This window comes from Helicobacter pylori, assembly GCF_003636935.1.
GTDB lineage: Bacteria > Campylobacterota > Campylobacteria > Campylobacterales > Helicobacteraceae > Helicobacter > Helicobacter pylori_CH.
The window spans coordinates 57672-112912 of the sequence record NZ_MVVH01000001.1; the positions used below are offsets into that span (position 1 = coordinate 57672).

Below are 55241 nucleotides of genomic sequence, written 5' to 3' on the forward strand. Positions count from 1 at the left end.
AAATCAACGCCCGTTTTTTCCCCAAAGCCCACTTCCCTTAAAGTTTTAGAGAGTTTTTCTATAGAGATTTCAAGCCCAAATTTATAAAAATACACATCCACAGACTCCCTAATGGCTTTATACAAATTAGAATTGCCATGCCCTGTTTTTTTCCAGTCCCTGAATTTGCGCTTGCCCACTTCAATAAAAGGCGGAGTGGGTATGGTGGTGTTTTCTGTGATATTAAGGTTTTCTAAAAAGCTCAACCCCACGCCCATTTTAACCACAGAACCCGGCGGATACAAGGCGTTAGCGAAGCGGTTTAGTAAGGGGTTATAAACATCATCTTGAAGTTTTTGCCATTTGTCTTGACTGATCCCGCCTACAAAATCGTTCAAATTGTATTCAGGGTAACTCCCTGCAACGAGCAATTCCCCATTTTCGGCGTTCATCACTAAAATAGCCCCCCTTTTGTTTTCAAAGAGTTTGTCCGCTTCTTTTTGCAAGCGTTTGTCTAAACTCAATTGCAAATGGTTGTTGGTGCTTGGTGGCACTACTTCTAATGTGGCTAATTCTTGATTGAGCGCATTGACATGCATGATTTTATAGCCCACCTTGCCTTGTAAAAGCTTGTTGTATTCTTTTTCAACGCCGGTTTTGCCCACAATCTGGCTGTATTGATTTTCTTCATCGTCTTTTAAATCTTGCAAACTTGCCACCCCCACATAGCCTAAGACATGCGAAGCTAAAGCGTTATTAGGGTAGTAGCGTTTGTCTAAAGGGCGCACAAAAATGCCTTGAGTTTGAATGAGTTTGGTATAAAGGGATTGCATGGCGGCATAAGGAATGAAGCCAACCACTTTAATGAGATTATGGTTATAAAGCGAATTTTCTTTTTGATAGTTGTTTAAAAGCGTTTCTTTGGAAAAGTTAGGGAAAAACTTTTGGATCACTTCAATTTTTTCTAAAAGCTCTTTTTGCCTCAATCTACTGGGCAAAAACACGCCAAACACCAATTCATTAGTGGCTAAAAACTCATCATTTCTGTCTGTAATATTACCCCTTGTAGGGACTAGAAACTCCTTTTTAGTCATGTTGCGTTCAGCCAGTTTTTCATAGTATTCTTGATTTTTAACGCTTAAAATGAATAAATTTAAGGCTAGTAACCCCCAAAACCCTACAAAAACAAAGAGCAAAAGCTTATAGCGAAGACTTTTCATGCAAACCCCATAAAGCGCTCTCTATTAAAGCAAAAAGAGCGAGAAAACCGAGTGTTTTCAAACTCAAAGACACCGAAAAAAAGCGCGATAAATAAAGGTAATAAACCAAAAAGACATGCAAAGTTTTGAATAAAAAGCTGTCATTAAAAAGCTTTAAAGAGTTTTTATAGACGATTTGATGGTAGATTAAAAACAATAAAGCCAAAACGCCTAAAGTCTTTAAATGCATGCTCTCAAACCAAAACAAACAACTAAACACGCTCAAACTGGGCAGAAAATGATCGTATTTTTTCGCATAAAACAAGAATAAAAACCCAATCATGGGGGGTAAAAAAGGCATCAAATCCCTTAAAAGGCTATAAAAATAAAAACCAAAAATCCCTAAACATAAGAAAAAAAAGGAATCTTGTTTTAAAGAGAGCATGGTTTTTGCGGCTTATAAAGGGTTAGTGAGCAAGTATTTCAAAAGGGTTTGGCGCACTATTTCAAGGGTTGGGTATTTTGAAGAAAGAGCGTTAAAATGGGTGGTGTTGATTAAAAAAGGTTTAGGAGCGTTTAAAAAAAGGCGGTGTTGCTCGTTTTTATTCAATTTGTCAAATTTCGTAAAAAGAGAAAGGTAGGCTTGATCGGGCCTTAAAAGGGCTTGAATATTTTCTTTAGCGTTTTTATCAATTTCTAAATCCAAATGGCGCGCGTCTATCAAATGGATAAAAAGTTTGATTGAAGTCCTCATGTTCAACAATTCCCATAAAAACCCCTCCCATTCTTTTTTCAAGCTTTTAGAAACTTTAGCGTAGCCAAACCCGGGCAAATCAATCACATTAAAAGTGGTCGTTAAGGCGTTTTCTTTATCTTCCCAAGTGGTGGAAAAGAAATTCGCTAAACGGGTTTTTCCAGGCGTTGCTGAACTTTTGGCGAGATTTTTTCCTAATAAAGTATTAATAAACGAGCTTTTACCCACATTGCTGCGCCCTAAAATGACCATCTCAGAAGTCAGGCTCGCAGGGCATTGAAAAAGTTGGCTTGAAGAAGTGAGAAAATGAGCGTCTTTAATGGTAATCATGGTTTTTCCTTAGCGCTTTTCTTCTTCAATTTAGCCTTACGATTTTCTTCATTAATATCTTCCATATCAAACACAAATTTAGCGGGCCGTTTCGCGCTCCCTAACACATCAGCATAACCCTTAGCTTTGTTCAAAATGATTTCATCGCCGGTGATGACATTAGATTTCCCCACTTCTCTGACCACCGCATTTTGCAACAATTTGTATTCCCCATTCAACGCGTTATAAATGAGTTTGTCAGCGCTCCCGCTGATTTCACGATTATCTTCTGTAAAAATATTAAAATGCGTGTTCCCTGTGGCTTCATAGCGCTCTGGCTTTCGTTTATCGTTTAAAAACACGCTCACCTTATCCGCAAACAACCGATCTTTACCTTTTTTGATCTGCACATTGCCTTGAATAACGGCGGTTTTGGTTTTGTCGTTCGCTATAAATTGGTTGCCGGTAATTTCTAAAAGTTCTCTTTCTTTTTTCAAACCCTTATTATCTGTTTTTTGCGCGCTCATCACGCTTAAAATACCAAAACAACACACAAAAAAACACCACCAACGCATTAAAATCCTCCTTTGAAAGTGGGGAGTTTTTTCTTTTCTTTTTGGCTTTGTTTGATTTCATCTAAGAATAAATGCGCTTGAATGCTTTGAGCTTCAATAACGGCTAAAACATGCGAATAAGAAATATCAAGCCCTTCAATCTTGCTATCCTTTGAAGTGAGAATGAAACGGCCCTTGCCTTTAAAATTTTGCTCTTTATGGTTGTAAATCCCTGTTTCACTCCAAAAACTAGAATCATCGCTTCTTTTATAAGTAACCCCATTAGGGAAGAAATACAAATCCTGCTGCCGCTTGGCTTTGGGGGATTCAACGCTTTCAATGGTGTCTTCATCATAGCGCTTGATTTTGGAATCAAAAAAGATTTCATGATCATCGTATTGCAAGGCTTTTTTACCCTCTATGGACAGATCAAGGATTTTATCGTTGATTTGAAACGCTTTAAAATTTTCTAATTCAATTTTAGGGATATTTTCTTTAGAGACCACGCTAGTGGGTTGGGAACGCAAAAAGAAAAAAACTAACCCTATCGTGATGAAAGATAAAACCACAAAAAAGTTTAAAACGCTATTAGAGGTAAAACTTGAGCGCTTCATCTTGCAAGCCTTCTAATGTCAAAAGATAATCAATCGCTTCCCTAACAGCCCCCTTGCCCCCCAAGTTTTGCAACACCTTATAGGCCTTGCTTTTAATGATAGGGTGTGCATCAAAAGGGGCAAAACTCAAAGCGCATGCCTTAAACATGCCTAAATCGTTATAATCATCGCCCACGCATGCGATTTCGTTTGCTTTCAATTGCAAGTCTTTTTTGAGCCGCTCCACAACCACGCTTTTATTTTCAACGCCCATAAAAACAAACTGAACGCCCAAACTCTCCATGCGTTTTTTGACCATTGTTGAAGTTCTTCCTGTAATGATAGCGATTTTTTTGCCTAATTTTTGCCATAGCGTCATGCCAAGCCCGTCTTTGACGTTAAAAGCCTTCATCTCGTGAAAATTTTCATCAAAATACAACGATCCGTCTGTGAGCGTGCCATCCATGTCTAAAAGCAATAACTTAATCATTCTCTCGTTAAAACCGCATTCTGGTTATATTTTTTCATAAAATCCCTAGCCTCTTCTTCGCTTTGAAACCCTTGAACTAAAACTTTATACAAATCGTCTTTAAAAGCAACCTTAACGCTGTAATTTTTATTCTCTGCTTGCAATTTATCCGCTAAAGTTTGAGCGCCTATTTGGTTTCTAAAAGCCCCCATTTGTAAGGAAAATTTCCCTCCGCTCACGCTTTTTTCGCTCTCGCCGACTTTAAATTCCTTGTGCAAGATCTTTGAAGAGCTGGCGTTAAAGGATTGTTCGTATTGTTTGGAGACAACCCCACCAAAGCCCAAAACAATAAGACGCACATTGGCCGTGCCTTTTTGAACCATATCAATATCCCTAGCGGCCGCATTAGACAAATCAATGATGCGATCGCTCACAAAAGGCCCTCTATCGTTGATGCGCACAATGGTGCTTAAATGGTTTTCAACATTGATGACTTTCACCACGGTGTTCATGGGTAAAGTCTTGTGCGCAGCGGTGTGGGCATACATGTTATAAATTTCCCCATTACTGGTTTTTTTAGCATGGAAATTAGGACCATACCAGCTCGCAATACCATCAAATTTTTCGCCTAAATCCACTTTAGTGGGGTAATACCACTTGCCCCCCACTTGATAAGGGCGCATGGTGGCTCTTTGGATCGTGCTAGAATCGCGCATGCCGTTATCCATACCTTGCGTTTTGGTGTTGTCATTTGGCGAATTGGTGTGGCGTTTGAAATGGCGTTCAAAAAAATTGCGCTTATAAGTTGGTTTTTTGGTTGTCGGATCATAGTCTTTAGCGTTTTCATAAGCGCGCAAGCTTTCATGTTTGTAAGACAAATTCTTGACCCCCTCTTTTTTAGTTGCACAAGCGCTAATCAACAAAATAACGCCTAAAAAATAAACTTTTTTTAACGCTAAACCCATTAAAATTCCCTTGTAGCGAGTAACTTTTTGTTGGTGGGGATGATTAAGCGCTGGTGGATAAAAATATTAGAGTCTTTAAGGTTATTGGCTAATTGGATACTGGAAATGCTGACTTGATAGCGTTTAGCGATAGAAGATAAGGTTTCTTTAGGCAAGACCACATGGGTGATGAAAGGGCTTTTAGGGCTAGCTTGAATATTTTTATTTTGTTTGAGTTGGCGTTGTTTGAAAAGAGCGAGTTTTTCATAAGGGATATAAATCGTGTAGGTGGGGTCTTTAGAGGGCAGAATGTTATAGCGGAATTGGTGGTTGTAGGATTTTAAGGTTTCCAAACTCAAGTTTAAATTTTTGGCCACTTGGACTAAAGAAGTGTGCCTTTTAAATGGGACGCCCACTAAACTCACTCTCGCCCCACGATTGAGCAGATATTCTTTATCTTTGAGGTTGTCTAGGCTGTTGAATTTTAACGCTAGGCTTAGAATGGAGCGGATATACTCTCGTGTCTCTTTGGGGAGGTATTTCTTATCTTCATCCAGCAAAATCTTAATGTCTGAAGTGCCGGCGGCTTTGATAGCGTTTTGAACCTTGCGTAAGCCGTAATTATACGCCATAGCGACCAAATACCACTCCCCGGTTTGTTTGTAGAGCCGTTTCAAGTAAGTGATCGCCGCTTGAGTGCTTTTAATGGGGTCTCTTCTTTCATCAATGTAATGATTGACTTTAAGCCCTAATTCTTTAGCCGTGCTTGGCATGAATTGCCAAATCCCTACCGCTTTTTTCCTGCTATAAGCCCTTGATGAAAACTTAGATTCTGCCATGGCTAAAAACAAAAATTCTTGCGGCACGCTCGCTTCTATGAGCATGTTTTTAATGATAGGGATGAACTGGTAATTCACATCAAATCTTTTGACTAACTTTTTCCATTCCTCTTCTTTATTCGCTTTTTTTAAAACGCCTGGCATTTGGGATAAAAAGTCCGCATTAACCCCAAAAGCCTCTAGCGTTTTGGTGTCTATACTAGATTCAAAAGCCATTTTCGCATGGCCTAAAGAAGCCAATAAAAGGGTAACAAAAAAAACCAACCATTTTTTATTAAAATATTCCATTCTTTTTGACATCATATCCTGATAACTATTCAGCTTTTAAACAGCTTTGATTATAACTAAACTTGAATAACGCTTTCTAACACAGCCTTATTTTTAGGGGAAACTAAAGAGCGTTTGAGCGTTATGCGTACTTAAAGAAGCGAGCTCTTCAATCTCTATGTTGATGATTTCGGCAATTTTTTGAGCGATTAAAGGGATATAGGTAGGGCTATTCCTAGTGCCTCTAAAAGGGTGTGGGGTCAAATAAGGCGAATCCGTTTCTAAAAGAAGCCTGTTTTTAGGGATTTTAGGGAGGATTTCTACCAATCTTTTAGCGTTTTTAAAAGTGCTAACCCCTCCTATCCCGTAATAAAAACGATCGCTTAATTCCAAAAGCATATTATCAGCGTTAAAGCAATGCAACACCCCAAAAGCCTTAGGATAGCTTTTTAAAAGATTCAAACTATCAAAACTCGCCTCTCTGATGTGGATAATCAAGGGTTTGTTGTGTTGGATAGAAAATTCAATCTGTTTTTTAAAGATTTCTTTTTGCTTGCTTTTATAACTTTCTCTTTCATTCAATTCAGGCAAGCGGTAGTAATCCAGTCCGCATTCGCCTATCGCCACGCATTTTTGATGGCTGACAAATTTTTCAAACAGGCTTTCATCAAAGCTTTCCACATCATAAGGGTGGGCGCCTATGGCAAAAAACACGCCTTCAAATTTTTCGCTAATTTCTACCGCTCTATTTAGATCCTTCATGTCCGCACCCGGAATCACGCATTGAGTAACGCCTTTTTCTAGGCTTTCTTTTAACACTTCTTCTAAATCGTTTTCATAGTCCTTGTGATCCAAATGGCAATGCGTATCAATAAACATGCTTTTATCCTGTGGTTTTATTTAATATGTTACAATACTTAAGCATTCTAACATAAGGAAAATAATCATTAACGATGTTCAGCGGTCTAATCCATCAAATAGCTAAAGTGAAAAGTTTTAAAAACAATATTTTAAGCATAGAGAGCGATCTCAATCCCAAGCTTGGCGATAGCGTTGCGATTAATGGGGCATGTTTGACCGCTATAGAAAGTTCAAAAACGCATTTTAGCGTGGAATTGAGCCAAAAAACTCAAAACAGCGTAGCGTTAGAAAATTACAAGGATTTAGTTCATATTGAGCCAGCTCTAAGAGCCGATGCGAGTTTGGACGGGCATTTCGTGCAAGGGCATATTGACGCTATCGGGGTCATTGAAAAAATCATTCACAACGCCAACCAAGTGGATTTTTTCATCAGCGCTTCTAACGAAACGCTTTTATTGTGCGTTGAGCAAGGCTCTATCGCCATTGATGGGGTGAGTTTGACTTTAAGCAAAGTAGAAGAAAAAGGGTTTTGGCTAACGATTATCCCTTACACTTTAGAGAACACCCTTTTTAAAACTTATAAACTCAAACGGCGCGTGAATATTGAAACGGACATGCTAGTGCGCAGCGTTGCGTCTATTTTGAAAAAAACAAAAGGGTTTGAAAAAAATTTCTCTTGGAATGATGCGGATTCTTTGACTTTAGGGTATTAGATGAATAAAACCATAAAAGCCGCCGCTCTAGCCTATAACATGGGGCAAGATCATGCCCCAAAAGTGATCGCAAGCGGTGTGGGCGAAGTGGCTAAAAGGATCATTCAAAAAGCTAAAGAATACGATATAGCGCTCTTTTCTAACCCCATGCTGGTGGATTCGCTTTTAAAGGTGGAATTAGACTGCACGATACCTGAAGAATTGTATGAAAGCGTGGTGCAAGTGTTTTTATGGCTCAATAGCGTGGAAAATCACGCGCAAATGTCCAAGTGATCGGAATGTAAAGTTAAAACGATGGTAGTAGAATTAAAAAACATTGAAAAGATTTATGAAAACGGATTCCATGCTCTAAAAGGCGTGAATTTGGAATTGAAAAAAGGCGATATTTTAGGCGTGATAGGCTATTCAGGGGCGGGGAAATCCACGCTCATTCGCTTGATCAATTGTTTGGAACGCCCCAGTTCTGGCGAAGTTTTAGTCAATGGAATCAATCTATTAAACTTAAAGCCTAAAGAATTGCAAAAAGCGCGCCAAAAAATAGGCATGATTTTCCAGCATTTCAATTTATTGAGCGCTAAAAATGTGTTTGAAAATGTCGCTTTCGCTCTAGAAATCGCCCGATGGGAAAAAAATAAGATCCAATCCAGGGTGCATGAATTGTTGGAATTAGTGGGGCTAGAAGATAAAATGCATTTTTATCCTAAACAGCTAAGCGGTGGGCAAAAACAACGAGTGGCGATCGCTAGGAGTTTGGCGAATTGCCCTGATTTGTTGCTTTGCGATGAAGCCACATCCGCATTGGATTCTAAAACCACGCATTCTATTTTAACGCTTTTAAGCGGTATTCAAAAAAAGCTTGATTTGAGCGTCGTTTTCATCACGCATGAAATTGAAGTGGTTAAAGAATTGTGCAATCAAATGTGTGTGATCAGCGGCGGCGAAATCGTGGAAAGAGGCTCAGTGGAAGAAATTTTTGCTAACCCTAAACATGCCGTTACTAAAGAATTGCTTGGCATCAAAAACGAGCATGGGGATCAAAAATCGCAAGACATTTATCGCATCGTGTTTTTAGGGGAGCATTTAGACGAGCCGATCATTTCTAATTTGATCAGGCGTTTTAAAATAGATGTGAGCATCATTTCAGGCAATATTGAAGAGCTTACGACTAAAAATATAGGGTATTTAGTGGTGCGGTTTTTAGGCAATATTACAGAGATTCAAAGGGCTTTAGAGTATCTAAACGCTTTAGGCTTACAAGTGGAAAAATTAAAGGATTAAAATGATTTCTCAAATGCTCATTCAAGCCACGCTAGAAACGCTTTATATGGTGTTTGTGGCGAGCTTTTTGGCGGTTGTTTTTGGCTTGCCTTTGGGGGTTTTATTGCTAGTGAGTAAAAAAGGGCATTTGTTAAACAAACCCTTTTTGCATAAAATTTTAGACACTTCTATCAACATGACTCGCTCTTTCCCTTTTATCATTCTCATTATTTTGCTCTTGCCTTTATCGCGCTTTTTGATTGGCACAAGCATTGGATCTAGTGCGAGCATTATCCCGCTAGCCATTTCAGCCATTCCTTTTGTCGCAAAGCTTTTTGAAAATTCTTTAATGGAAGTAGAGCATGGCAAGATTGAAACCACTTTAAGCTTGGGAGCGTCTCACTTGGAAGTCATTAAAATGATGCTTTTAGAGAGCCTGCCCTCTTTAGTGAATAATATCACCATCACCTTAATTTCTTTAATAGGCTATTCGGCTATGGCAGGAGCGTTAGGGGCCGGGGGCTTGGGGGATTTAGCCATTAGGATTGGCTATCAAAGTTATAGGGGCGATGTGCTTTTTTATGCGGTGGTTGTGATTATTGTTTTAGTGCAAATCATTCAAAGCACAGGGGATTATGTGGTGAAACGCCTAAGAAAGCATAAGTATTAGGGATTTGGTTTTCATCAAATACGAATATTCAAAGCCAAACCTTAATACTCTTTTTAAAGGGGATTCTTACGCTTTGTTTACGGTAAAAACCCCGCTTTCTAAGAACGCTTTAAAAGGTTATCGCTCAACTAGGTTAAAGCTTTTTGTGATCAACATTCAATTAAATCGCTATGCAACAATGGGCTTTATTTTACGCCATTGATAAATTTATCCATTTGCCCCTCTAAACCTATGATTTGGGTTATCGCCCCGTCTAAAATTTCAAAATTTTGAGCGTTTTTGGGGGTAAGGCATGCGAGCTTGTTGGAAGTTTTTTCTAACGATTGGAGATCTTTAAGCAAGGTTTTTAAAACTCCCACGCTTTTAAAATCCTTTTCAAAATAATCATCAAATTGCTGTTCTGTTTGAGACAAATTTTCTAAAAAAGCGCTTTGGAGGCGTGTTTGGGTGCGATCATGCCCGCTTTCTATACAGGTTTTATAGGTTTTATCGATCGCGCTAAAAGCCTCCTTGGCTTTCAAAAAAGCCTTTGAAAGCTCAACGATGATTTCATAATGTTCGCCTTCCGCTTTTAAAAACCCTAAAAACAGCGAAATGAGCAATAACTTTTTTAGCACTTTATCCCTTTACCATTGATAAGAAAAGCTCACCCCATAGCGGCTACTGCCCTTAAAATCGCTAGAGATTTCAGGATAGAGCATCCATTGTTTAGGTTTGTAGCGCGAAGTGAATAAATAAGCAAACCCCCATGCGATAAGGCTGCCGATCGTAACTTGTAAGATCGTGTGCTTGCCTGCCACCACTCTGCTAGCGTCAGTAAGGATTGCAAGAGCGATCACAGGAAGAGCTGGCTTCCACCCATAGCGGTAATACACAAACCCAGCCGCGCTAAACACCCCCCCAGCATGCCCGCTTGGCATGCCTCTCCAAGAATTACAGCATGGGCGTTTGGCAAATTCCACTCTGGCTCCATCTTTATGGGCAATGCTAAACGCTCCTTTAAGGCCATAAATCACTCCTTGAGTAACCAATGTGCCGACCGCTAATTCCCCTAAACCTCTATAATCGCGCATCGCCAAACTGACCGTGCCGACAAAAATAGGCAAAAACCTGAGTACATCGCCAATCTCTTCTAAAATGTATGCCCCCTCATTGATCGGCTCACTCCTTAAAGGATAGACCCATAAGAGTAGGCTCAAAAAAAGACTTTTGAGCTTTTTCATTGAAACGCTCGCTTTTCTAAGGCGCAAACTTGCCTATTCAAATAAGCATAGCCTATTAAATAGCATGCGATAAAGACCAGGCCAATGACAATGAGCGCGTGAGCGTTTAAGCGAAAAAAGACGCTTATTAAAATAAAAGGCAGGTTGCACAGAATAAGGATAAACGCGCATAAAGGGTTGGGGTAATTGAAAGAGCGTTGTTGCAAGAATTGGAATAAAAGGGTGTGCAAATGCAAATTATCTGGCAAGGTGGCTTTCTGGCGTTTTATTTTGCGCCTAAGGATGCTAAAAAGCACCTCTATGACCGGATAAAGCATTAAATTGAGCCCAAAAAAGACGCTGATTTTTTGCTCTAAACTCAAATGTAAAAGGGAAATCCCGCACACCAAGCCCAAAAAATACGCCCCTCCATCGCCTAAAAAAATCTTTCCTAAAGGGAAATTTAACACCATAAACCCAAGCACCATGTAAGCTAACAAACAAGACAAACTGCTAGAATCTATATAATGGATGACTAAAAGCGTAATCGTGCAAATCCCTGATGCCAGCCCGTTAAACCCGTCAATAATATTAATAGCGTTACTGATACCCACTAGCATAAAGATTGCGAATAAAAAAGCAATAAAATAAGGCAAGCTAAAAAGGGGCGAAAAATCGCTCACCACTAAAGGCGTTGATGAGATGATGCAAACGACCCCTACGGCTTGTAAAATAAGGCGTATTTTGGGGCTGAGTGAAAGGTTAATGTCTTCTAAAAAACCGCTCAAAAAGACTAATAATAGCCCTAAAAAAACAAAAAACCCCTTAAAAGGCGCTTCTAAAGGCTCAAAAAAACAAGCCAACGCAAAAGAAAAAAAGATCCCAAGCCCCCCGGCTCGTGGGGTTCTAGCATGATGAAAGCCTTGTATCTTATTAGCGTTATCCACAAAGAGCATGGATTTTTTAGACCACAGAACAATCAAAGAGCAAATAAATAAACTGGTTAAAAAATATAGCACCCACAACACTTTTTATTGGATTTAATTGGCATTTTATTTTGGGTATTATAGCAAAAGATAGCTTGATGATAAAATCTTATACATAGGGAGAGGTTTTGTGTTACAATTCCAAAAATCATTATTATAAAATAAAGGATAGCCATGCGTTTTGGATTGAATATTGATCACATTGTTACTTTAAGAGAAGTGAGAAAGACTTACGAGCCTGAGATTTTAGAAGCGCTATTTATTGCTAAAAACACCCATAAAGTGGATTTAATCACTATCCATTTGAGAGAAGACAAACGACACATTCAAAATGAAGATGTTTTAAGGTTGCTTGAAATAAGCCCTTTGCCTATTAATATTGAATGCTCTATCAATGCTGAAATCACTGATTTTTTATGCTCTTTAAAAAATAAGCCGAGTAAGGTTACGATCGTGCCTGAAAACAGAAATGAGGTTACGACAGAGGGGGGATTGGATTGCTCATTAAAGGGTTTAGAAGAGGTGATTAGAGCGTATCACAATAAAGGCATTGAAGTGTCTTTGTTTATTGACCCTTTAAAAGACGCTTTGCATTTTGCAAGAGAGCATCAAGTCAAGCAAGTGGAGTTCCACACTGGGGTGTATGCGAATTTGCACAACGCTCTGTATTCTAACGCTAACAATCAAATCCATGCCATTAGCGCGCTCAAAGACAAAAGCCCTAAAGAATTGAAAGAAGAATTGCACAACGCCTTTTTGCAATTAAGGAGAATGAGTAAAGAAGCGTTTTTTATGGGTATTGTGGTGTGTGCGGGGCATGGGTTGAATTATTCTAACGTGAAAGAATTGTTAAAAATCCCCTCTTTAAGAGAGCTTAATATCGGGCATAGCGTGGTTTCAAAAGCGGTTTTAGTGGGTTTAGAAAAAGCGATTTTAGAAATGGCGCAACTCATCAAGCGATAAAATGGCTAAAAAGAAAATTGCGATCAGTTGCGGGGATATTCAAGGCGTAGGCTTGGAGTTGATTTTAAAAAGCCATAAGGAAGTGAGTGCGCTTTGTGAGCCGTTGTATCTTGTTGATGGCAAACTTTTAGAGCGGGCTAATCAATTGCTTGCTAACGCTTATGAAACTAAAACGCTTAATGCGATCGCTATTGATTCCCCCTTACCCTTATTAAACTCTAGCACGATAGGCAAAGTCAGCGCTCAAAGCGGGGCGTATAGTTTTGAGAGTTTTAAAAAGGCTTGCGAGTTAGCGGATGATAAAGAAGTGGATGGCGTTTGCACTTTGCCTATCAACAAACTCGCATGGCAACAAGCTCAGATCCCTTTTGTGGGGCATACCGATTTTTTAAAACAACGCTATAAAGAGCGCCAAATCATCATGATGCTTGGGTGTTCTAAACTCTTTGTGGGGCTATTTAGCGACCATGTGCCTTTAGGGGCGGTTTCCCAACTCATTCAAGTGGAAGCGTTGGTCCGGTTTTTGTTAGCGTTTCAAAAAAGCACTCAAGCTAAAATCGTTCAAGTGTGTGGCTTTAACCCCCATGCAGGCGAAGAGGGCTTGTTCGGGGAAGAAGATGAAAAGATTTTAAAAGCCATTCAAAAGAGCAACCAAACGCTGGGTTTTGAATGCTTTTTAGGGCCACTGCCCGCCGATAGCGCTTTTGCCCCCAATAAACGAAAGATAACCCCCTTTTATGTGAGCATGAGCCATGATGTGGGGCTAGCCCCTTTAAAAGCGCTCTATTTTGATGAAAGCATTAATGTGAGTTTGAACGCCCCCATTTTACGCACCTCCACCGACCACGGCACAGCGTTTGACATTGCTTATCAAAACAAAGCGAGCAACAAAAGCTATTTGAATGCGATTAAATATTTGGCTTAAAGATTTTAAAACACAAGCCAACAAGGTATAATTCAAGCAAAAACACCGCCCAAAGATAAAGATAATGATTTTAAGCATTGAAAGTTCTTGTGATGACAGCTCTTTAGCCCTTACAAGAATAGAGGACGCTCAACTTATCGCTCATTTTAAAATCTCTCAAGAAAAGCACCACAGCTCTTATGGGGGCGTTGTGCCTGAGCTTGCATCGCGCTTGCATGCTGAGAATTTGCCGCTCTTATTGGAACGCATTAAAATAAGTTTGAATAAGGATTTTTCTAAAATTAAAGCCATCGCTATCACTAATCAGCCAGGTTTGAGCGTTACTTTAATAGAAGGTTTGATGATGGCGAAAGCCTTGAGTTTGTCTTTGAATTTACCCTTAATTTTAGAAGATCATCTGAGAGGGCATGTGTATTCGCTCTTTATCAATGAAAAACAAACCTGCATGCCTTTAAGCGTGCTCTTAGTCTCTGGGGGGCACTCTTTGATTTTAGAGGCTAGAGATTATGAAGACATTAAAATCGTTGCCGCAAGTTTAGACGATAGCTTTGGAGAGAGTTTTGATAAGGTTTCTAAAATGCTAAATCTAGGCTATCCAGGAGGCCCCATAGTGGAAAAATTAGCCCTTGATTACGCACACCCAAACGAGCCTTTAATGTTTTCTATCCCTTTAAAAAACAGCCCGAATCTGGCTTTTAGTTTTTCAGGTTTAAAAAATGCGGTGCGTTTGGAGGTTGAAAAAAACGCCCCCAATTTGAATGAAAAAATCAAACAAAAGATTAGCTATCATTTCCAAAGCGCAGCGATTGAGCATTTAATCCAGCAAACCAAACGCTATTTTAAAACCAAACGCCCTAAAATTTTTGGCATTGTGGGGGGAGCGAGCCAAAATTTAGCCTTAAGAAAGGCGTTTGAAAATTTGTGCGCTGAGTTTGATTGCAAGCTTGTTTTAGCCCCTTTAGAATTTTGCAGCGATAATGCCGCCATGATAGGGCGATCAAGCCTAGAAGCGTATCAAAAAAAGCGCTTTGTCCCTTTAGAGAAGGCCAACATTTCGCCAAGAACACTGTTGAAAAGTTTTGAGTGAATGGATACAAAAAGAAAGCGCATAATCAAACGCCCTAAAATCCATCAATAGCGTCAAGTATCGGTTATTTTGAGGCAAGAGCTTAAAAAGAGGGTGTTAAAAAAGCGCGTTTTAAGTTTAGTCAAATTTAATCTTATTTTGGTTATAATTCTAGGTTGTTAAGTTTTAGTTTAAAGGGAAAAAATGCTCCGTTCTCTCTATAGCGCCACTTCAGGGATGCTCGCCCAACAAACGCACATTGACACCACTTCAAACAATATCGCCAATGTCAATACCACTGGGTTTAAAAAATCTCGCACGGATTTTAACGACTTGTTTTACCAAGCGATGCAATACGCTGGCACCAACACAAGCAACACGACTTTATCGCCAGATGGCATGGAAGTGGGCTTAGGCGTGCGCCCTAGCGCGATCACTAAAATGTTTTCGCAAGGTAGCCCTAAAGAAACGGAAAATAATTTAGATGTCGCCATCACGGGTAAAGGCTTTTTTCAAGTCCAGTTGCCTGATGGCACCACCGCTTACACAAGAAGCGGGAATTTCAAGCTAGACGAGCAGGGCAATCTTGTAACAAGCGAGGGCTATCTTTTGACCCCTCAAATCACTTTGCCTGAAGACACCACGCAAGTAAACATCGGTGTGGATGGCACGGTGAGCGTGACTCAAGGCTTGCAAACGACTTCTAATGTGATCGGGCAGATCACGCTAGCTAATTTTGTCAACCCGGCGGGGCTTCATTCTATGGGGGATAATTTGTTTTCAATCACCAACGCTAGTGGCGATGCGATTGTGGGAAACCCGGATTCTCAAGGCTTAGGCAAGTTAAGGCAAGGCTTTTTGGAGCTTAGCAACGTGAGGTTGGTAGAAGAAATGACGGATTTAATCACCGCTCAAAGGGCTTATGAAGCCAATTCTAAAAGCATTCAAACCGCTGATGCCATGCTCCAAACGGTCAATTCCCTCAAACGCTAATTGGAGCGGTTGTTGCCATTCTTTAATTTTTGTGGCTAGGGTTTTTAAGGTTTTCAACACCGCTTTTTGGGTTATTGCTTGGGTCATTGCTTGAATGGCGTTTTCCTTTGATGTAAAAAACAGCTAAAACAGCTAGACCAATGAGAATACAAAAAGCAATATCCAGATACCACATTTTTTTAGTTTTATTTGCTTCTTGTTCCGCTTTCTGTTTTTTCTTCTTGTTCCGCTTTCAATTTTAGGCGTAAAGTAGCAACCAAAACGCATGCAGGAACGATTACCCTATAAGCCGGCCCTGCAAGATTGACGCTCACTAACGCACCCGTAATGACCCAACCAATAGGCCCAGCTAAAACGCCCAAAGTTTTTTAAGCGCTACTTTACCCACCACAGATGATAAACCATGCCCTAGAGTTTTTTGACCATTGCATCTGCAACACTTATAGCCAACGCATAAGAATGAGAGTCCCCCGCTTGAAACAGCGTTAAAATAGATGCGATTAGGACTTGTTTGTTTTCAGCAACCACTTTATCAATATTTGTCATGCCCAATTCATGGCAGAGTTCTTCAAGATCTTTTTTACTCATTCGTTCTAAACTATGTTTCAAGAGTTTAGAAAGCATGTTTTTCTCAATCAAAGAAGTTTCAGATTTTTCATGGTAATTAACCTTTAAATGATCGCACACATCGCACAAAATCTCTTTGTATAAGACCCCTTCGTTTCTAAAAAAAATTAATAAAAGTATTGCCCCCATAACACTGCAATTCTTCAGCGATCCTTCTGGGGTATTTGGCGTAATCGCTACCATATGTTTTGTATTCTGTTGAACTTGTCAATTCTTCATTCATTCTTAGTGCGCCATCTTCATCATAAACAAGCACCTCAAACAAATCTTTCAAATCGCTAGAGCTTAATCGCTTTAAAAATTCCAAATCGCTATCGTATTTGTATGCCGTGCAATTCCTTTAATTTATTTCTACCGCTCGCTCAAATCCTACCAAACCCCTTTTTAGTGATTAGTGATTATAGTATCATTTTTTAAAATCATGTTTAACGCCCTAAAAAGGCTCAAGCACACCCGCTAACTGCACATAAAAATAGCGCTACAGATGCTAATGAACTTTATTGATTATACAACTTATACAACCAAAGAATGATGATAACTATAATAATTAAAATATTTTCACACGCTTATCATTTTGGATAAGATAAATCTGATTTGAAAGTAGGAAACTATTGATTTTTTCTTTTTTTTCTTTAAGTAAGGCTAATCGAACAAACCGCTATTTTGATTTTTAAACACGAGAAACCCCCTCCTTTTAACTCTCTCTAACCCTTATTTTTTGTCGTTTTTATGTTCGTGGTTAGCGTTGCATTGATTGGCTTGGTTTTGGCTATTTTTTTGACAACTTTCGTTGTTTTGATTTTTAGCATCACCTTTTTGGTTGTGGTTTTGATTGTTGCAACTGTTACTCATTTTGTCTCCCTTAAATTAAAATAAAAACTAGATGCGTTTTCGCACCTAGGTCTCCATTTTATACCTTTTTCCCTAAAAAAAAGCTTAAACGGATTCTATTTGCAACGACTTTTTATCTTCACTGGCTTGTTGCGTTTTTAAGCGTAAGGTAGCAACCACAATGCATGCCGGTATGGTTACCCTATAAGCCGGTCCTGCAATATCAATCGCTGTCCATACGCCCGTAATGATCCAGCCAACAGGACCTGTTAAAAAGTTCAGAGTTCTTGTAAGCACTTGATCACCTGCAAGCGATAAACCACGCCCTAGAATGGTTTTTGCGACCGCATTCGCAACAATGACTGCTAGTTGATAAGATTTAAAGCCTCCCATTTTAAACAGCGTTAAAGTCGCTGCGCTTAAGGCTTGTCTGTTTAAATTGTCGGTGTTTTTTATGGACAATTCATCGCACATTTCTTTGACTTCTTCATCGTCCATTTCTTCTAAACTTCTTTCTAAGATTTTAGAAAGCATGTTTTGTTCAATTAAAGTTGTCTCTGATTTCTTGCTGTAATTGACCTTTAATTTATCGCACACATCGCACAAAATCTCTTTGTATAAAACCCCTTCGCCTTTAATAAAGCTCGCAAAACTATTGCTCCCATAGTATTGCAACTCTTCAGCGATTCTTTCTGCGTATTTAGCGTAATCATCGCCATGCCTTTTGTATTCTATGGAGCTGGTCAGTTTTTCATTGTGTCTTTTTTCGCCGTCTTTACCAAAAACAAGCACCTCGAACAAATCCAATAAATCACCAGATTCCAATTGCTTTAAAAATTCCAAATCTCTATCATATTTGTATGCCATATTATTCCTTTATATTGTTTTATCACTTATTAAAAACAAACGACTTTTCGCGCTCCATCGCTGTTTTTCTAAAGTGGTTACTGATTTTAATATCATTTGTCTAAAACTACACTTAATATTCTAAAAAGGCTAAAAGCCCAACGCTCTTTATAGATTTCATGCTTTAAAGCATCAATTCTTTAAACGTTAAAAATAAAACCCAGACACTTTATAGCGTCTAAGTTTATGTTGTGTTTTTTAAAAAGGGTTTAAAAAGCGTTAAAGAAGATTTTTAATTTCGTTTGCTTGCGCTTTTAGGCGTAAAGTGGTAACCAAAATGCATGCCGGTATGGTTACCCTATAAGCCGGTCCTGCAATATCAATCGCTGTCCATACGCCCGTAATGATCCAGCCAACAGGACCTGTTAAAATGCTTAGCCCTCTTGTAAGAGCGGCATTTGCCCCTAGAGACAACCCTCTTTGAAAAATCGCCTTTATCACGGCATTTGCAACAATTAAAGCTAATTGATAGGATTTGAAACCCCCCATTCTAAACAGCGTTAAAGCAGCTGTGCTTAGGGCTTGCTTGCCTAATTTATTAGTGTTTTTCACTCCTAATTCATCGCAAAGCTCTCTAATCTCCTCATCGCTCATTTTTTCCAAACTTTTTTGTAAAATGCTAGAAAGCATGTTTTCTTCAATCAAGGTTGTGTCAGACTTTTTGTTGTAATTGACTTTTAATTTATTGCACACTTCACACAAAATTTCTCTGTATAAAACCCCTGTACCTCTCAACGCACTCGCAAAGCTATTAGCCCCATAATGCTGTAACTCTTCAGTGATTCTTTCTGCGTATTTAGCGTAATCATTGCCATGTCTTTTGTGTTCTTCTGAAAGCGTTAATCCTTCAGTAAATCTTTTTTCGCCATCTTTGTCATAAACAAGCACATCAAACAAATCTTTCAAATCATTAGAGCTTAATTGCTTTAAAAATTCCAAGTCGCTATCGTATTTGTATGCCATATTATTCCTTTAATTTGATTTCTACCGCTCACTCAAATCCCACCAACCCCCTTTTTTAGTGATTAGTGATTAGTGATTAGTGATTAGTGATTAGTGATTAGTGATTAGTGATTAGTGATTAGTGATTAGTGATTATAGCATCATTTTTTAAAATTTAAGTATAAAACGCCCTCAATTCAAGGGTTTTTGAGCGAGCTTTTTGCTTAAAGAATCCAAGATAGCGTTTAAAAATTTAGGGGTGTTAGGCTCAGCATAAAGTTTGCCAAGCTCTATGCATTCATTGATGATGATAGGGTTTTGTGTGGGTGTGAAGCCAATTTCATACGCTCCTAAGCGTAAAATCGCCTTTTCCATGCTCCCTAATCGCTTGAAATCCCAGTCTTTTAAATGCGGTTCAATGAGAGCATCAATTTCATTGATTCTTTCCAACACGCCATTAAAAAGGCTTAAAGCGAAAGCGAGTTGGTTGTTTTTAATCTTTTTTTCTTCTAACATGCTGGAAGCGATTTTTTTAATTTCTTCATTACCGCTCTCAAACGCATACAACAATTCAACCACAGCCCCCCTGGCTTGAGTTCGTGTCGCCATTTTAACCCTTGAGAGTTTGGCACAAGCTCAATAATTCAATGAGGGTGTTCATCGCTTCAAAGCCCTTATTGCCGGCTTTACTGCCCGCTCTTTCAATCGCTTGTTCAATATTGTCTGTGGTCAGCACGCCAAAGCTTACCGGCATGCTGTATTTTAACATTGCGTTTGCAATACCCTTAGTCGCTTCCGCACTCACGTAGTCAAAATGCGGAGTCCCCCCTCTAATAATGGCTCCTAAAACGCACACACCATCGTATTTTTCGCTCTCTAACAATTTGTCTAAAATCAAAGGCAATTCATAAGCCCCAGGCACCAGCACGAGATCTAAAAGTTCCTCATCGCCCCCATGCCTTTTAAAGCAATCCATCGCCCCTTCTTTTAATCTGTCTGTGATGATATGATTGAAGCGCGAGGTTAAAATAGCGACTTTTTCATTCCCTTGTAATTGCAATTTCCCTTCTATGATTCGCATGAAATTCCTTTAAAATAAATTTTGGATTTTTAACATGTCGGTTACTAAGCGTTCTAGCTCGTCAGGTTTGAGCATGTTCGCCCCATCGCTTAGGGCGTTTTTAGGATCAATGTGCGTTTCAGCGAACAACCCATCAATCCCCACCGCAGCCGCTGCTCTGGCTAAAATAGGGGCAAAAGAGCTGTCTCCTGAACTTTTCCCATTCGCTCCCCCTGGCATTTGCACGCTATGAGTAGCGTCAAAAATCACAGGGGCAAACTCTCGCATGATCTTTAAAGAGCACATATCCACCACTAAATTCCCATACCCAAAGCTGCTCCCCCTTTCACACAGCCACACGCCATTTTTTAACGCTGTTTCATAAGTGGGGTTTTGAATATTCTTATCTCTTGTTTTAAGGGCTTTTAAGACGGAATATTGCATGTCTTTTGGGTTCATGAATTGCCCCTTTTTGATGTTAATAATAGCGTTAGTTTGGCTCACTTCTACAATCAGATCCGTTTGGCGGCACAAAAACGCCGGGATCTGTAAAATATCCGCTACTTTGGCTGCCACGCTTGCTTGATAGCTCTCATGCACATCGGTTAAAATTTTATAGCCAAATTCCTCTTTGATAATTTGTAACATTTCTAAGCCTTTTTCTAAGCCAGGCCCTCTGTAACTCTCTAAACTCGTGCGGTTAGCCTTATCAAAACTCGCTTTAAAATAAAAATCCAACCGCTCGTTGTTGGCTAGGGGTTGCAATTTAATAGCGATACTTCTTAGATTTTCTAAGCTCTCAATGACGCATGGCCCGGCGATTAAAACGGATTTAGGGGTTTTTGTGTTAGAAGTTTTCATGACTTTTCCTTTGTTTAATGGTTTCTTCAATCGGCTCAAAAAAATGGCTTTCAAAATTATAATTATAAATCCTGCCTGTTTCTATAATGTAGTGCCAACCAAAAATTTTTAATTCGTTATTCATCACTCTTTCTTGGATGAAATCATAGCTTAAGAGGTTGTTGAGTTGCAAGCACACGTTCAAACGCTCCGTAAGCCATGAGCGCTTGGCGGAATGGTTGCTGAATTGCGGGTGGTCTTTTAATTCTTCTTTAATAGGCTCTAAAAATTGTATCCAGTCTGCAATGTAAGGGGTTTTAGCTTTGGTGGTTTCATCATTAATTAAATGAACGCTCCCGCAAGCCCCGCAATTACTATGCCCGCAAATGATTAAGTTTTGAATCCCCACATGCGCAATAGCGTATTCAATGCTCGCAATAGTAGAAAGGGACTCTTTATAGCTTGTTTTAGGGGGGATCACATTGCCCATGTTGCGGATCACATACAATTCGCCCGGTTTGGTGCCGGTGATTAAATTAGGTACGACTCGTGAATCCACGCAAGAAATAAACAAAGTGTGGGGCTTTTGCTTGGTTTTTAAGCTCTCATAAAGCTCTTTAAGCTCTTCATATTCATTCTCTTGAAATTCTAACGCTCCTAAAAACGCTTTCACTCTTTAACCCTTAAATCTCATTTTCTTAAACTTGGTTTTCATTTTAAAACGCTTATCATAGCTAAAAATCTTGCATTTCTTTTTGTTATAATGGCGTTATTTTACACTTTAAAGGGCTTTCATGCAATTATGTGTCGCATTGGATTTAGAAAAAAAAGAGGACAATCTTTCTTTATTGCAAGAATTGAAGGGCTTAGATTTATGGGCTAAGGTGGGGCTTAGATCATTTATAAGAGACGGGGCTGTTTTTTTAGATGAAATCAGAAAGATTGATGAAAATTTTAAGATTTTTTTGGATTTGAAGCTCTATGATATTCCCTATACGATGGCAAATGCCGCACTAGAATGCGCGAAATTAGAAATTGACATGCTCACCGTGCATTTAAGCAGCGCTAAAAGCGCGCTAACCATTTTAATGCAACGCCTGAACGCTCTTAAAAAACGCCCCTTAATCATGGGCGTGAGCGCTTTAACCAGCTTTAGCGAAGAGGAATTTTTGATGGTGTATAACGCCCCTTTAAAAACTCAAGCGATAAAATTGAGCGCTATGGGCAAAGAGAGCGGGATTGATGGGGTGGTGTGTTCGGTGTTTGAAAGTTTAGCGATTAAAGAGGCTTTAGGTCAAGGCTTTTTGACTTTAACCCCTGGCATAAGGCTGGATAAAAACGATAAAGAAGATCAAGAAAGAGTGGCGAACGCTAAAGAGGCTAAGCAAAATTTGAGCGATTTTATCGTGGTGGGCCGCCCCATTTATCAGGCTAAAGAGCCTAGAGAAGTGGTTTTAGAGCTTTTAAAGGATTGTTGAATGCATGTGTTAGAAACGATTGCTGCTTTAAGAGAGTATCGTAAAAGTTTGAAAGAAAGCGTGGGGTTTGTGCCGACTATGGGGGCTTTACACAAAGGGCATCAAAGCTTGATAGAAAGGAGTTTGAAAGAAAATCCCCACACGATTGTAAGCGTTTTTGTCAACCCCACGCAATTTGGGGCTAACGAAGATTTTAGCGCTTACCCACGCCCTTTAGAAAAGGATTTGGCTTTGTGTGAAACATTAGGCGTTAATGCGGTATTTACGCCTGAAATGAGCGAAATGTATCCCTATGAAATAGAGCAACGCCTGAAACTCTACGCCCCTACATTTTTATCCCATTCTTTAGAGGGAGCCATGCGTAAAGGGCATTTTGATGGGGTGGTTCAGGTTGTGTTAAAATTGTTCCATCTTGTTAATCCTACCAGAGCGTATTTTGGCAAAAAAGACGCCCAACAGCTTTTAATCATCCAGCATTTAGTTAAAGATTTGCTTTTAGACATTGAAATAGCGCCATGCGAGATTGCGCGCGATAGCGATAATTTGGCTTTAAGCTCTAGGAATGTGTATTTGAGTGCAAGAGAAAGAAAACAAGCCCTAGCCATTCCAAAAGCTCTAGAAAGTATCCAGCAAGCCATAGATAAGGGCGAAAAAGCGTGCGAAAAGCTGAAAAAACTAGGGCTTGAAATTTTAAAAAATTTAGAAGTGGATTATTTGGAATTTTGCAACCACAAGCTAGAGCCTTTAACAACCATAGAGCCAGCTAACACGCTCATTTTAGTGGCGGCTCGCGCAGGTAAAACCAGGCTTTTAGATAATTTATGGGTGTAGTTTGGAATTTTTGTGGCGACCCTTGAAAGATTTGAACTTCCGTTTCCACCGTGAAAGGGTGGTATCCTTGGCCACTAGATGAAAGGGTCATTTTTAACGATTGATTATTATACTGAAGCGTAGAAAATGATTTAAAAAGCGCTTGGTGGCGGAGCGGACGGGACTCGAACCCGCGACCCCCTGCGTGACAGGCAGATATTCTAACCAGCTGAACTACCGCTCCCTATCCAAACCCCATAGCCTAAAAATGCATGCTTTAGTCATGGTGGTCGCTATAAGACTCGAACTTATGACATCTACCTTGTAAGGGTAGCGCTCTACCAACTGAGCTAAGCGACCAAAATATTGAGATAAAATCCAACTAAAAGAGTGGTGACTCCTAGGGGATTTGAACCCCTGTAACCACCGTGAAAGGGTGGTATCCTAACCACTAGATGAAGGAGCCACGATGCTCATGGTGACCCGTGTTGGATTTGAACCAACGGCCCATTCCTTAAAAGGGAATTGCTCTACCAGCTGAGCTAACGGGTCTCACAAAAAGATAATGATACAATTTTTTTTAACGCTTGTCAAGAATAATCAAAAAGAATTGAAAAATACCGCTCTTTTTATAGAAATTAGAAATAAACGCTCTTTAAAATGCCATTAGTAGCAAATATTACGCTTAAAACTTTGGTTGCACTTAATGGAATTGTCTCAAAATAAACGGCGTTTTTGTTGGTCATTTTGTTATTTTGGGGGTTTTAAAAAGTTTTGTTTCTCCCAAGCGCTCATCAATCTTATTAGGATTTAATGCTTTTTTGTTTAAAAAATTTCATTGTTAAAAAATGGGGTTTTGTTTTATTGTTTTAGATCTTATTTTGTTGTAAAACGCATTTTCTTTTATTTTATTTTCTTAAAGGGATAGGGGTAAATTTTACGCTTGACCCCCAAAAGAAAGGGTTCAAAAAAAGAAAGGCTTCAAAAGAAACCCCTTAAAAAGGGAGTTTCACAAAGAGCGTTTAATACGCAAACACATAGTTGAGATACACGCTATAAAGCCTGCGGTATTGGAGTTGAGTGCCTAGCAAAGAATAGTAATTGGTGTTGATCGTGGGGATCTTCACGCCTAGTTCCACGCCATGCTGAGCCGCATGATCGCTCGCTTTCTTTTTGTTTTTAGCGAGATTCATCCTCAAGCCCAAGTTGAATAAAAACTGGAAATTCGCCACGTTCATTTTAGCGCTGTAAAAATTATTGAAAGTCGCTAAATTCACGTATTGGGAATTGAGCCACGAAGTGCCGGCTAAGGCGATACCCCCAAACACCCCAAAAGAAATCTTGCTGTTTTTGGTGGCTTTATCGTTGATGAAGTTATAGAGGACATCTGTCCCTACCCCATAAGTGAACACATCAGAGGCGGAGTTGAAAAAGCTGGATTTGATATAAGCATGGTTATAGTCAAAAAAGCCGTAATACCTTAATCCCCATCTTCTTTTTTCACCAAAAAATTGCTTATAGCCCACTTGCACGCCGATCCCATTCATCGCGCCGTTGTTGGTTTGAGAGCTGATCAAGCCAACGCGTCTGAAAGGGTTATGCCCTAATTCTTGCGTGGCGCTTAATAATTGCGAATAAGCGCTTTGGTTGACTTGATAAACGGCCTGTAAGCCCCCGGGGTTATTAGGGTTAGTGGATTGGCTTATCAAATTTTTAAGGAATGGGGAATTGGGCGTGTTTGAAGCGGTCGTGGTGATGCTGTTATAAGTGTTGTTTAAAGTGTTAAGACTGCCTCTAAAATCAAGTATAGTGCGCGCCAACAACTCAGATTGCTTGATTTGCTCGGCTTGAGTGCCAAAATGCGCAAGGCTGTTATTTAAAGCCGTTATCGTCTCTTCCACATACGCGCAACCCGCTCCCCAAGTGTTGTCAGTAACCCCTTCATTAGGTGTTGTCCCACCCCCATTTCTGCAAGCTGCCAGGTAATTTGTGATAAATTGGCTTGGGATAGTGTCAAGGTCTTTTTTCATTTGAGCGGCTAGTTCAAGCATTTTGGCTTGCGCTTGCGCGTGATTGAGCATGTTTTGAGCGAAAGCCCTATCTGAAGCGGTGTAAGGATTGAAATCTTGCGGCGCGTTTTGGTTGCTTTGCTGGTTAAGGCTTTGAGCTTGCACGACGATTTCTTGGGCGTTTTTGATCATGCTAGTAACGGCGCTAAACTCCGTGGCAAAAACCTGACACACATTCCCTGCCGTATCTAAACCCCACGGCACACCCCCATTTTGTTCTGGATTGTGATTTACCCATGGGCAGTTTGTAGTGAGAACGCTTATCATTTTACTGGCTTCTTGCAAAAGGGTTTGAGCGTTATTAGTAATAGTAGTAGTAGTAGTAGTTTTATTTTGTTGCCCATTAGTTTGCGTTGTTATGTTTATAGTTACTGATTTTCCTGCACCATCCAAAACAGGAAACCCGCTATCTTGTCTTAAAGCCTGTTGGATAGCTTGATAAGCGTCGTTAAGCGTTTTCATGTTATCAATACTTAAAGGGCCACTAACCCCGTTGTTATAACCGGTTAAATTGCAATTAATGGAACTTGATTCGTGTCCTGGTTGGCCCTCAAAAATTACGCTTTGTTGGCCACTTTTACCAGGACCGCATTGGACATTATAGGCGATCACATTCCACAGCCCCACCGCCGCATTGAGCGCTAAAGAGACGGCTTGATAGGCGGGGGAGTTGGTTTTTTCGCCAGTCAACCCTTTCGTGTTTGCTTTTAAATTATCGATCGCAGCATTGATTTGTGAAGGGCTGCTCGCGTTCGTTACCGCCCGATTGAGGTTGTTGAAATTGCTTAAAAGGTTGCTCAAATTCTCATAAGTGTCTGAGAGCTTTTTCAATTCGCCGGTGTTTTTCACCATTTGAGCGGCTTCACCGATCTGATAACCCGCACTTATAAAAAAGCCGTTGTCTTCAGCGTTTAAAAGCGAAGTGGCGAGAGAGAGAGAGAGTAAAAAGGTTTTTTTCATAAATATCCTTTGAAATTAAATTGAGTGATTGGAATTTTATACATTAAGAACATATTAATGTATTCAAAGCATTGTAGCATAAAATCGTTTTTTTTTTGTCATTTGGAGAAAATTTAGAATTTTTGCGCTTTTTGCCCTTTTGTTTGGGTGGTATTGGAAAGAGTTTTTAGATTTTGTTTTAATGGAGTGCTAATGATAAAAGCTTGATTTTAATGGAGGTTTTTGTTTGCGCGTTTTTAAAAGCGAGCGGTTTTGTCAAAGCACCCCCCCAAAAAGGGATTTTAGAAAGGGGGATTTTAGAAGGGGGATTTTAAAAGCAGATGATACAAAAAGCCTTACATCATGCCACCCATGCCTCCCATTCCGCCCATGCCACCCATATCAGGCATTGCTGGGGCCGCTTTTTCTTCTTTGATTTCATGCACGGTGGCTTCTGTGGTTAAAAGCAGGCTTGAAACCGAAACCGCATTTTGTAAAGCGATCCTTTCTACTTTTAAGGGGTCAATAATGCCTTCTTTAAACATATCCACATACTTGCCATTGCTAGCGTTAAAACCAAAATGCCCTTCGTGTTTTTCTACTTCATTCACGACCACGCCACCATCATAACCAGCGTTGATAGCGATTTGAGCTAATGGGGCTTTAATGGCACGCATGATGATTTCATAGCCCACTTTTTCATCATCGTGTAAATTCAAATGCACTTTTTGAGCCGCACGAATGAGGGCTGCACCGCCGCCAATCACAATGCCTTCTTCAACAGCCGCTTTAGTCGCGCTTAACGCGTCATCCACCCGGTCTTTTTTCTCTTTCATTTCCACTTCACTCGCAGCGCCCACTTTAATCACAGCCACACCACCAGAGAGCTTGGCCAATCTTTCTTGCAATTTTTCTTTGTCATAATCGCTTGTTGTGCTTGCAATTTGGGTTTTGATTTGCGCGACTCTGTCTTTGACATCATGGCTATGGCCTTTGCCATCTACGATCGTGGTGTTGTCTTTGTCAATCACAATCCTTCCGGCTTTGCCTAAAAACTCCACTTCAGCGTTTTCTAGACTCAAGCCTAATTCTTCGCTAATGACTTGACCGCCGGTTAAAATAGCGATGTCTTTGAGCATTTCTTTTCTTCTGTCCCCAAAGCCTGGAGCTTTAACCGCTGCGATATTCAACACGCCTCTTAATTTATTCACCACTAGAGTCGTTAAAGCTTCGCCCTCAATGTCTTCAGCGATGATTAAAAGCGGTTTGCCTTCTTTCATGGTTTTTTCCAATAATGGGAGAATGTCTTTCATGCTAGAGATTTTTTTATCCGTTAAAAGGATGTAAGCGTTATCCAATTGGGCGGTCATTTTCTCAGTGTTGGTTACAAAATAAGGGGAGAGGTAGCCTCTATCAAATTGCATGCCCTCTACGACATCCAATTCGTCTTCAATGCCCTTAGCCTCTTCAACGGTGATCACGCCGTCTTTACCCACTTTTTCCATAGCGTCAGCGATGAGTTTCCCGATATTGTGATCGGAGTTTGCAGAAATAGTCGCTACTTGGGTGATTTCTTCTTTACCGCCTACTTTTTTGCTCGCTTTTTTAAGCTCATTGATGATCGCTTCAGCGGCTTTATCCATGCCTCGTTTCACTTCAATAGGGTTGGCCCCAGCCGTGATATTCCTCAAACCTTCTTTAAAAATGCTATAAGCCAGCACGGTCGCGGTTGTCGTGCCATCGCCGGCAGCATCAGCGGTTTTGCTCGCTACTTCTTTAACGAGTTGAGCGCCCATGTTAGCCACCGGGCAACTTAATTCAATCTCTTTAGCCACGCTCACGCCGTCTTTGGTGATGCTTGGAGCGCCATAGCTTTTTTGAATCAACACGTTCCTGCCTCTTGGCCCCATGGTTACTTTGACAGCGTCATGGAGTTGTCTCACGCCTTCAAATAAAAGGTTTCTCGCGCTATCTGAAAATTTAATTTCTTTTGCCATTTTGTATCCTTAAATAATAATGTTTTTAGTGTTTTTTGTGATCATGACAGCAAGCTTCATGCTCTTTAGCATGTTTATGGTCATGATTTTCTGTATGACAGCAAGAGCCTGAGCTCACGATACCTAGAATGTCTTCTAGTTCTAGCACCATGTATTCAGTGCCGTCTAAAACGATTTCTGCGCCTTTGTATTTGCCAAAAGCGATCACATCGCCTTCTTTAACGCATTGGCAACCCTCGCTGATTTTATGGCTAACGGCTTTGACTACGCCCATTAAAGGCTTTTCTTTAGCGTTATCAGGGATGATGATGCCTGAACTGGTTTTGTTCTCTTCTTCAAGTCTTTCTACTAAGACCCTTTCTCCTAGTGGTTGAAACTTCATTTCAGTTCTCCTAAGTTTTGATAAATAAAATAGAAATTTAGCGCTTATTGTTATTAAGCGACACAACTATAGCGCATTTTTAGGGATAAGTCAAGCCATAAAAACAAAGATAAGATTATAACTATAAGGATTTATTAGTCTATTTGTATCAAGTTTCATTAGTTCAAAAATATAAGGATTAGAAAAAGAGGCGTTATCAATAAACCTTTTTTAAGATTTTATTTATTGAGTATAATCACTTTTGAGAAAGTCAAACCAAGAAAGCACGATGAAGAAAGCATGAAAAATGATCCTTAAAAGTTCCATTGATCGCCTTTTGCAAACGATAGATATTGTAGAAGTCATTAGCTCTTATGTGGATTTGAGGAAATCAGGCTCTAGTTACATGGCTTGTTGCCCTTTTCATGAAGAAAGGAGCGCGAGTTTTAGCGTCAATCAAATCAAAGGGTTTTACCATTGCTTTGGGTGTGGGGCGAGCGGGGATAGCATTAAATTTGTGATGGCGTTTGAAAAACTTTCGTTTGTGGAAGCATTAGAGAAATTGGCCCACCGATTCAATATAGCTTTAGAGTATGACAAAGGCGCTTATTACGATCACAAAGAAGACTACCACCTTTTAGAAATGGTGGGTTCGTTGTATCAAGAAGAGCTTTTTAACGCCCCGTTTTTTTTGAATTATTTGCAAAAAAGAGGGCTTAGCCTAGAGAGTATCAAAGCGTTTAAATTAGGCTTATGCACGAATAGAATCGATTACGGCATTGAAAATAAAGGCTTGAATAAGGATAAACTCATTGAATTAGGCGTGCTAGGCAAGAGCGATAAAAAGGATAAAACCTATTTGCGTTTTTTGGATCGCATCATGTTCCCTATTTATAGCCCTAGCGCTCAAGTGGTGGGTTTTGGAGGGCGCACCTTAAAAGAAAAAGCGGCCAAGTATATCAATTCGCCCCAAAATAAGCTTTTTGATAAATCCAGTTTGCTCTATGGCTATCATTTGGCTAAAGAACACATCTATAAACAAAAGCAAGTTATTGTAACCGAGGGGTATTTGGATGTGATTTTATTGCACCAAGCGGGTTTTAAAAACGCCATAGCCACGCTTGGGACAGCTTTAACGCCATCGCATTTGCCCTTGCTTAAAAAAGGCGAGCCAGAAATTCTTTTGAGCTATGATGGGGATAAGGCAGGGCGGAATGCGGCGTATAAAGCGAGCTTGATGTTGGCTAAAGAGCAAAGGAGGGGGGGGGTGGTTTTGTTTGAAAACAACCTAGATCCTGCGGATATGATCGCTAATGGCCAGATTGAAACCTTAAAAAATTGGCTATCGCGCCCTATAGCTTTTATTGAATTTGTTTTAAGGTGCATGGCGGATTCTTATGTTTTAGATAATCCTTTAGAAAAAGATAAGGCCCTTAAAGAAATGTTAGGGTTTTTAAAAAACTTTTCCTTGCTTTTACAAAGCGAATACAAGCCCTTAATCGCTACGCTTTTGCAAGTGCCTTTGCATGTTTTAGGGATTAGAGAGCGAGCCTCTTTTCAGCCTTTTTACCCCAAAACAGAAAAACCCAATCTTGCTCAAAAGTTCGCTCATGTTCCTAACACGATGAGTTTGGAATTTTTAGAAAAACTGGTGATCCGCTATCTTTTAGAAGACAGAAGCTTGTTGGATTTGGCGGTGGGTTATATCCATAGTGGGGTGTTCTTGCATAAAAAACAAGAATTTGACGCTTTGTGTCAAGAAAAATTGGACGACCCTAAATTAGTTGCGTTATTATTAGATGCGGATTTACCCCTAAAAAAAGGGGGTTTTGAAAAGGAATTGCGTTTGTTGATTTTGCGCTATTTTGAACGGCAACTCAAGGAAATCCCTAAAAGCCCGCTTTCTTTTAGCGAAAAAATGATCTGTTTGAAAAAGGCTCGCCAGGCCATTATGAAATTAAAACAAGGAGAATTAGTCGCCATATGAAACAAATAAAAGCTTTAGCCTTATTTAGTGGGGGGTTGGATAGTTTGTTGTCTATGAAATTACTCATTGATCAAGGCATTGAGGTAACCGCCTTACACTTCAATATAGGGTTTGGAGGGAACAAAGATAAGAGAGAGTATTTTGAAAACGCCACCGCGCAAATCGGGGCCAAGCTTTTAGTGTGCGATATTAGAGAGCAGTTTTTTAACGATGTGTTGTTCAAGCCCAAATACGGCTATGGGAAATATTTTAACCCTTGTATAGACTGCCATGCCAACATGTTCAGGAACGCTTTTTATAAAATGCTTGAATTGGATGCGGATTTTGTTTTGAGCGGGGAAGTGCTAGGGCAACGCCCTAAATCCCAAAGGAAAGAAGCGCTCAATCAGGTGAGGAAATTAGTCAGAGAAGTGGGCGAAGAGGCGCGTTTTGATAAAGTTTTAGATCGAACGCAAGCAAGCGGTGAAAAACCGCAATTTTTAGACGAATTGCTCTTAAGGCCCATGAGCGCTAAACTCTTAGAGCCTACTTTCATGGAAAAAAAGGGTTTGGTTGATAGAGAAAAGCTTTTAGATGTGAGTGGTAGGGGGCGTGCTAGGCAATTACAGATGGTTAAGGATTACGGCTTGAAATATTATGAAAAGCCGGGTGGGGGGTGTTTGCTTACGGATATTCAAGTGAGTAATAAGATTAAAAATCTGAAAGAATACAGAGAAATGGTGTTTGAAGATGGCGTGATTGTCAAAAACGGGCGTTATTTTGTCTTACCCCATAACGCTCGTTTGGTGGTGGCAAGGAATGAAGAAGAAAATCATAAGTTGGATATTCAACACCCCTTAATGGATAAGATTGAATTATTAAGCTGTAAAGGCCCTTTGAGTCTAGTGGATAAAAGTGCCAGCAAAGAAGATAAAGAATTAGCCGGTCGTATCGCTTTAGGGTATGCTAAGACTTTAAAAAATCAAGCTTATCTCATTCAAATAGGGAATGAAAAGCACGAGCTTTACCCTTTGGATAAAGAGAACGCTAGAGAGTATTTATTCGCTTAAAAAGGGGAGTTTTTTTGAGGGTTTTAGGGGTTTTCTTTTATCCCACTAGCGCGAAAAACTCCGTCCTTTTTTAGGGCGCAAGATGTAAGCGTTTAGCCGTTAGGCTATATTCACAGCTAAAATAGGTTAAAATATATCCAGTCTTTTTGGGGTAGGAAATATCCATGCAGACTTTAAAGAACAAAGCCTTTCGTGTTAGCATTCAATGGAATGCTTTAGTTAGGAAGCTCCTTGCTTTAGCAAGGGGTGGTTTCACGCTATAATGAAAAAAGCTCTAATCATTAAGCTATTTGCCAGGAGGTTTGCATGCAAGAGTTTTTAGGTTTTGGTGTGGTGGGGAATTTTGCAGGGCATTTGGAGCAAGCAGGAGAGAGTCATAGTTTTATTAACATGAAAAGCGAAGAAAAGGACGCCCCTAAAGGGTTATTCCCTTTTTATATTCCGTATGAGAATTGTTATTTGGGGCGTTGTTGCATTGATAACCATAAGATCATTTTGCCCAATGATTTGAATTTAAAGGTGCAAGCAGAGCCAGAAATCGCTTTAGAATGCGATGTTAAATACGATGAAAAACATTTGGTAACCAAGCTCGTGCCTAATTTTTTCATGGCGTTTAATGACGCTTCTGTGCGCAATCTAGACGCCACAAAACTCTCCCAAAAAAAGAATTTTTCACCGGCTTCTAAAGGTATTGGGCAGAAATTGCCCATTGACAGGTTTGTTTATGGGGGGGTGTGCAACAACTTTTCTATCGCATCTTTTTTGAAATACAATAATGTTTGGCACATTTATGGGGAAAACAGCAAATTGCTCAAATACGAGTTTTTTTATCAAAAGCTTTTAGACTGGATTAAAGATCAATTAAACCACCAACAAGATGGCGATTCTTTAGAGGCTTTAAGGCCTTTTTTAGAGCGCCACAATTTCCCCACTAAAATGATTTTTGCGATCGGAGCTACCCCTTATATGCCTTTTGCGCAAGAGCATTTTTTGCAAAAAGGCGATGAGGTGGTGATTGTTGCTTACAACCATTTGCAATATAGTTTTGAAAAGATTCAAAACCTCTTAGAAGAGAACGCCCTACAAGCCAAAGAACACACTAACCTTTCTTATGTCTATCAAATCGTAGAATAGTAAGGCTTTTATCTCTTTAGCTTTGCTTTTTTACCCCTTTTAAAGATTAAATGCACCCCTTTTGACCCCCTTTTAGAGGTTTTTAATGGTTTTTTTGAGATAATAAAGCCTTATAAAGTTAATTAAAATTAAACAAAAGGGTTGTAATGTCCGCTCATTTTTTAAAAATCGTTTTTTTAGTAGGCATGTGCGTTTCAAGTTTGTTCGCTGAAGGTTTAGAGGGGTTTTTTAACGCCCTAGAAGCCCAGCTCAAAAGCCCCATCGCTAAAGGGATTTTAATGGTGATTTTCATAGGGATCGCTATTTATGTATGGAGGAATTTAGATCGGTGGAAAGAGATTTTATTCACGATCCTTGGCGTGGTGTTTGGGATCTTTTTATTCTTTAAAGCCCCGAGTTTAGCGAATTGGTTTATGGGGATTTTTTAATGATTATCCTCTCAGCGAGCGTGAAGAATTTGCGTGAAATTTCGGTTAAAGAAAAATTTTTATGGCTGAACGCTAAATCTTATTTGATTTCTGTTTTTGCGCCTTTTATCTTGCTCCCTTGGATTGATTTGTTGAGCGCTTTTTTATTGTATTTAGGGTTTTTAGCGCTCTTTAGCGTGTTGGAATTTTTTGATGAAGACATTGCAGATATTATTATCGCTAAAAGCAAAATAAAAACTAAAACCAAAAGCTATAGAGCGTAGAATGTTAGAGAAGCTTTTGAACGCTGTCAAACAAAAAGTTTCAAACTATTTTTTAGGGGTTTTGCCTAAAAGCTATTCTGTGAGCGAAGAAAATAATATCCTGGGCTTGTATGATGAGCATTTTTTACTCACTAAAAACGAAAACTTAGTGGGCATCCTCCGTTTAGAGGGGGTGAGTTACACCCATTTAAGCACAGAGCAATTGCAAGATCTTTTCACCGAGCGCCAGATGGCGTTGGATTCTTTAGAAAAAGTCGTGGCGCGAATCGTGGTTAAAAGGCGTAAAATTGATCACCAACAAAGCATTCAAACTGATTCTCAATACTTGCAAGCGATTTTGAATCAATTTGAAAATAAAGAGGTGTATGAAAACCAGTATTTTTTAGTTTTAGAAAGCACGCACTCCTTACAAGGCGTTTTAGAACATAAGAAAAAATCCTTAATGCATGCTAATAGAGAAAATTTTAAGGATATTCTCTCTTATAAAGCGCATTTTTTGCAAGAAACTTTAAGAAGTTTAGAAATCCAGCTCAAAAACTATGCCCCCAAACTCTTAAGCTCTAAAGAGGTTTTGAATTTTTATGCGGAATACATTAATGGGTTTGATCTTCCTTTAAAGCCTTTAGTAGGGGGGTATTTGAGCGATAGCTATATCGCTAGTTCTATCACTTTTGAAAAAGATTATTTCATTCAAGAAAGCTTCAATCAAAAAACCTATAACCGCTTGATTGGCATTAAAGCTTATGAGAGCGAACGCATCACTTCTATAGCGGTTGGGGCGCTTTTATACCAAGAGACGCCACTAGATATTATCTTTTCTATAGAGCCTATGAGTGCACATAAAACGCTGAGTTTTTTAAAAGAGAGGGCCAAGTTTAGCATGTCCAATCTCGTTAAAAACGAGCTGTTAGAATACCAGGAATTAGTCAAAACCAAACGCCTATCCATGCAAAAATTCGCCTTAAACATTCTTATCAAAGCCCCTAGTTTAGAAAGTTTAGACACTCAAACAAGCTTAATTTTAGGGCTTTTATTTAAAGAAAACTTAGTGGGCGTTATAGAAACTTTTGGCTTGAAAGGGGGGTATTTTTCCTTTTTCCCTGAACGCATCCACTTAAACCACCGCTTGCGTTTTTTAACCTCTAAAGCCTTATCGTGTTTGATGGTGTTTGAAAGGCAAAATTTAGGCTTTAAGGCCAATTCATGGGGGAATAGCCCTTTGAGCGTGTTTAAAAATTTGGATTATTCCCCTTTTTTATTCAATTTCCACAACCAAGAAGTGAGCCACAACAACGCCAAAGAAATCCCTAGAGTGAACGGGCATACTTTAATCATAGGGGCTACTGGGAGCGGTAAAAGCACGCTGATGAGCTTTTTAATGATGAGCGCTTTGAAATACCAAAACATGCGTCTTTTAGCTTTTGACAGGATGCAAGGGCTGTATTCTTTCACCAAATTTTTTAAAGGGCATTACCATGACGGCAAATCTTTTAGCATCAACCCCTTTTGTTTAGAGCCTAATTTACAGAATCTAGAGTTTTTGCAATCCTTCTTTTTGAGCATGTTTGATCTCGCCCCTTCAAGGGATAAAGAAGCCTTAGAAGACATGAATGCGGTTTCTGGTGCGATTAAGAGTCTTTATGAGACCTTATACCCTAAAGATTTTAGTTTGCTAGACTTTAAAGAAACGCTTAAAAGAACCTCATCTAACCAATTGGGTTTGAGTTTAGAGCCGTATTTGAATAACCCCCTTTTTAACGCTTTGAATGACGCGTTCAATTCCAACGCTTTTTTAAATGTGATAAACCTAGACACCATCACCCAAAACCCTAAAGACTTAGGGCTTTTAGCCTATTACTTGTTTTATAAAATTTTAGAAGAATCCAGGAAAAACGACAGCGGTTTTTTGGTTTTTTTAGACGAGTTTAAATCCTATGTGGAAAACGATTTATTAAACACTAAAATTAACGCTTTAATCACGCAAGCCAGAAAAGCTAATGGCGTGGTGGTGTTGGCTTTGCAAGACATTTACCAATTAAGCGGGGTCAAAAACGCCCATAGTTTTTTAAGCAACATGGGGACTCTTATTTTGTACCCGCAAAAAAACGCCAGAGAGTTGAAACACAACTTCAACGTGCCTTTGAGCGAGACTGAAATTTCTTTTTTAGAAAACACCCCTTTGTATGCCAGACAGGTTTTAGTCAAAAATCTGGGTAACGGGAGTTCTAACATGATTGATGTGAGTTTGGAGGGCTTGGGGCGTTATTTGAAAATCTTTAATTCAGATTCTAGCCATGTGAACAAAGTGAAAGCGTTGCAAAAAGACTACCCTACAGAGTGGCGTGAGAAACTTTTGAAGAGCTAGTTTAAAAAAGTCAATATCATTTTGAAACACTCCTATTCAGATGGCTAAGGCACACAAGAGATTAGGGGACTCTGCTGTATTCCTACCCTGAAGCGTTACCCTAAAGTCCTATTGCATAGGTCTAAATAAGAGCTTGGGGATCATTTTAACCATAGAAAGCTTATGTTTTCATTAAAAATGTTATGATACGCTCAAATTAGTCAAGCAAAAAAATGTCAATTAAAAGGGTTAGATTGAAAATATTCGTTCTGTTGGTGTCGGTAATTTTAGGAATATCATTAACAGGTTGTATAGGCTATCGTATGGATTTAGAGCATTTTAACACGCTCTATTATGAAGAAGGCCCTAAACAGGCTTATGAATATTCCAAACAATTCACCAAGAAAAAAAAGAACGCTCTTTTATGGGACTTGCAAAACGGCTTGAGCGCTTTATACGCAAGAGATTATAAGGATTCTTTAGGGGTATTAGATCAAGCCGAGCAACGCTTTGATAAGCTGCAAAGCGCTTTTACAAAAGGGGCTGGTTATGTGGGCGCTGCCATGATTAATGATAACGTGCGCGCCTATGGGGGGAATATTTATGAGGGCGTTTTAATCAATTATTACAAAGCGATAGACTACATGCTTTTAAACGACAGCGCGAAAGCTAGGGTGCAATTCAACCGCGCGAATGAGCGCCAACGCAGGGCTAAAGAATTTTATTACCAAGAAGTGCAAAAAGCCATTAAAGATATAGATTCTAGCAAAAAGCACAATATCAATATAGAGCGCTCTAGAGTGGAAGTGAGCGAGATTTTAAACAATACCTACTCCAATTTAGACAAATACGAGGCTTATCAGGGCTTAATTAATCCGGCGGTTTCGTATCTTTCAGGGTTGTTTTACGCTTTAGATGGGGATAAAAATAAGGGGCTAGGCTATCTTAATGAAGCCTATGGGATCAGTCAAAGCCCTTTCGTGGCCAAAGATTTGGTTTTTTTTAAAAACCCTAACAGAAGCCATTTCACTTGGATCATCATTGAAGATGGCAAAGAGCCGCAAAAAAGCGAAATTAAAATTGATGTGCCTATTTTTATGATTGATTCGATTTATAATGTGAGTTTAGCCTTGCCCAAGCTAGAAAAAGGGGAAGCGTTTTATCAAAATTTCACCTTAAAAGATGGAGAAAAAGTAACACCTTTTGACACTTTAGCCTCAATAGATGCAGTGGTTGCGAGCGAATTCAGGAAGCAATTGCCCTATATTATTACTAGAACGATTTTATCGGCTACTTTTAAGGTGGGCATGCAAGCGGTTGCGAATTATTATTTAGGGTTTGTTGGGGGGTTAGTAACTTCATTGTATTCAGATGCGAGCACTTTTGCAGACACGAGAAACACGAGCATTTTTGCCCATAAAATCTATCTTATGCGTATCAAAAATAAGGCTTTTGAAAATTATGAAGTTCAAGCTGATTCCATTGACGCTTTTTCGTTTTCCTTAAAGCCTTGCAAAAGATCGTTTGAAAGCCCCAAAGTTATTGACGCTAGGGAATTGCTTTTAGGGTTTGTAGCGGCCCCGCAAGTCTTTTGCTCTAACCGCCATAATATTTTATATGTGCGCAGCTTTAAAAACGGGTTTGTTTTGAATCATTTGAAATGATTTTAAAAAAACCAAAGGGATTTTTAGTTTTTGAAGTGTCGTTGGCATTAAACACAAACACGCTATAATTAACGATACGAAAACCTATGTTAAGGGGAAGTCATGGCTGATAGTTTGGCGGGCATTGATCAAGTTACGAGTTTGCATAAAAATAACGAGTTGCAATTGTTGTGTTTCAGGCTGGGTAAAAACAAGGATTTGTATGCGGTCAATGTTTTTAAGATCCGTGAAGTGGTGAAATACCATGGCAATCTCACTATTATTAGCCACGAAAACAATTCGCTCGTTGAAGGGCTAATCATTATAAGAGAGCTCACCATTCCCTTGATTGATATGAAAAAATGGTTTTATTATGACAGCCAAAACAAAAACAAGGATTTACGCCCTTATAGGATAGAAAAAGACAAGGGCGAAGACGATATTATCATGATCTGTGAGTTTTCTCGCTGGACTATAGGGGTTAGGATCTATGAAGCGGATAGGATTTTGAGCAAGAAATGGACTGAAATGGAGCAAAGCGCTGGGCTAGGGGGATCTGCAGGCAATAACAAACTCGTGAGCCGCACGCGCTATTTTGACGGGCGCTTGGTGCAAGTGGTGGATATTGAAAAAATGCTTATAGATGTGTTCCCTTGGATTGAAGATGAAAAACACAACGATTTAGAAACGCTTTCTAAAATCCATTCTAACCAGTGCGTTTTGCTTGCTGATGACTCCCCAAGCGTTTTAAAAACCATGCAAATGATTTTAGACAAGCTAGGCGTCAAGCATATAGATTTTATCAATGGTAAAACCTTACTAGAGCATTTATTCAACCCAACAACCGATGTGAGCAGTATTGGTCTTATCATCACCGATTTAGAAATGCCAGAAGCGAGCGGTTTTGAAGTGATCAAGCAGGTTAAAAACGATCCTTTAACTTCAAAAATCCCTATCGTGGTCAATTCTTCTATGAGCGGCAGCTCTAATGAAGACATGGCCAGGAGCTTAAAGGCTGATGATTTCATCTCTAAGTCTAACCCCAAAGACATCCAGCGAGTGGTTAAGCAATTTTTGGAATTAGCATGAAACAATACAGCACTATCCCCACCCCTTGCTATGTGTTAGAGAGCGAACGCTTAGAAAAAAACGCCAAGATTTTAGAAATCGTGCGCCAACAAAGTGGGGCAAAGGTTTTGCTTGCTTTAAAGGGGTATGCGTTCTGGCGTGAGTTTGGGATTTTAAGGCAAAAATTGAACGGGTGTTGCGCGAGCGGTCTTTATGAGGCTAAGCTCGCTTTTGAAGAATTTGGAGGGCGAGAGAGTCATAAAGAAATTTGCGTTTATAGCACGGCTTTCAAAGAGGCTGAAATGAGCGCGATTTTACCCCTAGCCACAAGCATTATTTTTAATTCGTTTCACCAATACGCTACCTATAAAGACAGGATTTTAGGCAAAAACAAGCAATTAGAAAACTTGGGCTTAAGCCCCATTAAAATGGGTTTGAGAATCAACCCTCTTTATAGCGAAGTAACCCCAGCGATCTATAACCCATGCTCTAAAACAAGCCGGTTAGGGATTACGCCTAGCGGATTTGAAAAGGGGGTGAAAGAGCATGGGTTAGAGGGGGTGAGCGGGTTGCATTTCCATACGCATTGCGAGCAAAACGCTGACGCTTTGTGCCGGACTTTAGAGCATGTAGAAAGGCATTTCAAGTCCTATTTAGAAAACATGGCGTGGGTGAATTTTGGTGGGGGGCATCATATCACCAGGAGCGATTATGATGTGAATTTGCTCATCCAAACGATTAAGGATTTCAAAGAGCGTTATCATAATATAGAGGTGATTTTAGAGCCGGGGGAAGCCATAGGGTGGCAATGCGGGTTTTTAATCGCAAGCGTGATAGACATCGTTAAAAACGATCAAGAAATTGCGATTCTAGACGCTTCTTTTAGCGCTCACATGCCCGATTGCTTAGAAATGCCTTATCGCCCTAGTATCCTTAAAATTTCCGTAGAAAACGATGAAGAAATTATTGAAGTTGAAAAGGGCGAAAATCAAGGGGCGTTTTCTTATTTTTTAGGCGGTCCTACTTGTTTAGCGGGGGATTTTATGGGGAGCTTTAGCTTTGAGAAGCCTTTAAAAAGGGGCGATAAAATCGTGTTTCAAGACATGCTCCATTATACGATTGTCAAAAACAACTCGTTTAATGGCGTGCCGCTCCCAAGCCTGGCTAAATTGGATCCACAAGGTTTTAAAATCCTTAAAAACTTTTCTTATGAAGATTATAAAAACAGAAATTAAGGCTTTTGATCAAGGCTTTTTGGGGCTTGTAAAAAGAGCCACGCACAACATTCCAACACCAAGCCCGGCCAACACCGCGCCAATGGTGTGCATGTCTAAATAAATGCGAGCGAGCATGGTTAAAGGGACTAGGGGTAAGAGCCAAAAGTATTTTTTAAAAGAATAGCGGCGCATTAAAAACGCCACCGCCAAACCCACCATAGACGAATGCCCGCTTGGCATGTTGAAATTACCCCCATAAGGGCGCTCGCCCAAACGCTGATCATTGATCGTTACATAGTTTAAGGCTCTTTTAGCAGTGTGCGTGAGAAGGGTTGTAGCCATAGAGGCGTTAGCGACTTGAAAAAGCCCTACCGCATCTCTTTGAATTAAGGGAATCGCCACAGATAAAATCGTAGGGATAAAGCGCGCGTAATGCTCGGTGAAATGAAACACCAAAGGCACGCTCTGCTGTTTAGGGACTTTAGGGAAAGGCGTAAAAACGCCTAGTAAAATCAAGCCCAAACTGAACGCTAACAAAGTTTTAGAAAAGCTTTTAGGCAGGCTTTCCAAAAATTTTTGTTTAAATAAGAATATTTTCATGCGTGTTATTTTACTCTTTTTTGTGTTTGAGCAGATCTAAAGAAGGGCGATAAACAGCGCTAGGGGTTTTAAAATCTTCAAACACCCCTAAAATGCTATGGAAAATAACCTTTTGATTAATGGGGGTTTGGGTTTGAATGATGGAATGCTTTTCTTTAAAAAGATCATTGGCATAAACGATAAAGGGGATCTCGTATTGCTCTTTGGGGGCGATGCTTTTAGGAATGCCATGCAAATAATACGCTCCTTCGCCCAAACTTTCGCCATGATCGCTTAAATAAATCATTAAGGCGGGTTGCTTGGCTTTTTCAAGCATGCTAATAATTTTGTCTAACAGATAGTCGTTATAAAAAATGGTGTTGTCATAGGCGTTAATCAAGCTTTCTTTGGAGCAAGAAGACAGATCAGCGCTTGAACAATAAGGCTTAAACACCCTAAAATTTAAAGGCACTTTATTGTCGTAGTTTGGGCCATGCGAGCCGGCAAGGTGTAAGATGAGCAAGACATTTTCATTAGAGTGTTCTTTTAAAAGGTCAGGCAAATTATAGAGTAAGGATTCATCATAAGGAGCGATCGCTTCACAATTGGAGCATTTTTGAATCAATTCGTAGTTTTTACGATAGCTTGTAACTTTAACGTTCTTTTCGCCGTCATTCGCGCTATACCAAAAGACTTTGATACCGGCTTTAGTCAAGTAAGTCGGTAAATTTTCATAAGCGTTGTTTTTAAAAGAAGAATCTAAAATGCATTCCAAACTCGCTGTCGTGTAAGTGGCGCAAGAAGTAGCGTTAAAAAGGGTGAGTTCGTGGTTTTCTAATCGTTTGCTCAGTCTTGGGGTGGTGGGTTTATCATAGCCATAAAGGGCGTAATTGTGTTTCCTAGCACTTTCGCCAATGACTAGCACCACAAATGTATGAGAACGATTGGGCGAAAAGAGAGGGAGCGGCTTGATAGTGGGGGCGAAAAATTTAAGCGCGCTCACTCTAAAGGCGTTCACGCTATAAGCGAAGGGCAAAATTAAGCCCCCTATGAATTTCGCATGCTTGTCAAACCACAGCCAATTTTTAGCGTTAGCTAAAGCGCTAACGATAAAGATAAACACTAACGCTAGGATCGCTAAAAAGGGTGCTTTTTTAGAAGAATTTTTGATGGGGATTTTATAAATGATATAGCCGGGTAACACCCCAAAAACAACGATAAAAACAAATAATTTGACGCTCAAAAAGCCTAAAACTTCATGCGTGTTGGTGTTTAAGACATTGCCCATCATGCTCTTATTTAAAAACACCTTATAAGCGCTAATGAAATAGAAAGCGACAGAATTGAGCCAACTAAAAACAACCGCGCTTAAGCGCATCAAAGAAGCAGAGATCAAGCCTAACGCCAAAAAAAGAGCGCCATTAACGCAAAAAAGCACCACAACCATCATGGCGATAAAACTAACTTGGTTGCTTTCTTTATAAACATAAGCGAACAAAGGGAAATGGTATAAAACGCCAAAAATAAGGCTATAAAGCAAACCGGCTTGCAGACAACTTAGGGGCTTTAAAAATTTTAGATGAAATGGTAATGTCAAACACGCCCCTTAAAATCAATCGATCTTAGGATTATATCGTAGGTATGGGGATTTTATGGTTTATTTTAAAGTGGAAAGCGCTTTTATTAGGGTGGTTGCATTTAAGAGCTTTAAAGCGCATTTATTGCAGGATTTTATCACGCCCCATAGTTAGGGTATGGGGCAAATAAGGAGCATGCCATGAAGCACAAAAGTGGGAAGCGTAAAAGTGGGAAGCGTAAAAGCGGCAAACACTCTTTTAAACGATTATACCTTGAAATTTCTTTTTCTTGGTTTAAGGCAGTGTTTTTGATGAAACGCTAATTTCTAAGAGCGTTCCCTAAGTTTAAAAGCTTAGGGGTTTCCTTGTGGGTGGGTTTGTCTTTTGAGGCGTTTGCATGCGGTCAGTAAAAAATGATCGCTTGCTTGGCATGAGATCCTTACTCTTTTAAACAAGGTTTTGAGCGTTTCTTAAAACTATCACCAACGCTCTATTAAGACAAAGCCTAATCCCCCACATAGACTTGTCTTGGGCGCGTGATCCTAGCTTGCGGGCTTTTGACATGCTCTAATAGTTGAGCGCACCAGCCCACGGTTCTGCCAATGACAAACACCGGCGTGAAGAAACGCACCGGGATTTTTAAAGCCCTTAAGATCGTGCCGGAGTAAAAATCCACATTAGGGTAGAGATTCCTTTCAATGAAATACTCGTCTTTTAGGGCGATTTCTTCCACTTTGGCAGCGATTTCGCTCAAGCGTTCGTCCATTTTAACGCCTTTTTTATGCAGTTCGTCTTTTAAGCCTTTTAAGATTTTGGCGCGCGGATCGTAGCTTTTATACACCCTATGCCCAAAGCCCATGAGTTTGAAATTGTCGTTTTTGTCTTTCACTCTTGCGATGTATTTATCCACATTTTTCACATCGCCGATTTCTTCTAATTGGATAAGCACTTTTTCATTCGCTCCGCCATGCAAATGCCCCCACAAAGCGCTAATGCCCGCGCTAATGGCGGCATAAGGATGCACGCCGGTGCTAGCGACATTCCTTACTGTGGTAGAAGAGGCGTTTTGCCCATGGTCAGCGTGCAAAGTTAGGATTTTATCAAAGGCTTCCACTTCTAGGGGCGTGATTTCTACTTCGCCTTGAGTGGTGTGTTTTAAGCGGCTGTAAGGATACCCTCTCAGCATGAAAAGGATATTTTCCACATAAGAGCGCGCGATGTCCGGATAAATAATGGGCGCTCCCACTTCATTACGATAGCAAATAGCCGCAAGCGTGGGGATTTTAGCGACAATTCTTCTAGCCATAGTCTGGTAATCTTCTTCAGTGTGCATGTTTTGGTGCGTGGAATAAAGGGTGGATAAAATAGACACACCGCTAGAGAGTTTCGCCATAGGGTGGGCGTTGCTAGGGAAAGCTGAAAACATGTTGAGTAAGCTCTCATGCACAAAGCTTCTGTGGCGTAGTTCCAGTTCAAATTTCAAGCTTTCATCTTGATTTTTAGGTAATTCCCCTGTGAGTAATAGCCTGCACACATCTACATATTTGTATTTGGCGACTAAATCTTCTATCCTATGCCCTCTGTAATACAATTCGCCTTTTTTGCCATTGATATAGCTGATCTTAGATTGGCACCCAGCGGTAGAAGAATACCCTGGGTCGTAAGAAAAAAACCCGGTCGTTTCAAAAAGCTTGGAAAAATCCACCGCTTTAGGCCCACGAGTGCATTCAATCATTTCAAATTCATAGCGTTCATTATTTTCATTATTGATTAAAGTAACAGACATTGTGATTCCCTTAAGTTTTGATAATATTCAACTCCTAATTATAAGCCAAAAAATTAAATGATTTCTTTTAAAAACATTTCGTTTTATTTCAAGTTATTTCCAACCGCTACTTTTAAACACGCATTCAAAAAAAGATTTTTAGGGGTTATATAGTATTTTTGCGCTAGTATAGTTACTCAAACTTTAGAAAAAGGATAAACAATGGCTTACAACCCTAAAATTTTACAAAAGCCTAAAGAGGGCGAAGAAATTACGATTAAGGACGCCAAATTGCATGTGCCAAACCACCCTATTATCCCTTTCATTGAGGGCGATGGCATTGGATCAGATATTACCCCTGCGATGATTAAAGTGGTGGATAGTGCGGTTCAAAAGGCTTATAAGGGCGAGAAAAAAATCGCATGGTATGAAGTGTTTGTGGGTGAAAAATGCTATCAAAAATTTAAAGATCACAAAGAGTTAAGCCCCGAAGAGCAATGGCTCTTACCGGACACTATTGAAGCGATCAACCATTATAAAGTCTCCATTAAAGGGCCTTTGACCACGCCTATTGGTGAAGGGTTTAGATCTTTGAATGTAGCGTTGCGCCAAAAAATGGATCTGTATGTGTGCTTGAGACCGGTTCGGTGGTATGGGAGTCCGAGTCCGGTTAAAGAACCAGAAAAAGTGGATATGGTGATTTTTAGGGAAAATTCTGAAGACATTTATGCGGGCATTGAATGGCAAGAAGGCAGTGCGGAAGCGAAAAAACTCATCCATTTTTTACAAAATGAACTAAAGGTTAAAAAAATCCGCTTCCCTGAAAGCAGCGGCATAGGGGTAAAACCCATTAGTAAAGAAGGCACAGAGAGGCTGGTTAGGAAAGCGATTGAATACGCCATTGATAACGACAAGCCAAGCGTAACTTTTGTGCATAAAGGTAACATCATGAAATACACTGAGGGGGCGTTCATGAAATGGGGCTATGCGCTCGCTCAAAAAGAATTTAACGCTCAAGTCATTGATAAAGGCCCATGGTGTTCTTTGAAAAACCCTAAAACCGGTAAAGAAATCATCATTAAAGACATGATCGCTGACGCATTCTTGCAACAAATCCTCTTACGCCCTAGCGAATACAGCGTCATTGCGACCATGAATTTGAATGGGGATTATATCTCTGATGCGTTAGCGGCGATGGTGGGGGGTATTGGTATCGCTCCTGGGGCTAATCTCAATGACACAGTGGGCATGTTTGAAGCCACCCATGGCACCGCTCCTAAATACGCTGGGCTAGATAAAGTCAATCCGGGGTCTATTATTTTGAGCGCGGAAATGATGCTAAGGCATATGGGTTGGGTGGAAGCGGCTGATTTGATCGTCTCTGCTATGGAAAAAGCGATTAAGAGCAAGAAAGTAACTTACGATTTCGCTCGTTTAATGGATGGGGCTAAAGAAGTGAAATGCTCTGAATTCGCTAGCGTGATGATTGAAAACATGTGAAAGAGCGTTTTTTTAAGCTCTTAAATGGTGTTTGAATGCGAAAAAAAGGCTAATACTATCATAAGGAATGAAGTTGATAAAATTTGTGCGTAACGTGGTTTTATTCATTTTAACGGCGATCTTTTTAGCGCTCATGCTTATAGCGAGCTATTGCATGCCTCATTATAGCGTGGCTGTCATTAGCGGGGTGGAAGTCAAAAGAATGAATGAAAATGAAAACACGCCCAATAATAAGGAAGTAAAAACCCTTGCTAGAGATGTCTATTTTGTGCAAACTTACGACCCTAAGGATCAAAAAAACGTGACCGTTTATCGTAACGAAGACACGCGCTTTAGCTTCCCTTTTTATTTTAAGTTTAATTCGGCTGATATTTCAGCTCTCGCTCAAAGTTTAGTCAACCAGCAAGTGGAAGTGCAATACTATGGTTGGCGGATCAATTTGTTTAACATGTTCCCTAACGTGATTTTTCTAAAGCCCTTAAAAGAGAGTTCTGAAGTGTCAAAACCCATTTTTAGCTGGATTTTATACGCTTTGCTGTTAGGGGGGTATTTTATCAGCGTGCGATCTGTTCGCTCTTTATTTAAGAGCAAAACCCATTAAGTCTTTCAAACTTTTTTGAAAAATCACAATGGGGTTATTGGAGCGTTTGTTAAAAAGCTCAATATAAGGCAAACTGATGCTGTGAAAAGCGGTGTTGTTTTCCCTCAAATTGATAGCGATTTGATAGTCTAGTTGGTAGGATTTCAATAAAAAATCATTCAGCAAACAATCATTGATCAAGCCCAAATTGTCATGGCTGATCAAAAGCATTTTGGCTTTTAATTTTAGGGCAAAATCCAGCATGTTTTCTTCTAAAGTGATAGGCACGCATAGCCCCCCAGCCCCTTCAACGATGGCTAAATCATAAGTTTTGGTGAATTTTTGAAGGCGTTGGATTAAATGATTGGTATCAATGGGGGTGTTTGGATCTTCTTCTTGTTGAGCGATGAGCGGGGCTGAAGCTTTATGATAACGATAGAATGAAATGTCTTTTAAGGTTAAAGAGCGATCCAAAAGGCGGTTATCTTGCAAGAACAGATGCGCGTCGCTAAAGTGGTTGGTCGTGTCATTAACGCCGGTTTCAATGGGCTTTAATAGAATCGTTCTAACGCCACAAGCGTTGCAATATTGGGCTAATAGCCTAGCGCATGTGGTTTTTCCGGCATTCGTGTTAGTCGCGCTGATAAAGAGCATGGTTTAATTCCTAAATTGGTAAGCCCCCTCAAAGATTTGAGCGGTCAATACATTTTTAATTTGTGGTAACTTCACATTCTTTAGTGCTTCTCTTGGGACTTCTATCACCAATTGGTTTAATGATTGGTCGCTTAAAGGGTTATCAATATCAAAAATGAAATTTAAGATATTGTGGAGTGAGTTATAGGTAACCCTGTCAATTAACGCATAAGTTAGTCTAATGCCCTCTGCTTGCTCTATAGCGGTTACGATGCTTTTAGATAGTCTAGGGCTGATGTTGTTAAGTTGTGTCGCTAAATCTGTCGGTGAAATAAAGCAATAACCCGCATCGGTGTCTATGGTGTTGGCTATTAGTCTTTTACTCACTTTTTTGCCTTGTCTTAAAGCTTTAACAAGGTTATTGACTTTAATGTTGTGGTTGTAGCTCTGTCTAAAGCTTTTACTCATAACGCATTTTCGTTGCTCTCTTGTTTTAATTGCTTGTTGCTCCCAATTTTCTATCTCATCAATAGTGAAAGTCTTTGGACACCCATACGCACGAACCCTACTTTGTGTCCTTTTAATAAATCCTTTAATTTCATTTTCAAATGTGTCTGTAAGGTTGCCAATATTGTGGGGCATATAAGTTGCTTTGATTTGTGTCTTAACAATGTCTTTAAAAGCTATGCCATAATTGTCTTTTTCAGGGTTTTTATCAAAGAATGTATAGACTTGGTTTTTTAGCCTTGTGAGAGAATTTGGTAATTTGCTAGGGACAGAGAATGTGATGTCAGTGAATTTAGCCCACACCTTACCAAATTTTTCGGGTTCAGCACTCACCAATTCCACATAGTATCTGTCTTTGTTATTATAGACACTATTTTCGCAATAGCAAATCGCTGCTTGATTGAATTGTCTCGCCCATAATAACAAATGATTTCTTAAATAAAATGTGCTACTAGGTTCATTGACAAATACAAAAAAGCTAGTCTCTTTATCAGGGATAATGTCGTCTTTTAAGCTTTCTTTCCAATAGCCGATTACTTGAATATAACCAATGAAATCTCGCTTACTATCCAATAATCCTTTTAGCTGTCGTGTTCTTTCCATATTGTCTTTTTGAGTGTAGCGGTATCTCGTAACAAATTCTTTACTAGACATAAAGTCTCTCATTGTGGTTTCACTTTTAGGATTTAAGAATTTATTAACAAAAGACTTACCTAATGCTGTGGATAGTTTGAGAGCGATAGTCCTATACTCTCTCAAAAAAGCATCAGCAAGATAAGAAGCGTCTATGGAGTTAGGGTCGTCATTCCAATTTTTAGCTACTCTATCTAATTGAGATGCCTTATAACCGCTCTTATAAGCTTCTATCAATAATTCTCGTTCCTTTTCAGTAAAGTCTTTAATAAAAGCGTCTTTAAAAGGTCTAAACGCAGAGATAGTCCCAAAAGGTAGTCCGCTTTTGATTTTATTGACAATGCTGTTAAGATTAGCGCTCTCAATCGTGGAAGCTTTAATAGTCTCTTTATTTTGTTCTCTTTTAAGTCGTGAGAGTTCCTCACCAAAGGCATCTAGTGTCGCTCTTAAAGATAAGTTGTCTTTTATCTTTACTCTAGGTTTATTTTGTCTAGCTAATTTCTTGTCCGCTAACGCCTTATCAATAGATGCTGTCAAAGAATTGTTTCTTTGTGGCTCATCAACAAATTCTAAAAAATCGTAATTCAATAACATTATCGTGTCCTTTTCTTTAAGCGAGATTGTAACGCTTTATCTTTGAGCTTTCAGCGGTAATTAGGGTTTATTTGGTATAATACCAAAACTTCATTTAAGGTTGGTTCTTATGAATATTTTATTTGGGATTAGCGACACACAAGAATGTTATAACGCTATCAAATTCGCTGTCAAATTAGCCCATTCGCTTAAAGAGGTCCGTTTCACCTTGTTGCATGTGAGCATGGAAGTGTTTATTTATAGCGAAAGCGGGATGATGGATTATGGCCAGACAGAAGCCTTAGAAGAAGAAAAAGCTAAGGCTTTGTTAAAGCAGTTTGAAGACGCTTTCAAAAAAGAAAATATAGAATGCGAGAGCGTTCTAAAAAGCGGTGATTTGATTGATGTGGTTTTGGATATGGCAAAGGATTATGATTTGTTGTTGATCGGAGCGAGCGAATCTAATTTGTTGTATCGTTTGTTCATTTCACACCAAAATAGCCTTGTTGAGCAATCCAGTATCCCTGTAGTGATCGCTAAATAACATGAAAATCTATAAAATACCCACCCCCACCATGTCGCAAGTGATCATGATTGATGACCCCATTACGACAGCGGAATTTGTCATCTCTGCTTTGAGGGATTTTTTTGACAAACCTTTAGAGGAAGCTCAAGAACTCATGCTAAATATCCATCGTGATGGCGAGGGGGTTTGTGGCGTCTATCCTTATGATATTGCTAGGTATAGGGCAGCATGCGTGAAAGACAAGGCTAGAGCGTTAAATTTCCCCTTAAGATTATTGGTAGAAGAGATCAGATAATGGATAAATTCAATAAAGATTTGAATGGCGTGTTGGCTCAAGCTTTAGATTTAGCCCTAGATTTTAACCATACCCTTTGCACCACAGAGCATGTGTTATTAGCCGTCTTAGAGCATGAGAGCGGGGCAAGGATCTTTAATACTTTAGAAGAAGATGACTACCATAAAATGAGGGAAATCCTTAAAGACTACTTGTTGCAGTATATCCCTTTAAAAAACGATCCAGCCAAAATACCGGACAGGAGTTTTGTGCTATCAAAGGTGTTTAAGAAAATGCATGTGAGTTATTTAGAGAGCGTGGGCGTGGAAGAATTGCTGATTTTCATGCTAGAACACCCCGATTGCTACGCTTCAAAACTCATGGATAGTTTTGGTATCACTCGTTCGTATTTTAAATCTGCTTTATTGGAACTTGATAATTTTACGGATACCACTCTTAATGAAGCTGAAGAAACGCCCAAAAATAACGCTCTAAAAAAATACGCTAAAAACTTGAGCGCTTTAGCCCAAGACAACGCTTTAGATCCGGTCATTGGAAGAGAAGAAGAGATTTTAAGGGTTATAGAAATTTTAGGGCGCAGAAAAAAAAATAACCCGCTTTTAATTGGCGAAGCAGGGGTAGGCAAAACCTCCATCGCTGAAGCTTTGGCTTTAAAAATCGCTCACAAAGAAGTGCCAGAATTTTTACAAGATTATGAAGTCTATTCTTTGGATTTAGCCTTAATGGTGGCTGGGGCAAAATACAGAGGGGATTTTGAAAAACGCTTGAAAAAAACGATCAAAGAGATCCAACAAAACGGCCGTATCATTTTATTCATTGATGAAATCCACACCCTTTTAGGCGCTGGGAGCAGTAATGCTGGGAGCTTGGATGCAGCGAACATGCTAAAACCGCTCTTAACCGATGGGAGCTTGAAATGTTTGGGAGCGACCACTTTTGAAGAATACCGTAGCGTGTTTGAAAAAGACAAGGCTTTCAACAGGCGTTTTTCTATAGTGAATGTTGAAGAGCCTTCTAAAGAAGCGTGTTACTTGATTTTAAAAAAGATCGCTCCTCTTTATGAAGAACACCACCAGGTGCGTTATGATGAGAGCGTGTTTAAGGCATGCGTGGATTTAACGAGTTATTACATGCACGATAAATTCTTGCCGGATAAGGCGATTGAATTATTAGATGAGGTGGGATCAAGGAAAAAGATTAACCCCAAAAAAGGTAAAAAAATCAGCGTTGATGATGTGCAAGAAACGCTCGCTCTAAAGCTTAAAATCCCTAAAATGCGTTTGAGCGGCGATAAAAAAGCCCTTTTAAGAAACTTGGAAAAATCGCTTAAAAATAAGATTTTTGCCCAAGCAGAAGCGATCAGTCTTGTCAGCAATGCGATTAAAATCCAGTATTGCGGGCTTTCTTCTAAAAATAAGCCTGTGGGGAGCTTTTTATTCGTGGGGCCTAGTGGGGTGGGGAAAACAGAATTGGCTAAAGAATTGGCCTTGAATTTGAACTTGCATTTTGAACGCTTTGACATGAGCGAATACAAAGAGGCCCATAGCGTGGCAAAGCTCATCGGGAGTCCTAGCGGTTATGTGGGGTTTGAACAAGGGGGGTTGTTGGTGAATGCGATTAAAAAACACCCGCATTGTTTGCTGCTTTTAGATGAGATAGAAAAGGCCCATTCTAACGTGTATGATTTGTTGTTGCAAGTGATGGATAACGCTACTTTGAGCGATAATTTAGGCAATCAGGCGAGTTTTAAGCATGTGATACTGATTATGACTTCAAATGTGGGGAGTAAGGATAAGGATACGCTAGGGTTTTTTAGCGCTAAAAACACCAAGTATGATAAAGCCGTTAAAGAGCTTTTGACCCCTGAATTACGATCCAGAATTGATGCAATTGTGCCGTTTAACGCGCTCAGTTTGGAGGATTTTGAACGCATTGTCTCTGTGGAATTAGACAAACTCAAAGCCCTAGCGCTAGAGCAAGACATAGCCTTAAAATTCCATAAAGAAGTGGTGAAATTCATCGCGCAAAAGAGCTATCAGACGACTTTAGGAGCGAGAGAAATTAAAAAAATCATTCACAATGAGATCAAAACCCCATTAAGCGATCTACTGCTCTTGCAATCGTTCAAAAAACCTTGCAAGATCGCTTGCTTGTTAGAAAACAATCAATTGGTTTTAAAAGAAATCAAGCGTGCACAAAAGGTGAAAGAAAATGACTTTTGAAATGCTTTATAGCAAAATCCACAGAGCGACTATCACAGACGCTAACCTTAACTATGTGGGCTCGATCACCATAGATGAAAATTTAGCCAAGCCTGCTAAACTCAGAGAGGGCATGAAAGTAGAAATCGTCAATATTAATAACGGCGAACGCTTCAGCACTTATGTGATTTTAGGGAAAAAAAGGGGCGAAATTTGCGTCAATGGTGCAGCGGCCAGAAAGGTGGCCATAGGCGATGTGGTGATCATTTTAGCTTATGCGAGCATGAATGAAGATGAAATGAATGCACACAAGCCATGCATCGTGCTAGTGGATGAAAAGAATGAAATTTTAAAAAAGGGTTAGACATGGATTTTAGCCAATTGAGTGGGTTATTAGACGGCGTAAAAAAAGAGTTTTCTCAACTAGAAGAAAAGAATAAAGACACGATCCACACTTCCAAAAGCGGTGGGGGAATGGTGAGCGTGAGTTTTAATGGGTTGGGGGAATTAGTGGATTTGCAAATTGATGACAGCCTGTTAGAAGATAAAGAAGCGATGCAAATCTATTTGATGAGCGCTTTGAATGACGGGTATAAAGCCGTAGAAGAAAACCGAAAGAATTTAGCCTTTAACATGCTGGGGAATTTTGCTAAATTGTGATGCTTCACAAAGCCCTTATCATTCTATGGTTTTTTGTGAATGGCTTAGGGGCTTATGATTTCAAGCATTGTCAGGCTTTTTTTAAAAAAGCGAGCCTTCAAAAAGGAGGCGTGGCTTTAAAAGAATTGCCTAAAGGCGTGTATTTATATTATTCCAAAACCTACCCTAAACACGCCAAAGTCATTAAATCCGATCCTTTTGTAGGGTTGTATTTGTTGCAAAGCACGCCAAGCGAGTATTTTTATACATTAAGGGATTTGGACAAAGACGCCCTTATAAGGCCTATGGCTAGTATAGGAGATAAAGAAGCCCTAGAAGCGCGATTATTAGTGGGGCAAAAAGGCTATGATCGCTACGCTCAAATTGCACAAAAGACTCAAAAAAATGGCGTTATCAGCAATATTTGCTATCAAATGTTAGGGCTAGGGGTAGGGGGGAACGGCTTTATAGAAACGAAATTTATCAAGCGCTTTTTAAACCAGCAAGAGCCTTATTATGGGGATATTGGGGTGCGTTTAGAAGAACATCATAAGCGTTTGGTGGTAGCGCAATTCGATCCCTTTTTCCCTAAAAACCCTTTTTTAAAAAACGATGAAATCCTAGCGATCAATGATCACAAGATCTATTCATTAGCGGAGTTTGAATGGGTGGTGAGCAATCTTAAATACCAAAGCCTTATAAAAGTGAAAATCAAACGGAACCACAAAATCAAAGAAGTAACGCTCAAAGTCAATAAGCGTTATGGGGGGTTTTTGCTCAAAGACACTTTTTTAGAGCGCTATGGCATCGCTTTAGACGAGCGTTTTATGATCACTAAAATAGGCAGTCATTTGCCCAAAGGCTTGGATTTTTTAAAGCTTGGGGATAGGATTTTATGGGTGAATCGTAAAAATGTGGCGTTCAACCCGAAAGCTTTAAGAGAAGCGTTAAGCGCGCCTAAAATTGAATTATTAGTCTGGCGTAAAGGCTTTGAATTTTACATTAAAGTCCGTTGAAACATTGATGAAAAATGACGCTTATGAAATCATTCTTTCTTGGTTTATCACGCCTCTCACGGCGATTTTAGGGCGTTTCGCTGAATTTTTCCTCTACACCTTGCATGCGCAATTGGTGTTTAATAGCGCGGTCGCTTTGGCGTTCATGCTCTTTGCTTATAGGAGTTTGAAAGAGCAGAATTTTTTCAGCGCTAGCGCGATTTTAGAGGCGTTATGGTTTGTGGGGTTTTTTGCGCTGTTTAACTACGCTTTGAAAAACCCTTCGCATTTTTATGAATTTTTCCAAAACGCTATTTTTATTGCGCCTAACATGATCACTCAAAGCCTTTCTCAAAGCTTAAGTAACCTTTCCAACCACGCGCTTTCTTTAGATTTTATCTTCAATCATGGTTTTTATGCCCTTAGTTTCATCAGCGATTTGAGCCATAATGAAATGTCCGTGTGGCTTTTTTTAAGCATCTTGCAAGCGCTTTTTTTGAGCGTTTTGTTTGCGATCATCATTTTAGTGTATTTAGAAGTGCATGTGTGGTGCTCTTTAGGGGTGCTGTTTTTAGCGTTTGGGTTTTTTAAAACCTGGAGGAGCGTTGTGTTTGCATGCCTTAAAAAATGCCTAGCCCTTGGGTTTTACAAGCCTTTTTTGTTACTAGTGGGGTTTTTGAATGTGTCGGTTACTAAAGCTTTAATCAACGCTCATATGCAAGAACAACAAGACTTAAGCCTTTTATTAGTGGTAGCGTTATTTTTGTGTTGCGTTTTTATTATAGGCGTGCCTTTTTTCATCAACGCTTTGTTTAGGGTGCAAAACAGCCTTAAAGAAACTTACAAACTCGCCACAAATTTGAGCGCTAACCTCAGCCAAAACGCTCTCAATTCCTTACAATATATCACGACCTCGCCCGCTCCCTCTCCTATTTCTACTTCTACAAGCGGTAGCGTTTCTAAAGAAAAAGAAACGCATTCCCCCACATTTAAGGTAGAAACCACTCAATTAGATGTAAAAATTCCAAATTTCAAGCAAAAAAAGGTTAAAAAGGATACAATAAATACAAAAAATGAAATTTAAATAAATGGGAATTTAATGAGAATTTTTTTTGTTATCATGGGACTTTTGTTATTTGGTTGCACGAGCAAGGTGCATGAGATGAAAAAAAGCCCTTGCACCTTGTATGAAAACAGGTTAAATCTCGCATGAAAGAAAAGCCTTTCAACAGCGATCAGATGGCTTTTTTAGAAGAGCTTTTAAGCCACCAAGAAAAGCATTTAGAAAACAAGCTTTCTGGTTTTTCGGTGAATGATTTGGACATGCAAAGCGTGTTTCGGTTGGAAAGGAACCGCTTGAAAATCGCTTACAAGCTCTTAGGCTTGATGAGTTTTATCGCTCTTATTTTAGCGATCGTTTTAATCAGCATTCTACCCTTACAAAAAACCGAACACCATTTCGTGGATTTTTTAAACCAGGACAAGCATTACGCCATTATCCAAAGAGCGGATAAAAGCATTTCCAGTAATGAAGCGTTGGCCCGTTCGCTCATTGGGGCGTATGTGTTAAACCGAGAGAGCATTAACCGCATTGACGATAAATCGCGCTATGAATTGGTGCGCTTGCAAAGCAGTTCTAAAGTGTGGCAACGCTTTGAAGATTTGATTAAAACGCAAAACAGCATCTATGCGCAAAGCCATTTAGAAAGAGAAGTCCATATCGTCAATATTGCGATCTATCAGCAAGACAATAACCCCATTGCGAGCGTTTCCATTGCCGCTAAACTTTTGAATGAAAACAAGCTCGTGTATGAAAAGCGTTATAAAATCGTATTGAGTTATCTGTTTGACACCCCGGATTTTGATTACGCTTCCATGCCTAAAAACCCTACCGGCTTTAAAATCACTCGTTACAGCATCACTGAAATCGCACCGACTAACAGGAATGATTGATGCGGAAATTTTTATACGCTCTCATAGGCTTTTTGTTGGCTTTTAGCGTTTTAAAAGCCGATGATTTTTTAGAAGAAGCGAACGAAACAGCCCCGGCGCATTTAAACCACCCCATGCAGGATTTAAACGCCATTCAAGGGAGCTTTTTTGACAAAAACCGCTCCAAAATGTCCAACACTTTGAACATTGATTATTTTCAAGGGCAAACCTATAAAATCCGCTTGCGTTATGCGATGGCGACCTTATTGTTTTTTTCAAAACCCATTAGCGATTTTGTTTTAGGGGATAAGGTGGGATTTGATGCGAAAATCTTAGAAAGCAACGATCGTATTTTGCTTATCAAGCCTTTACAAATTGGCGTGGATTCTAATATCAGCGTGATTGATAGTGAGGGCAAGATTTTTTCTTTCTATGTGTTTTCTACCACTTTCACCAGCTCCAAACACCCTAATTTGCAGGTTTTCATAGAAGATAAAAATTATTATTCTAACGCTTTTTTGAAGCCCCAAAAAGAAAATAAAGAAAATACCCTTGAAAACGCTCCCACAAACAACAAACCCTTAAAAGAAGAAAAAGAAGAAACCAAAGAAAAAGAAGAAGAGACTATAACTATTGGCGATAACACCAATGCGATGAAAATCGTTAAAAAAGACATTCAAAAAGGCTACAAGGCTCTAAAAAGCTCTCAAAGGAAATGGTATTGTTTATGGGCTTGTTCTAAAAAGTCCAAACTCTCTTTGATGCCTAAA

At 39.6% G+C, this 55241-nt stretch carries 60 protein-coding genes, 5 tRNA genes, 1 other RNA gene and 1 pseudogene (2 of these 67 cut by a window edge); 32 read left to right on the forward strand and 35 right to left on the reverse strand.

Translation table 11 applies throughout. The features are described 5' to 3' along the window. The 9 genes from mrdA to EAL87_RS00295 all read right to left on the reverse strand — a co-directional run. Positions 1-1199 carry the 5' portion of a penicillin-binding protein 2 gene (gene mrdA / locus EAL87_RS00255; RefSeq protein ID WP_120912504.1) on the reverse strand. It extends 568 nt beyond the left edge of the window, so only the first 1199 of its 1767 coding nucleotides appear in the window; its start codon is at positions 1197-1199; the stop codon falls past the left edge of the window. After that, positions 1180-1623: a hypothetical protein gene (locus EAL87_RS00260; RefSeq protein WP_120912505.1), complete on the reverse strand. Its 444-nt coding sequence runs from the start codon at positions 1621-1623 to the stop codon at positions 1180-1182. Before EAL87_RS00260 ends, mrdA begins: the two co-directional genes overlap by 20 nt. A gap of 12 nt (positions 1624-1635) precedes the next feature. Continuing rightward, on the reverse strand, positions 1636-2262 hold the full coding sequence (gene yihA / locus EAL87_RS00265) for a ribosome biogenesis GTP-binding protein YihA/YsxC (RefSeq protein ID WP_120912506.1): 627 nt from the start codon (positions 2260-2262) through the stop codon (positions 1636-1638). After that, positions 2259-2816, reverse strand: a complete 558-nt coding sequence (gene lptA, locus EAL87_RS00270) for a lipopolysaccharide transport periplasmic protein LptA (protein WP_120912507.1) — start codon at positions 2814-2816, stop codon at positions 2259-2261. Before lptA ends, yihA begins: the two co-directional genes overlap by 4 nt. Continuing rightward, positions 2816-3409, reverse strand: a complete 594-nt coding sequence (locus EAL87_RS00275) for a hypothetical protein (protein ID WP_025277228.1) — start codon at positions 3407-3409, stop codon at positions 2816-2818. The genes lptA and EAL87_RS00275 overlap by 1 nt, the downstream gene beginning before the upstream one ends. Next, entirely contained in the window at positions 3384-3878 is a 495-nt protein-coding gene (locus EAL87_RS00280) for a KdsC family phosphatase (protein WP_120912508.1), read from the reverse strand. Before EAL87_RS00280 ends, EAL87_RS00275 begins: the two co-directional genes overlap by 26 nt. Continuing rightward, positions 3875-4822, reverse strand: a complete 948-nt coding sequence (locus EAL87_RS00285) for a septal ring lytic transglycosylase RlpA family protein (protein ID WP_120912509.1) — start codon at positions 4820-4822, stop codon at positions 3875-3877. Before EAL87_RS00285 ends, EAL87_RS00280 begins: the two co-directional genes overlap by 4 nt. After that, positions 4822-5940 (reverse strand): lytic transglycosylase domain-containing protein, encoded by a 1119-nt coding sequence (locus tag EAL87_RS00290; protein WP_120912510.1) that lies wholly within the window; start codon positions 5938-5940, stop codon positions 4822-4824. Before EAL87_RS00290 ends, EAL87_RS00285 begins: the two co-directional genes overlap by 1 nt. An 81-nt stretch (positions 5941-6021) precedes the next feature. Then, positions 6022-6786 carry a TatD family hydrolase gene (locus EAL87_RS00295; RefSeq protein WP_120912511.1) on the reverse strand — a complete coding sequence of 255 codons (765 nt, stop codon included), beginning with the start codon at positions 6784-6786 and terminating at the stop codon, positions 6022-6024. A gap of 74 nt (positions 6787-6860) precedes the next feature. Between EAL87_RS00295 and ribE the strand changes: the two genes are divergently transcribed. Genes ribE through metI form a run of 4 tightly spaced genes read left to right on the forward strand, consistent with a single transcriptional unit; the run spans position 6861 to position 9408 of the window. Then, positions 6861-7481: a riboflavin synthase gene (gene ribE, locus EAL87_RS00300; protein ID WP_120912512.1), complete on the forward strand. Its 621-nt coding sequence runs from the start codon at positions 6861-6863 to the stop codon at positions 7479-7481. Beyond that, positions 7482-7754, forward strand: a complete 273-nt coding sequence (locus tag EAL87_RS00305) for a FlhB-like flagellar biosynthesis protein (protein ID WP_120840847.1) — start codon at positions 7482-7484, stop codon at positions 7752-7754. A gap of 21 nt (positions 7755-7775) precedes the next feature. Then, positions 7776-8759 carry a methionine ABC transporter ATP-binding protein gene (locus tag EAL87_RS00310; protein ID WP_120912513.1) on the forward strand — a complete coding sequence of 328 codons (984 nt, stop codon included), beginning with the start codon at positions 7776-7778 and terminating at the stop codon, positions 8757-8759. A gap of 1 nt (position 8760) precedes the next feature. Beyond that, on the forward strand, positions 8761-9408 hold the full coding sequence (metI, locus tag EAL87_RS00315; protein ID WP_120912514.1) for a methionine ABC transporter permease: 648 nt from the start codon (positions 8761-8763) through the stop codon (positions 9406-9408). Between the two features lie 185 nt (positions 9409-9593). Here metI and EAL87_RS00320 read toward each other — a convergent pair whose 3' ends face one another. The 3 genes from EAL87_RS00320 to wecA are packed head-to-tail and all read right to left on the reverse strand — an operon-like array spanning position 9594 to position 11638. Beyond that, positions 9594-10025, reverse strand: coding sequence for a hypothetical protein (locus EAL87_RS00320; protein ID WP_120912515.1), 432 nt, complete (start codon positions 10023-10025; stop codon positions 9594-9596). 9 nt (positions 10026-10034) lie between these two features. Beyond that, a complete protein-coding gene (gene lpxF, locus EAL87_RS00325; protein ID WP_120912516.1) occupies positions 10035-10631 on the reverse strand; it encodes a lipid A 4'-phosphatase in 597 nt (198 codons plus the stop codon). Continuing rightward, positions 10628-11638 (reverse strand): undecaprenylphosphate N-acetylglucosaminyl transferase WecA, encoded by a 1011-nt coding sequence (gene wecA / locus EAL87_RS00330; RefSeq protein ID WP_120912517.1) that lies wholly within the window; start codon positions 11636-11638, stop codon positions 10628-10630. Before wecA ends, lpxF begins: the two co-directional genes overlap by 4 nt. Before the next feature lie 132 nt (positions 11639-11770). Between wecA and pdxJ the strand changes: the two genes are divergently transcribed. The 4 genes from pdxJ (at position 11771) to flgG (ending at position 15543) form a co-directional block, all read left to right on the forward strand. Beyond that, a complete protein-coding gene (pdxJ, locus tag EAL87_RS00335; RefSeq protein ID WP_120912518.1) occupies positions 11771-12559 on the forward strand; it encodes a pyridoxine 5'-phosphate synthase in 789 nt (262 codons plus the stop codon). 1 nt (position 12560) lies between these two features. Then, positions 12561-13484, forward strand: a complete 924-nt coding sequence (gene pdxA, locus EAL87_RS00340; protein WP_120912519.1) for a 4-hydroxythreonine-4-phosphate dehydrogenase — start codon at positions 12561-12563, stop codon at positions 13482-13484. 64 nt (positions 13485-13548) lie between these two features. After that, complete coding sequence (tsaD, locus tag EAL87_RS00345) at positions 13549-14571, forward strand: tRNA (adenosine(37)-N6)-threonylcarbamoyltransferase complex transferase subunit TsaD (RefSeq protein ID WP_120912520.1); 1023 nt, start codon at positions 13549-13551, stop codon at positions 14569-14571. 183 nt (positions 14572-14754) lie between these two features. Beyond that, positions 14755-15543, forward strand: coding sequence for a flagellar basal-body rod protein FlgG (gene flgG, locus EAL87_RS00350; protein WP_120912521.1), 789 nt, complete (start codon positions 14755-14757; stop codon positions 15541-15543). A 22-nt stretch (positions 15544-15565) separates the two neighbouring features. Here flgG and EAL87_RS08010 read toward each other — a convergent pair. From EAL87_RS08010 to EAL87_RS00395, 8 genes and pseudogenes are all read right to left on the reverse strand, one after another. Continuing rightward, positions 15566-16477: pseudogene (locus EAL87_RS08010) on the reverse strand (YaaW family protein). Positions 16478-16881: 404 nt separating this feature from the next. Next, positions 16882-17022, reverse strand: coding sequence for a hypothetical protein (locus EAL87_RS08015; protein ID WP_000071308.1), 141 nt, complete (start codon positions 17020-17022; stop codon positions 16882-16884). 84 nt (positions 17023-17106) lie between these two features. Further along, positions 17107-17868, reverse strand: a complete 762-nt coding sequence (locus EAL87_RS00370) for a YaaW family protein (RefSeq protein WP_120912524.1) — start codon at positions 17866-17868, stop codon at positions 17107-17109. A gap of 258 nt (positions 17869-18126) precedes the next feature. Continuing rightward, positions 18127-18870 (reverse strand): YaaW family protein, encoded by a 744-nt coding sequence (locus EAL87_RS00375; protein WP_120912525.1) that lies wholly within the window; start codon positions 18868-18870, stop codon positions 18127-18129. 171 nt (positions 18871-19041) lie between these two features. Next, positions 19042-19458, reverse strand: a complete 417-nt coding sequence (nusB, locus tag EAL87_RS00380) for a transcription antitermination factor NusB (protein ID WP_000235749.1) — start codon at positions 19456-19458, stop codon at positions 19042-19044. A gap of 1 nt (position 19459) precedes the next feature. After that, on the reverse strand, positions 19460-19930 hold the full coding sequence (gene ribH, locus EAL87_RS00385; protein ID WP_120912526.1) for a 6,7-dimethyl-8-ribityllumazine synthase: 471 nt from the start codon (positions 19928-19930) through the stop codon (positions 19460-19462). 9 nt (positions 19931-19939) lie between these two features. After that, entirely contained in the window at positions 19940-20770 is an 831-nt protein-coding gene (kdsA, locus tag EAL87_RS00390) for a 3-deoxy-8-phosphooctulonate synthase (protein WP_120912527.1), read from the reverse strand. Further along, entirely contained in the window at positions 20757-21422 is a 666-nt protein-coding gene (locus tag EAL87_RS00395; RefSeq protein ID WP_120912528.1) for a carbonic anhydrase, read from the reverse strand. The genes kdsA and EAL87_RS00395 overlap by 14 nt, the downstream gene beginning before the upstream one ends. A gap of 121 nt (positions 21423-21543) precedes the next feature. Here EAL87_RS00395 and pyrF point away from each other — a divergent pair, with 121 nt between their 5' ends. Both pyrF and panC read left to right on the forward strand, forming a co-directional pair. Beyond that, positions 21544-22227: an orotidine-5'-phosphate decarboxylase gene (gene pyrF / locus EAL87_RS00400; protein WP_097552328.1), complete on the forward strand. Its 684-nt coding sequence runs from the start codon at positions 21544-21546 to the stop codon at positions 22225-22227. Next, complete coding sequence (gene panC, locus EAL87_RS00405; protein WP_120912529.1) at positions 22228-23058, forward strand: pantoate--beta-alanine ligase; 831 nt, start codon at positions 22228-22230, stop codon at positions 23056-23058. Positions 23059-23071: 13 nt separating this feature from the next. Here panC and EAL87_RS00410 read toward each other — a convergent pair. The 8 genes from EAL87_RS00410 to groES form a co-directional block, all read right to left on the reverse strand. Beyond that, positions 23072-23147: transfer RNA gene (locus EAL87_RS00410), tRNA-Glu, on the reverse strand. 57 nt (positions 23148-23204) lie between these two features. Next, positions 23205-23281, reverse strand: a tRNA-Asp gene (locus tag EAL87_RS00415). Between the two features lie 40 nt (positions 23282-23321). Then, positions 23322-23397: transfer RNA gene (locus EAL87_RS00420), tRNA-Val, on the reverse strand. A gap of 31 nt (positions 23398-23428) precedes the next feature. Continuing rightward, a tRNA-Glu gene (locus EAL87_RS00425) sits at positions 23429-23503 on the reverse strand. Positions 23504-23513: 10 nt separating this feature from the next. Beyond that, a tRNA-Lys gene (locus tag EAL87_RS00430) sits at positions 23514-23589 on the reverse strand. Positions 23590-24059: 470 nt separating this feature from the next. After that, complete coding sequence (hopZ, locus tag EAL87_RS00435) at positions 24060-26066, reverse strand: Hop family adhesin HopZ (protein WP_120912530.1); 2007 nt, start codon at positions 26064-26066, stop codon at positions 24060-24062. A gap of 335 nt (positions 26067-26401) precedes the next feature. Then, positions 26402-28042 (reverse strand): chaperonin GroEL, encoded by a 1641-nt coding sequence (groL, locus tag EAL87_RS00440; protein WP_120912531.1) that lies wholly within the window; start codon positions 28040-28042, stop codon positions 26402-26404. Between the two features lie 25 nt (positions 28043-28067). Further along, the gene (groES, locus tag EAL87_RS00445) at positions 28068-28424 is read right to left on the reverse strand and encodes a co-chaperone GroES (RefSeq protein ID WP_120912532.1); all 357 of its coding nucleotides are present in this window, start codon (positions 28422-28424) and stop codon (positions 28068-28070) included. A 286-nt stretch (positions 28425-28710) separates the two neighbouring features. On the opposite strand from groES, the gene dnaG reads away from it, so the two are divergent. Next, positions 28711-30390, forward strand: a complete 1680-nt coding sequence (dnaG, locus tag EAL87_RS00455) for a DNA primase (protein WP_120912533.1) — start codon at positions 28711-28713, stop codon at positions 30388-30390. Beyond that, positions 30387-31439 carry an MnmA/TRMU family protein gene (locus EAL87_RS00460; RefSeq protein ID WP_120912534.1) on the forward strand — a complete coding sequence of 351 codons (1053 nt, stop codon included), beginning with the start codon at positions 30387-30389 and terminating at the stop codon, positions 31437-31439. Before dnaG ends, EAL87_RS00460 begins: the two co-directional genes overlap by 4 nt. A 70-nt stretch (positions 31440-31509) precedes the next feature. Here the strand turns inward: EAL87_RS00460 and EAL87_RS08310 are convergent, their stop codons facing one another. Beyond that, on the reverse strand, positions 31510-31641 hold the full coding sequence (locus tag EAL87_RS08310) for a hypothetical protein (protein WP_276205119.1): 132 nt from the start codon (positions 31639-31641) through the stop codon (positions 31510-31512). Between the two features lie 104 nt (positions 31642-31745). Here EAL87_RS08310 and EAL87_RS00465 point away from each other — a divergent pair, with 104 nt between their 5' ends. From EAL87_RS00465 to EAL87_RS00480, 4 genes are all read left to right on the forward strand, one after another. Next, positions 31746-32573, forward strand: coding sequence for a DUF5718 family protein (locus EAL87_RS00465; RefSeq protein ID WP_120912535.1), 828 nt, complete (start codon positions 31746-31748; stop codon positions 32571-32573). Between the two features lie 146 nt (positions 32574-32719). Further along, entirely contained in the window at positions 32720-33001 is a 282-nt protein-coding gene (locus tag EAL87_RS00470) for a TrbC/VirB2 family protein (RefSeq protein WP_001272690.1), read from the forward strand. Continuing rightward, positions 33001-33264, forward strand: coding sequence for a hypothetical protein (locus EAL87_RS00475; RefSeq protein ID WP_033592567.1), 264 nt, complete (start codon positions 33001-33003; stop codon positions 33262-33264). The genes EAL87_RS00470 and EAL87_RS00475 overlap by 1 nt, the downstream gene beginning before the upstream one ends. Before the next feature lies 1 nt (position 33265). Then, entirely contained in the window at positions 33266-35629 is a 2364-nt protein-coding gene (locus EAL87_RS00480) for a VirB4 family type IV secretion/conjugal transfer ATPase (protein ID WP_120912536.1), read from the forward strand. A 30-nt stretch (positions 35630-35659) separates the two neighbouring features. Here the strand turns inward: EAL87_RS00480 and ffs are convergent. Beyond that, positions 35660-35757, reverse strand: an RNA gene (gene ffs / locus EAL87_RS00485) — signal recognition particle sRNA small type. A gap of 174 nt (positions 35758-35931) precedes the next feature. Here ffs and EAL87_RS00490 point away from each other — a divergent pair. The 3 genes from EAL87_RS00490 (at position 35932) to nspC (ending at position 39554) form a co-directional block, all read left to right on the forward strand. Then, positions 35932-37272: a COG3014 family protein gene (locus EAL87_RS00490; RefSeq protein ID WP_205584678.1), complete on the forward strand. Its 1341-nt coding sequence runs from the start codon at positions 35932-35934 to the stop codon at positions 37270-37272. Positions 37273-37374: 102 nt separating this feature from the next. Beyond that, positions 37375-38340 (forward strand): chemotaxis protein CheV1, encoded by a 966-nt coding sequence (gene cheV1 / locus EAL87_RS00495; RefSeq protein WP_120912538.1) that lies wholly within the window; start codon positions 37375-37377, stop codon positions 38338-38340. Further along, positions 38337-39554, forward strand: a complete 1218-nt coding sequence (gene nspC, locus EAL87_RS00500; RefSeq protein ID WP_120912539.1) for a carboxynorspermidine decarboxylase — start codon at positions 38337-38339, stop codon at positions 39552-39554. Before cheV1 ends, nspC begins: the two co-directional genes overlap by 4 nt. Before the next feature lie 9 nt (positions 39555-39563). Here nspC and lpxE read toward each other — a convergent pair whose 3' ends face one another. After that, complete coding sequence (gene lpxE / locus EAL87_RS00505; RefSeq protein WP_240444218.1) at positions 39564-40106, reverse strand: lipid A 1-phosphatase LpxE; 543 nt, start codon at positions 40104-40106, stop codon at positions 39564-39566. A 40-nt stretch (positions 40107-40146) separates the two neighbouring features. Continuing rightward, a complete protein-coding gene (gene eptA / locus EAL87_RS00510; RefSeq protein ID WP_120912541.1) occupies positions 40147-41712 on the reverse strand; it encodes a phosphoethanolamine--lipid A transferase EptA in 1566 nt (521 codons plus the stop codon). A gap of 180 nt (positions 41713-41892) precedes the next feature. Between eptA and EAL87_RS08315 the strand changes: the two genes are divergently transcribed. Further along, the gene (locus tag EAL87_RS08315; RefSeq protein WP_120912542.1) at positions 41893-42015 is read left to right on the forward strand and encodes a hypothetical protein; all 123 of its coding nucleotides are present in this window, start codon (positions 41893-41895) and stop codon (positions 42013-42015) included. Between the two features lie 182 nt (positions 42016-42197). Here EAL87_RS08315 and EAL87_RS00520 read toward each other — a convergent pair whose 3' ends face one another. Next, positions 42198-43478 carry a citrate synthase gene (locus EAL87_RS00520; RefSeq protein WP_120912543.1) on the reverse strand — a complete coding sequence of 427 codons (1281 nt, stop codon included), beginning with the start codon at positions 43476-43478 and terminating at the stop codon, positions 42198-42200. Between the two features lie 201 nt (positions 43479-43679). Between EAL87_RS00520 and icd the strand changes: the two genes are divergently transcribed. Together icd and EAL87_RS00530 are read left to right on the forward strand one after the other, a co-directional pair. Beyond that, a complete protein-coding gene (gene icd / locus EAL87_RS00525) occupies positions 43680-44957 on the forward strand; it encodes an isocitrate dehydrogenase (NADP(+)) (RefSeq protein ID WP_120912544.1) in 1278 nt (425 codons plus the stop codon). A 73-nt stretch (positions 44958-45030) separates the two neighbouring features. Then, positions 45031-45558, forward strand: a complete 528-nt coding sequence (locus EAL87_RS00530; RefSeq protein WP_162972512.1) for a DUF1523 family protein — start codon at positions 45031-45033, stop codon at positions 45556-45558. Here EAL87_RS00530 and bioD read toward each other — a convergent pair. Further along, positions 45535-46191: a dethiobiotin synthase gene (gene bioD, locus EAL87_RS00535; protein ID WP_120912546.1), complete on the reverse strand. Its 657-nt coding sequence runs from the start codon at positions 46189-46191 to the stop codon at positions 45535-45537. The two genes, EAL87_RS00530 and bioD, sit on opposite strands and share 24 nt — an antisense overlap. A gap of 3 nt (positions 46192-46194) precedes the next feature. Next, positions 46195-47904, reverse strand: a complete 1710-nt coding sequence (locus tag EAL87_RS00540; protein ID WP_120912547.1) for a hypothetical protein — start codon at positions 47902-47904, stop codon at positions 46195-46197. A gap of 109 nt (positions 47905-48013) precedes the next feature. Here EAL87_RS00540 and EAL87_RS00545 point away from each other — a divergent pair, with 109 nt between their 5' ends. The 10 genes in view from EAL87_RS00545 to EAL87_RS00590 are tightly spaced (at most 15 nt apart) and all read left to right on the forward strand, a layout consistent with a single transcriptional unit that may run on beyond the window. Next, positions 48014-48427, forward strand: a complete 414-nt coding sequence (locus EAL87_RS00545) for a universal stress protein (protein ID WP_001023005.1) — start codon at positions 48014-48016, stop codon at positions 48425-48427. Position 48428: 1 nt separating this feature from the next. After that, positions 48429-48704 carry an ATP-dependent Clp protease adaptor ClpS gene (locus tag EAL87_RS00550; protein WP_120912548.1) on the forward strand — a complete coding sequence of 92 codons (276 nt, stop codon included), beginning with the start codon at positions 48429-48431 and terminating at the stop codon, positions 48702-48704. Next, positions 48704-50926, forward strand: a complete 2223-nt coding sequence (locus EAL87_RS00555) for an AAA family ATPase (RefSeq protein WP_120912549.1) — start codon at positions 48704-48706, stop codon at positions 50924-50926. Before EAL87_RS00550 ends, EAL87_RS00555 begins: the two co-directional genes overlap by 1 nt. Next, positions 50916-51269, forward strand: a complete 354-nt coding sequence (gene panD / locus EAL87_RS00560; protein ID WP_120912550.1) for an aspartate 1-decarboxylase — start codon at positions 50916-50918, stop codon at positions 51267-51269. The genes EAL87_RS00555 and panD overlap by 11 nt, the downstream gene beginning before the upstream one ends. A gap of 2 nt (positions 51270-51271) precedes the next feature. Next, on the forward strand, positions 51272-51565 hold the full coding sequence (locus tag EAL87_RS00565; protein ID WP_033748553.1) for a YbaB/EbfC family nucleoid-associated protein: 294 nt from the start codon (positions 51272-51274) through the stop codon (positions 51563-51565). Beyond that, positions 51565-52560 carry a PDZ domain-containing protein gene (locus EAL87_RS00570; RefSeq protein WP_120912551.1) on the forward strand — a complete coding sequence of 332 codons (996 nt, stop codon included), beginning with the start codon at positions 51565-51567 and terminating at the stop codon, positions 52558-52560. The genes EAL87_RS00565 and EAL87_RS00570 overlap by 1 nt, the downstream gene beginning before the upstream one ends. A 7-nt stretch (positions 52561-52567) precedes the next feature. Further along, positions 52568-53623: a type IV secretion system protein gene (locus EAL87_RS00575; RefSeq protein WP_120912552.1), complete on the forward strand. Its 1056-nt coding sequence runs from the start codon at positions 52568-52570 to the stop codon at positions 53621-53623. A gap of 15 nt (positions 53624-53638) precedes the next feature. Then, the gene (locus tag EAL87_RS00580) at positions 53639-53752 is read left to right on the forward strand and encodes a hypothetical protein (protein ID WP_001217870.1); all 114 of its coding nucleotides are present in this window, start codon (positions 53639-53641) and stop codon (positions 53750-53752) included. Continuing rightward, positions 53749-54492 carry a VirB8 family type IV secretion system protein gene (locus EAL87_RS00585; RefSeq protein WP_120912553.1) on the forward strand — a complete coding sequence of 248 codons (744 nt, stop codon included), beginning with the start codon at positions 53749-53751 and terminating at the stop codon, positions 54490-54492. The genes EAL87_RS00580 and EAL87_RS00585 overlap by 4 nt, the downstream gene beginning before the upstream one ends. Further along, positions 54492-55241, forward strand: the 5' portion of a protein-coding gene (locus tag EAL87_RS00590; protein WP_120912554.1) for a TrbG/VirB9 family P-type conjugative transfer protein. It continues 225 nt past the right edge of the window; 750 of the gene's 975 nt are visible here — the first part of the coding sequence; it begins with the start codon at positions 54492-54494; its stop codon lies beyond the right edge, outside the window. The genes EAL87_RS00585 and EAL87_RS00590 overlap by 1 nt, the downstream gene beginning before the upstream one ends.

Excerpts from the sequence above, each read along its gene's own strand:
- kdsA (WP_120912527.1), bottom strand. The coding sequence starts at position 20,770 with ATGAAAACTTCTAACACAAAAACCCCTAAATCCGTTTTAATCGCCGGG.
- EAL87_RS00460 (WP_120912534.1), top strand. The coding sequence starts at position 30,387 with ATGAAACAAATAAAAGCTTTAGCCTTATTTAGTGGGGGGTTGGATAGT.
- EAL87_RS00470 (WP_001272690.1), top strand. The coding sequence starts at position 32,720 with ATGTCCGCTCATTTTTTAAAAATCGTTTTTTTAGTAGGCATGTGCGTT.
- icd (WP_120912544.1), top strand. The coding sequence starts at position 43,680 with ATGGCTTACAACCCTAAAATTTTACAAAAGCCTAAAGAGGGCGAAGAA.
- lpxF (WP_120912516.1), bottom strand. The coding sequence starts at position 10,631 with ATGAAAAAGCTCAAAAGTCTTTTTTTGAGCCTACTCTTATGGGTCTAT.
- bioD (WP_120912546.1), bottom strand. The coding sequence starts at position 46,191 with ATGCTCTTTATCAGCGCGACTAACACGAATGCCGGAAAAACCACATGC.
- groES (WP_120912532.1), bottom strand. The coding sequence starts at position 28,424 with ATGAAGTTTCAACCACTAGGAGAAAGGGTCTTAGTAGAAAGACTTGAA.
- yihA (WP_120912506.1), bottom strand. The coding sequence starts at position 2,262 with ATGATTACCATTAAAGACGCTCATTTTCTCACTTCTTCAAGCCAACTT.
- flgG (WP_120912521.1), top strand. The coding sequence starts at position 14,755 with ATGCTCCGTTCTCTCTATAGCGCCACTTCAGGGATGCTCGCCCAACAA.
- EAL87_RS00305 (WP_120840847.1), top strand. The coding sequence starts at position 7,482 with ATGAATAAAACCATAAAAGCCGCCGCTCTAGCCTATAACATGGGGCAA.
- EAL87_RS00545 (WP_001023005.1), top strand. The coding sequence starts at position 48,014 with ATGAATATTTTATTTGGGATTAGCGACACACAAGAATGTTATAACGCT.
- EAL87_RS00480 (WP_120912536.1), top strand. The coding sequence starts at position 33,266 with ATGTTAGAGAAGCTTTTGAACGCTGTCAAACAAAAAGTTTCAAACTAT.
- tsaD (WP_120912520.1), top strand. The coding sequence starts at position 13,549 with ATGATTTTAAGCATTGAAAGTTCTTGTGATGACAGCTCTTTAGCCCTT.
- pdxJ (WP_120912518.1), top strand. The coding sequence starts at position 11,771 with ATGCGTTTTGGATTGAATATTGATCACATTGTTACTTTAAGAGAAGTG.
- EAL87_RS00275 (WP_025277228.1), bottom strand. The coding sequence starts at position 3,409 with ATGAAGCGCTCAAGTTTTACCTCTAATAGCGTTTTAAACTTTTTTGTG.
- EAL87_RS00550 (WP_120912548.1), top strand. The coding sequence starts at position 48,429 with ATGAAAATCTATAAAATACCCACCCCCACCATGTCGCAAGTGATCATG.
- EAL87_RS00280 (WP_120912508.1), bottom strand. The coding sequence starts at position 3,878 with ATGATTAAGTTATTGCTTTTAGACATGGATGGCACGCTCACAGACGGA.
- EAL87_RS00375 (WP_120912525.1), bottom strand. The coding sequence starts at position 18,870 with ATGGCATACAAATACGATAGCGACTTGGAATTTTTAAAGCAATTAAGC.
- pyrF (WP_097552328.1), top strand. The coding sequence starts at position 21,544 with ATGCAATTATGTGTCGCATTGGATTTAGAAAAAAAAGAGGACAATCTT.
- EAL87_RS00490 (WP_205584678.1), top strand. The coding sequence starts at position 35,932 with ATGGATTTAGAGCATTTTAACACGCTCTATTATGAAGAAGGCCCTAAA.
- groL (WP_120912531.1), bottom strand. The coding sequence starts at position 28,042 with ATGGCAAAAGAAATTAAATTTTCAGATAGCGCGAGAAACCTTTTATTT.
- nusB (WP_000235749.1), bottom strand. The coding sequence starts at position 19,458 with ATGGCGACACGAACTCAAGCCAGGGGGGCTGTGGTTGAATTGTTGTAT.
- EAL87_RS00575 (WP_120912552.1), top strand. The coding sequence starts at position 52,568 with ATGAAAAATGACGCTTATGAAATCATTCTTTCTTGGTTTATCACGCCT.
- panC (WP_120912529.1), top strand. The coding sequence starts at position 22,228 with ATGCATGTGTTAGAAACGATTGCTGCTTTAAGAGAGTATCGTAAAAGT.
- EAL87_RS00370 (WP_120912524.1), bottom strand. The coding sequence starts at position 17,868 with ATGGCATACAAATATGATAGAGATTTGGAATTTTTAAAGCAATTGGAA.
- ribE (WP_120912512.1), top strand. The coding sequence starts at position 6,861 with ATGTTCAGCGGTCTAATCCATCAAATAGCTAAAGTGAAAAGTTTTAAA.
- EAL87_RS00565 (WP_033748553.1), top strand. The coding sequence starts at position 51,272 with ATGGATTTTAGCCAATTGAGTGGGTTATTAGACGGCGTAAAAAAAGAG.
- dnaG (WP_120912533.1), top strand. The coding sequence starts at position 28,711 with ATGATCCTTAAAAGTTCCATTGATCGCCTTTTGCAAACGATAGATATT.
- lptA (WP_120912507.1), bottom strand. The coding sequence starts at position 2,816 with ATGCGTTGGTGGTGTTTTTTTGTGTGTTGTTTTGGTATTTTAAGCGTG.
- pdxA (WP_120912519.1), top strand. The coding sequence starts at position 12,561 with ATGGCTAAAAAGAAAATTGCGATCAGTTGCGGGGATATTCAAGGCGTA.
- EAL87_RS00310 (WP_120912513.1), top strand. The coding sequence starts at position 7,776 with ATGGTAGTAGAATTAAAAAACATTGAAAAGATTTATGAAAACGGATTC.
- cheV1 (WP_120912538.1), top strand. The coding sequence starts at position 37,375 with ATGGCTGATAGTTTGGCGGGCATTGATCAAGTTACGAGTTTGCATAAA.
- EAL87_RS00295 (WP_120912511.1), bottom strand. The coding sequence starts at position 6,786 with ATGTTTATTGATACGCATTGCCATTTGGATCACAAGGACTATGAAAAC.
- EAL87_RS00580 (WP_001217870.1), top strand. The coding sequence starts at position 53,639 with ATGAGAATTTTTTTTGTTATCATGGGACTTTTGTTATTTGGTTGCACG.
- panD (WP_120912550.1), top strand. The coding sequence starts at position 50,916 with ATGACTTTTGAAATGCTTTATAGCAAAATCCACAGAGCGACTATCACA.
- EAL87_RS00285 (WP_120912509.1), bottom strand. The coding sequence starts at position 4,822 with ATGGGTTTAGCGTTAAAAAAAGTTTATTTTTTAGGCGTTATTTTGTTG.
- EAL87_RS00260 (WP_120912505.1), bottom strand. The coding sequence starts at position 1,623 with ATGCTCTCTTTAAAACAAGATTCCTTTTTTTTCTTATGTTTAGGGATT.
- EAL87_RS00540 (WP_120912547.1), bottom strand. The coding sequence starts at position 47,904 with ATGTTATTGAATTACGATTTTTTAGAATTTGTTGATGAGCCACAAAGA.
- EAL87_RS08015 (WP_000071308.1), bottom strand. The coding sequence starts at position 17,022 with ATGAGTAACAGTTGCAACAATCAAAACCACAACCAAAAAGGTGATGCT.
- nspC (WP_120912539.1), top strand. The coding sequence starts at position 38,337 with ATGAAACAATACAGCACTATCCCCACCCCTTGCTATGTGTTAGAGAGC.
- EAL87_RS00465 (WP_120912535.1), top strand. The coding sequence starts at position 31,746 with ATGCAAGAGTTTTTAGGTTTTGGTGTGGTGGGGAATTTTGCAGGGCAT.
- hopZ (WP_120912530.1), bottom strand. The coding sequence starts at position 26,066 with ATGAAAAAAACCTTTTTACTCTCTCTCTCTCTCGCCACTTCGCTTTTA.
- EAL87_RS00555 (WP_120912549.1), top strand. The coding sequence starts at position 48,704 with ATGGATAAATTCAATAAAGATTTGAATGGCGTGTTGGCTCAAGCTTTA.
- EAL87_RS00475 (WP_033592567.1), top strand. The coding sequence starts at position 33,001 with ATGATTATCCTCTCAGCGAGCGTGAAGAATTTGCGTGAAATTTCGGTT.
- EAL87_RS00520 (WP_120912543.1), bottom strand. The coding sequence starts at position 43,478 with ATGTCTGTTACTTTAATCAATAATGAAAATAATGAACGCTATGAATTT.
- EAL87_RS00290 (WP_120912510.1), bottom strand. The coding sequence starts at position 5,940 with ATGTCAAAAAGAATGGAATATTTTAATAAAAAATGGTTGGTTTTTTTT.
- metI (WP_120912514.1), top strand. The coding sequence starts at position 8,761 with ATGATTTCTCAAATGCTCATTCAAGCCACGCTAGAAACGCTTTATATG.
- EAL87_RS00585 (WP_120912553.1), top strand. The coding sequence starts at position 53,749 with ATGAAAGAAAAGCCTTTCAACAGCGATCAGATGGCTTTTTTAGAAGAG.
- ribH (WP_120912526.1), bottom strand. The coding sequence starts at position 19,930 with ATGCGAATCATAGAAGGGAAATTGCAATTACAAGGGAATGAAAAAGTC.
- EAL87_RS08310 (WP_276205119.1), bottom strand. The coding sequence starts at position 31,641 with ATGCTAACACGAAAGGCTTTGTTCTTTAAAGTCTGCATGGATATTTCC.
- EAL87_RS08315 (WP_120912542.1), top strand. The coding sequence starts at position 41,893 with ATGAAGCACAAAAGTGGGAAGCGTAAAAGTGGGAAGCGTAAAAGCGGC.
- EAL87_RS00570 (WP_120912551.1), top strand. The coding sequence starts at position 51,565 with ATGCTTCACAAAGCCCTTATCATTCTATGGTTTTTTGTGAATGGCTTA.